The sequence below is a fragment of the Coprobacillus sp. AF33-1AC genome (assembly GCF_003475785.1).
Lineage (GTDB): Bacteria > Bacillota_I > Bacilli_A > Erysipelotrichales > Coprobacillaceae > Faecalibacillus.
Window position 1 is genome coordinate 1 of the sequence record NZ_QRQB01000004.1, and the last position, 57,671, is coordinate 57,671.

57 protein-coding genes and 3 other annotated features (1 of these 60 running past the window's edge) are annotated in these 57,671 nt (G+C 29.8%); of the genes, 6 read left to right on the plus strand and 51 right to left on the minus strand.

The window, feature by feature from the left end:
* Nucleotides 1-49: 49 nt before the first annotated feature.
* From DWZ53_RS02515 to DWZ53_RS02620, 22 genes are all read right to left on the minus strand, one after another.
* Nucleotides 50-673 carry a ribonuclease HII gene (locus DWZ53_RS02515; protein WP_118431690.1) on the minus strand — a complete coding sequence of 208 codons (624 nt, stop codon included), beginning with the start codon at nucleotides 671-673 and terminating at the stop codon, nucleotides 50-52.
* The gene (gene ylqF, locus DWZ53_RS02520) at nucleotides 666-1,523 is read right to left on the minus strand and encodes a ribosome biogenesis GTPase YlqF (protein WP_233541817.1); all 858 of its coding nucleotides are present in this window, start codon (nucleotides 1,521-1,523) and stop codon (nucleotides 666-668) included. The genes DWZ53_RS02515 and ylqF overlap by 8 nt, the downstream gene beginning before the upstream one ends.
* A gap of 2 nt (nucleotides 1,524-1,525) precedes the next feature.
* On the minus strand, nucleotides 1,526-2,071 hold the full coding sequence (gene lepB, locus DWZ53_RS02525) for a signal peptidase I (RefSeq protein WP_118431693.1): 546 nt from the start codon (nucleotides 2,069-2,071) through the stop codon (nucleotides 1,526-1,528).
* 82 nt (nucleotides 2,072-2,153) lie between these two features.
* Nucleotides 2,154-2,504, minus strand: coding sequence for a 50S ribosomal protein L19 (gene rplS / locus DWZ53_RS02530; RefSeq protein ID WP_118431695.1), 351 nt, complete (start codon nucleotides 2,502-2,504; stop codon nucleotides 2,154-2,156).
* Nucleotides 2,505-2,611: 107 nt separating this feature from the next.
* Nucleotides 2,612-3,331, minus strand: coding sequence for a tRNA (guanosine(37)-N1)-methyltransferase TrmD (trmD, locus tag DWZ53_RS02535; protein ID WP_118431697.1), 720 nt, complete (start codon nucleotides 3,329-3,331; stop codon nucleotides 2,612-2,614).
* A complete protein-coding gene (gene rimM / locus DWZ53_RS02540; protein WP_233541818.1) occupies nucleotides 3,321-3,809 on the minus strand; it encodes a ribosome maturation factor RimM in 489 nt (162 codons plus the stop codon). The genes trmD and rimM overlap by 11 nt, the downstream gene beginning before the upstream one ends.
* A 37-nt stretch (nucleotides 3,810-3,846) precedes the next feature.
* Nucleotides 3,847-4,095: a KH domain-containing protein gene (locus tag DWZ53_RS02545; protein ID WP_118431701.1), complete on the minus strand. Its 249-nt coding sequence runs from the start codon at nucleotides 4,093-4,095 to the stop codon at nucleotides 3,847-3,849.
* A 2-nt stretch (nucleotides 4,096-4,097) separates the two neighbouring features.
* A complete protein-coding gene (gene rpsP, locus DWZ53_RS02550) occupies nucleotides 4,098-4,370 on the minus strand; it encodes a 30S ribosomal protein S16 (RefSeq protein ID WP_118431703.1) in 273 nt (90 codons plus the stop codon).
* Nucleotides 4,371-4,454: 84 nt separating this feature from the next.
* Nucleotides 4,455-5,849, minus strand: coding sequence for a signal recognition particle protein (ffh, locus tag DWZ53_RS02555; RefSeq protein ID WP_118431705.1), 1,395 nt, complete (start codon nucleotides 5,847-5,849; stop codon nucleotides 4,455-4,457).
* 9 nt (nucleotides 5,850-5,858) lie between these two features.
* Entirely contained in the window at nucleotides 5,859-6,188 is a 330-nt protein-coding gene (ylxM, locus tag DWZ53_RS02560; protein ID WP_118431707.1) for a YlxM family DNA-binding protein, read from the minus strand.
* Nucleotides 6,188-7,171 (minus strand): signal recognition particle-docking protein FtsY, encoded by a 984-nt coding sequence (gene ftsY / locus DWZ53_RS02565; protein ID WP_118431709.1) that lies wholly within the window; start codon nucleotides 7,169-7,171, stop codon nucleotides 6,188-6,190. The genes ylxM and ftsY overlap by 1 nt, the downstream gene beginning before the upstream one ends.
* Before the next feature lie 13 nt (nucleotides 7,172-7,184).
* Nucleotides 7,185-10,136, minus strand: coding sequence for a chromosome segregation protein SMC (locus tag DWZ53_RS02570; RefSeq protein WP_118431711.1), 2,952 nt, complete (start codon nucleotides 10,134-10,136; stop codon nucleotides 7,185-7,187).
* A 15-nt stretch (nucleotides 10,137-10,151) separates the two neighbouring features.
* Nucleotides 10,152-11,537, minus strand: a complete 1,386-nt coding sequence (locus tag DWZ53_RS02575; protein WP_118431713.1) for a cell wall metabolism sensor histidine kinase WalK — start codon at nucleotides 11,535-11,537, stop codon at nucleotides 10,152-10,154.
* Nucleotides 11,534-12,208 carry a response regulator transcription factor gene (locus tag DWZ53_RS02580; RefSeq protein WP_118431715.1) on the minus strand — a complete coding sequence of 225 codons (675 nt, stop codon included), beginning with the start codon at nucleotides 12,206-12,208 and terminating at the stop codon, nucleotides 11,534-11,536. The genes DWZ53_RS02575 and DWZ53_RS02580 overlap by 4 nt, the downstream gene beginning before the upstream one ends.
* A 98-nt stretch (nucleotides 12,209-12,306) precedes the next feature.
* Nucleotides 12,307-13,956, minus strand: coding sequence for a CvpA family protein (locus DWZ53_RS02585; RefSeq protein WP_233541819.1), 1,650 nt, complete (start codon nucleotides 13,954-13,956; stop codon nucleotides 12,307-12,309).
* The gene (locus DWZ53_RS02590) at nucleotides 13,937-14,887 is read right to left on the minus strand and encodes a bifunctional oligoribonuclease/PAP phosphatase NrnA (protein ID WP_118431717.1); all 951 of its coding nucleotides are present in this window, start codon (nucleotides 14,885-14,887) and stop codon (nucleotides 13,937-13,939) included. Before DWZ53_RS02590 ends, DWZ53_RS02585 begins: the two co-directional genes overlap by 20 nt.
* 79 nt (nucleotides 14,888-14,966) lie before the next feature.
* Nucleotides 14,967-16,187 carry an acyltransferase family protein gene (locus DWZ53_RS02595; protein WP_118431719.1) on the minus strand — a complete coding sequence of 407 codons (1,221 nt, stop codon included), beginning with the start codon at nucleotides 16,185-16,187 and terminating at the stop codon, nucleotides 14,967-14,969.
* 103 nt (nucleotides 16,188-16,290) lie between these two features.
* Nucleotides 16,291-17,490, minus strand: coding sequence for an acetate/propionate family kinase (locus DWZ53_RS02600; RefSeq protein WP_118431721.1), 1,200 nt, complete (start codon nucleotides 17,488-17,490; stop codon nucleotides 16,291-16,293).
* 115 nt (nucleotides 17,491-17,605) lie between these two features.
* Complete coding sequence (locus tag DWZ53_RS02605) at nucleotides 17,606-17,821, minus strand: alpha/beta-type small acid-soluble spore protein (protein ID WP_118431723.1); 216 nt, start codon at nucleotides 17,819-17,821, stop codon at nucleotides 17,606-17,608.
* 56 nt (nucleotides 17,822-17,877) lie between these two features.
* Nucleotides 17,878-19,074: a tRNA uracil 4-sulfurtransferase ThiI gene (gene thiI / locus DWZ53_RS02610; RefSeq protein ID WP_118431725.1), complete on the minus strand. Its 1,197-nt coding sequence runs from the start codon at nucleotides 19,072-19,074 to the stop codon at nucleotides 17,878-17,880.
* Nucleotides 19,075-19,077: 3 nt separating this feature from the next.
* On the minus strand, nucleotides 19,078-20,211 hold the full coding sequence (locus tag DWZ53_RS02615; protein WP_118431727.1) for a cysteine desulfurase family protein: 1,134 nt from the start codon (nucleotides 20,209-20,211) through the stop codon (nucleotides 19,078-19,080).
* A 65-nt stretch (nucleotides 20,212-20,276) separates the two neighbouring features.
* The gene (locus DWZ53_RS02620) at nucleotides 20,277-22,019 is read right to left on the minus strand and encodes a septation ring formation regulator EzrA (protein ID WP_118431729.1); all 1,743 of its coding nucleotides are present in this window, start codon (nucleotides 22,017-22,019) and stop codon (nucleotides 20,277-20,279) included.
* A gap of 98 nt (nucleotides 22,020-22,117) precedes the next feature.
* Here DWZ53_RS02620 and DWZ53_RS02625 point away from each other — a divergent pair, with 98 nt between their 5' ends.
* The gene (locus tag DWZ53_RS02625) at nucleotides 22,118-22,753 is read left to right on the plus strand and encodes a gamma-glutamyl-gamma-aminobutyrate hydrolase family protein (RefSeq protein WP_158568163.1); all 636 of its coding nucleotides are present in this window, start codon (nucleotides 22,118-22,120) and stop codon (nucleotides 22,751-22,753) included.
* Here the strand turns inward: DWZ53_RS02625 and DWZ53_RS02630 are convergent.
* Genes DWZ53_RS02630 through truB form a run of 3 tightly spaced genes read right to left on the minus strand, consistent with a single transcriptional unit; the run spans nucleotide 22,735 to nucleotide 25,372 of the window.
* Entirely contained in the window at nucleotides 22,735-23,577 is an 843-nt protein-coding gene (locus DWZ53_RS02630; RefSeq protein ID WP_118431733.1) for a DMT family transporter, read from the minus strand. The genes DWZ53_RS02625 and DWZ53_RS02630 overlap by 19 nt on opposite strands.
* A 38-nt stretch (nucleotides 23,578-23,615) precedes the next feature.
* A complete protein-coding gene (locus tag DWZ53_RS02635; protein ID WP_158568165.1) occupies nucleotides 23,616-24,530 on the minus strand; it encodes a bifunctional riboflavin kinase/FAD synthetase in 915 nt (304 codons plus the stop codon).
* Nucleotides 24,530-25,372 carry a tRNA pseudouridine(55) synthase TruB gene (truB, locus tag DWZ53_RS02640; protein ID WP_118431737.1) on the minus strand — a complete coding sequence of 281 codons (843 nt, stop codon included), beginning with the start codon at nucleotides 25,370-25,372 and terminating at the stop codon, nucleotides 24,530-24,532. The genes DWZ53_RS02635 and truB overlap by 1 nt, the downstream gene beginning before the upstream one ends.
* 95 nt (nucleotides 25,373-25,467) lie before the next feature.
* Between truB and DWZ53_RS02645 the strand changes: the two genes are divergently transcribed.
* Entirely contained in the window at nucleotides 25,468-26,214 is a 747-nt protein-coding gene (locus DWZ53_RS02645; protein WP_199589045.1) for an ATP-binding protein, read from the plus strand.
* On the opposite strand, the gene DWZ53_RS02650 is transcribed toward DWZ53_RS02645, so the two are convergent.
* From DWZ53_RS02650 to DWZ53_RS02730, 17 genes are all read right to left on the minus strand, one after another.
* Nucleotides 26,211-26,762: a phosphatase PAP2 family protein gene (locus DWZ53_RS02650; protein WP_118431739.1), complete on the minus strand. Its 552-nt coding sequence runs from the start codon at nucleotides 26,760-26,762 to the stop codon at nucleotides 26,211-26,213. The two genes, DWZ53_RS02645 and DWZ53_RS02650, sit on opposite strands and share 4 nt — an antisense overlap.
* Nucleotide 26,763: 1 nt before the next feature.
* Nucleotides 26,764-27,633 (minus strand): DUF368 domain-containing protein, encoded by an 870-nt coding sequence (locus DWZ53_RS02655; RefSeq protein WP_118431741.1) that lies wholly within the window; start codon nucleotides 27,631-27,633, stop codon nucleotides 26,764-26,766.
* Between the two features lie 90 nt (nucleotides 27,634-27,723).
* On the minus strand, nucleotides 27,724-28,428 hold the full coding sequence (locus DWZ53_RS02660; RefSeq protein ID WP_118431742.1) for a response regulator transcription factor: 705 nt from the start codon (nucleotides 28,426-28,428) through the stop codon (nucleotides 27,724-27,726).
* A complete protein-coding gene (locus DWZ53_RS02665; protein ID WP_118431744.1) occupies nucleotides 28,421-29,578 on the minus strand; it encodes a cell wall metabolism sensor histidine kinase WalK in 1,158 nt (385 codons plus the stop codon). Before DWZ53_RS02665 ends, DWZ53_RS02660 begins: the two co-directional genes overlap by 8 nt.
* Before the next feature lie 80 nt (nucleotides 29,579-29,658).
* Nucleotides 29,659-30,891: a tyrosine--tRNA ligase gene (gene tyrS / locus DWZ53_RS02670; protein ID WP_118431746.1), complete on the minus strand. Its 1,233-nt coding sequence runs from the start codon at nucleotides 30,889-30,891 to the stop codon at nucleotides 29,659-29,661.
* A gap of 32 nt (nucleotides 30,892-30,923) precedes the next feature.
* Nucleotides 30,924-31,123 (minus strand) — a binding site (T-box leader).
* 37 nt (nucleotides 31,124-31,160) lie between these two features.
* Nucleotides 31,161-32,411: a chloride channel protein gene (locus DWZ53_RS02675; protein ID WP_118431748.1), complete on the minus strand. Its 1,251-nt coding sequence runs from the start codon at nucleotides 32,409-32,411 to the stop codon at nucleotides 31,161-31,163.
* Nucleotides 32,412-32,444: 33 nt separating this feature from the next.
* A complete protein-coding gene (locus tag DWZ53_RS02680) occupies nucleotides 32,445-33,455 on the minus strand; it encodes a LacI family DNA-binding transcriptional regulator (protein ID WP_118431750.1) in 1,011 nt (336 codons plus the stop codon).
* The gene (locus DWZ53_RS02685; protein WP_118431751.1) at nucleotides 33,455-33,934 is read right to left on the minus strand and encodes a YtxH domain-containing protein; all 480 of its coding nucleotides are present in this window, start codon (nucleotides 33,932-33,934) and stop codon (nucleotides 33,455-33,457) included. The genes DWZ53_RS02680 and DWZ53_RS02685 overlap by 1 nt, the downstream gene beginning before the upstream one ends.
* Nucleotides 33,935-33,952: 18 nt before the next feature.
* Entirely contained in the window at nucleotides 33,953-34,237 is a 285-nt protein-coding gene (locus DWZ53_RS02690; protein WP_118431753.1) for a DUF948 domain-containing protein, read from the minus strand.
* Nucleotides 34,238-34,283: 46 nt separating this feature from the next.
* Nucleotides 34,284-35,594: a UDP-N-acetylmuramate--L-alanine ligase gene (murC, locus tag DWZ53_RS02695; protein WP_118431755.1), complete on the minus strand. Its 1,311-nt coding sequence runs from the start codon at nucleotides 35,592-35,594 to the stop codon at nucleotides 34,284-34,286.
* Nucleotides 35,595-35,708: 114 nt separating this feature from the next.
* Nucleotides 35,709-36,782, minus strand: a complete 1,074-nt coding sequence (locus DWZ53_RS02700; RefSeq protein ID WP_118431757.1) for a Xaa-Pro peptidase family protein — start codon at nucleotides 36,780-36,782, stop codon at nucleotides 35,709-35,711.
* On the minus strand, nucleotides 36,769-38,523 hold the full coding sequence (gene aspS, locus DWZ53_RS02705) for an aspartate--tRNA ligase (RefSeq protein WP_118431759.1): 1,755 nt from the start codon (nucleotides 38,521-38,523) through the stop codon (nucleotides 36,769-36,771). The genes DWZ53_RS02700 and aspS overlap by 14 nt, the downstream gene beginning before the upstream one ends.
* A complete protein-coding gene (gene hisS / locus DWZ53_RS02710; protein ID WP_118431760.1) occupies nucleotides 38,516-39,799 on the minus strand; it encodes a histidine--tRNA ligase in 1,284 nt (427 codons plus the stop codon). Before hisS ends, aspS begins: the two co-directional genes overlap by 8 nt.
* A 34-nt stretch (nucleotides 39,800-39,833) precedes the next feature.
* Nucleotides 39,834-40,029: a binding site (T-box leader), on the minus strand.
* Nucleotides 40,030-40,086: 57 nt separating this feature from the next.
* Nucleotides 40,087-42,315, minus strand: coding sequence for a bifunctional (p)ppGpp synthetase/guanosine-3',5'-bis(diphosphate) 3'-pyrophosphohydrolase (locus DWZ53_RS02715; protein WP_118431762.1), 2,229 nt, complete (start codon nucleotides 42,313-42,315; stop codon nucleotides 40,087-40,089).
* Between the two features lie 42 nt (nucleotides 42,316-42,357).
* Complete coding sequence (locus tag DWZ53_RS02720; protein WP_118431764.1) at nucleotides 42,358-42,876, minus strand: adenine phosphoribosyltransferase; 519 nt, start codon at nucleotides 42,874-42,876, stop codon at nucleotides 42,358-42,360.
* A gap of 50 nt (nucleotides 42,877-42,926) precedes the next feature.
* Nucleotides 42,927-44,552, minus strand: coding sequence for a single-stranded-DNA-specific exonuclease RecJ (gene recJ / locus DWZ53_RS02725; RefSeq protein ID WP_118431766.1), 1,626 nt, complete (start codon nucleotides 44,550-44,552; stop codon nucleotides 42,927-42,929).
* A 38-nt stretch (nucleotides 44,553-44,590) separates the two neighbouring features.
* Nucleotides 44,591-44,878 carry a post-transcriptional regulator gene (locus DWZ53_RS02730; RefSeq protein WP_118431768.1) on the minus strand — a complete coding sequence of 96 codons (288 nt, stop codon included), beginning with the start codon at nucleotides 44,876-44,878 and terminating at the stop codon, nucleotides 44,591-44,593.
* A gap of 64 nt (nucleotides 44,879-44,942) precedes the next feature.
* On the opposite strand from DWZ53_RS02730, the gene DWZ53_RS02735 reads away from it, so the two are divergent.
* Nucleotides 44,943-46,238 carry an oligosaccharide flippase family protein gene (locus DWZ53_RS02735; RefSeq protein ID WP_118431770.1) on the plus strand — a complete coding sequence of 432 codons (1,296 nt, stop codon included), beginning with the start codon at nucleotides 44,943-44,945 and terminating at the stop codon, nucleotides 46,236-46,238.
* Here DWZ53_RS02735 and DWZ53_RS02740 read toward each other — a convergent pair.
* The 7 genes from DWZ53_RS02740 to DWZ53_RS02770 form a co-directional block, all read right to left on the minus strand.
* Entirely contained in the window at nucleotides 46,224-47,333 is a 1,110-nt protein-coding gene (locus DWZ53_RS02740; protein WP_118431772.1) for an aminotransferase class I/II-fold pyridoxal phosphate-dependent enzyme, read from the minus strand. The genes DWZ53_RS02735 and DWZ53_RS02740 overlap by 15 nt on opposite strands.
* Nucleotides 47,333-48,061, minus strand: coding sequence for an amino acid ABC transporter ATP-binding protein (locus DWZ53_RS02745; protein ID WP_118431774.1), 729 nt, complete (start codon nucleotides 48,059-48,061; stop codon nucleotides 47,333-47,335). The genes DWZ53_RS02740 and DWZ53_RS02745 overlap by 1 nt, the downstream gene beginning before the upstream one ends.
* Nucleotides 48,054-48,734 (minus strand): amino acid ABC transporter permease, encoded by a 681-nt coding sequence (locus tag DWZ53_RS02750; protein WP_118431776.1) that lies wholly within the window; start codon nucleotides 48,732-48,734, stop codon nucleotides 48,054-48,056. The genes DWZ53_RS02745 and DWZ53_RS02750 overlap by 8 nt, the downstream gene beginning before the upstream one ends.
* 2 nt (nucleotides 48,735-48,736) lie before the next feature.
* A complete protein-coding gene (locus tag DWZ53_RS02755; RefSeq protein ID WP_118431778.1) occupies nucleotides 48,737-49,474 on the minus strand; it encodes a transporter substrate-binding domain-containing protein in 738 nt (245 codons plus the stop codon).
* Nucleotides 49,475-49,526: 52 nt separating this feature from the next.
* Nucleotides 49,527-49,729 (minus strand) — a binding site (T-box leader).
* A 59-nt stretch (nucleotides 49,730-49,788) separates the two neighbouring features.
* Entirely contained in the window at nucleotides 49,789-50,043 is a 255-nt protein-coding gene (locus DWZ53_RS02760; protein WP_118431780.1) for a hypothetical protein, read from the minus strand.
* 10 nt (nucleotides 50,044-50,053) lie between these two features.
* Nucleotides 50,054-50,821: a Cof-type HAD-IIB family hydrolase gene (locus DWZ53_RS02765; protein WP_118431782.1), complete on the minus strand. Its 768-nt coding sequence runs from the start codon at nucleotides 50,819-50,821 to the stop codon at nucleotides 50,054-50,056.
* Between the two features lie 38 nt (nucleotides 50,822-50,859).
* Nucleotides 50,860-52,605, minus strand: coding sequence for an ABC transporter ATP-binding protein (locus tag DWZ53_RS02770; protein WP_118431784.1), 1,746 nt, complete (start codon nucleotides 52,603-52,605; stop codon nucleotides 50,860-50,862).
* 75 nt (nucleotides 52,606-52,680) lie between these two features.
* On the opposite strand from DWZ53_RS02770, the gene DWZ53_RS02775 reads away from it, so the two are divergent.
* The 3 genes from DWZ53_RS02775 (at nucleotide 52,681) to DWZ53_RS02785 (ending at nucleotide 56,527) form a co-directional block, all read left to right on the plus strand.
* Nucleotides 52,681-53,613 (plus strand): Na/Pi cotransporter family protein, encoded by a 933-nt coding sequence (locus DWZ53_RS02775; RefSeq protein ID WP_118431786.1) that lies wholly within the window; start codon nucleotides 52,681-52,683, stop codon nucleotides 53,611-53,613.
* Between the two features lie 90 nt (nucleotides 53,614-53,703).
* Nucleotides 53,704-55,374: a Na/Pi cotransporter family protein gene (locus DWZ53_RS02780; RefSeq protein ID WP_118431787.1), complete on the plus strand. Its 1,671-nt coding sequence runs from the start codon at nucleotides 53,704-53,706 to the stop codon at nucleotides 55,372-55,374.
* Nucleotides 55,375-55,471: 97 nt separating this feature from the next.
* Complete coding sequence (locus DWZ53_RS02785; RefSeq protein WP_118431789.1) at nucleotides 55,472-56,527, plus strand: hypothetical protein; 1,056 nt, start codon at nucleotides 55,472-55,474, stop codon at nucleotides 56,525-56,527.
* A 25-nt stretch (nucleotides 56,528-56,552) separates the two neighbouring features.
* Here DWZ53_RS02785 and DWZ53_RS02790 read toward each other — a convergent pair whose 3' ends face one another.
* Together DWZ53_RS02790 and htpG are read right to left on the minus strand one after the other, a co-directional pair.
* The gene (locus DWZ53_RS02790) at nucleotides 56,553-57,089 is read right to left on the minus strand and encodes a nitroreductase family protein (protein ID WP_118431791.1); all 537 of its coding nucleotides are present in this window, start codon (nucleotides 57,087-57,089) and stop codon (nucleotides 56,553-56,555) included.
* Nucleotides 57,090-57,162: 73 nt separating this feature from the next.
* A protein-coding gene (gene htpG / locus DWZ53_RS02795; protein WP_118431793.1) for a molecular chaperone HtpG crosses the window boundary here: on the minus strand, nucleotides 57,163-57,671 show its 3' portion. The gene runs 1,381 nt beyond the window's last position; 509 of the gene's 1,890 nt are visible here — the last part of the coding sequence; its start codon lies beyond the right edge, outside the window; its stop codon occupies nucleotides 57,163-57,165.

Here is a 57,671-nt window from a genome sequence, read left to right on the forward strand (position 1 = left end):
TTGTCCCCTAAATAATTTGGCTTTCCCCCTAAATTATTTGGTTACCCCTTTATATGTCTAAAGATAATTGTTTTTGTAATACCGCTTGTACTGGCTTAAAACTTTTACGATGAATAGGACATGGTCCGTATTGAGCTAATGCTTCTTTGTGGTATTTAGTTACATATCCTTTATGCTTTTCAAAACCATATTGAGGATAAGTTTTACTATGTGCTATCATTAAACGATCTCGCGTTACTTTGGCTAAAATACTAGCTGCTCCAATTGACATTGAAAGAGCATCTCCCTTAATAATTGCTAGATGTTCAATATCGTGTAGTGGCATAGCATCAGTTAAAGCAAAGAGCCCATCACGTTTTAATGCTTCTACGCATTTTTCCATTCCCAGTTGACTGGCACGATAAACATTCAATTCATCCACATCTTCAACAGAAATGATTTCAATATGATAAGCAAGTGCATTTTTAATAATTTCATCATAAAGCAAAGATCGTTTCTTTTCACTCAGTTGCTTTGAATCGTTAATCCTTTCATCATAATAACCTTTTGGAAAAATAACACCAGCAACAACTAATTCACCAGCCATAGGACCTCTTCCCGCTTCGTCAAGACCGATAATATACTGATAACCCTGTTGATAGTACTCGTTTTCAAATTTCAAATGATCAATCATGTGGCGTCTCCCAAGTGATACGAGCGACTGCACCGTCGAAAATATCTTTAAAAACCAATTCAATCACACGATCATAATCCGTTTGTCCTCGTATTGGTTTGATTTTACGATTATTAGCAATATCATCAAAACACTTTTCAACCCAATCCCCATCTAAATCAATTTCAATTTGATAACGGTCTTCAAAAGCTCCAGGATAATGATTAACAATATATTTTACAGCATAAATAAACAAATCATCTAAAGGTAAAATTTGTTGCTTAATTGATCCAATTAATGCGATATTTCTTGCTACTTCTTCACTTTCAAATTTTGGCCATAGTACTCCTGGAGTATCAAATAATTCAAAATCTTTATCAACCTTAATAATTTGTTGTGCTTTAGTTACCCCTGGCTTATTACCCGTCACTGTTGCTTTTCTTTTAGCTAAACGGTTAATAAATGTAGATTTACCAACATTAGGAATACCTAAAACCATTGCTCTCATTGCTCTTGGTTTTAAACCTTTTTTGCGTTCGCGCTCCATTTTTTCTTTTAAAATATCTTTACACATAGAAATGATTTGTTGATATTCATTAAAGTTTTTTAAATTAACAAGCATTGCATAATAGCCCTTTGCTTGATAAAAATTCAACCATTGTTGACTCATCAAAGGGTCAGCAAGATCTTTCTTTGTCATTACTATCAAACGGGGTTTTTGGTTGATAATTCCATCGAACATAGGATTTTTTGATGCGTAAGGAGCCCTTGCATCCACAAGTTCAATAACAATATCAATTAATTTTATTTTATCATTTATTTCTCTTTTTGCCTTAGCCATATGACCAGGAAACCATTGTATTTGTGCCATCTTTAATCCATCCATTTCATATGATTAAAAGGATATAAAACTAATCCTCTTTTTCCTAAAATATCTTTAAAATGAAAAGTACCTAAAGTTCTTGAATCAGCTGAATGCAAACGATTATCACCTAAGACAAAAAATTCATTATCTTTCAAAGTAATTGAAAAATCGTTTGTAAACTGTTCGGCATGACTTTCTTTTTTGGCTTGTTCAACATACTTTTTATTCAAGTAATTTTCTTCATAAAACTCACCATTAATATAAAGTTTATCGTTTTTATAAACAATTGTTTCACCCGGTAAACCTATTACTCTTTTGATAATCTTTTTATCCAATACTTCACAATTTAAAACAACAACATCAAAACGCTTAATGTTTTTTTTGTTTAAATTAACCATTGATACTAAAGCAATATCTTGATCACTCAATGTGGGATACATTGAACTTCCTTCTACTTTAATTGGCAACAACAAATATTGAAAAGTTACAACCATAGCTAAAACCATTGCTAATAGTTCAATAATTATTTTAATCCACTGCGATATTTTCTTCATATTATTTCCTCTTATTCATGTAATAAGATTATACTCTTTTTTATTTGTCAAAGAAAGAAAAAAAGAAATGGTTTCCCATTTCTTATTTTCTAATTTCTTTAATTCTTGCAGCTTTTCCAGATAAACCACGTAAGTAATGTAATTTTGCTCTGCGTACTTTACCAACTTTAACAACTTCGATACGATCGATAATTGGTGAATGAACTGGGAAAGTTCTTTCTACACCAACTTGGTAAGAAATTTTTCTAACTGTAAAAGTTTCAGCAATTCCTTGACCTTTCTTAGCGATACAAACCCCTTCAAATAACTGAATACGGTATTTATTACCTTCTTTAATTTTTACATATACTTTTAAAGTATCTCCAGCTTTGAAATTAGGGATATCAGATTTTAATTGTTTTTTTGTAATTTCTTCAACTAATTGTAAATTCATCTTCATTCTCCTCTTTCTTCATTAATAGTCTTAGATGTTCATTCGATTAACCAGCGGAACATTTGCAGTCTTGCGACTTGTATATTATACCATTATTAAATAATAAATCAATGTTTTTCTTCTATTTCTGCCAACATTTTTAATTCTTCTTCATTAAATTCATAATTTTCTAGCAAATCTGGTCTTTTAATATATGTTTTCTTTAATGATTGATATTTACGCCACTTACGGATATTTTCGTGATGACCAGAAAGCAACACTTCTGGAACATCATTACCATCATAACTAAAAGGACGCGTATATTGTGGATATTCTAATAAGCCAGCAGCAAAAGAATCATCATCGTGACTTTCTTGACGAATAGCACCATCAAGTAAACGAATAATAGCATCACTCACTACCATACTCGATAATTCACCACCCGTTAAAACATAATCACCTATTGATAACTCTAAATCCACATAATCTCTTACTCTTTCATCGAAACCTTCATAATGACCACAAATAATAACAAGATGTTTAAATGTCGATAATTTTTGGGCTACACCATGATTTAAAGTCGTACCTTGAGGCGACATTAAAATAACAAAGCTATCATCATCAACAGTTGTTTTTAAACAATCAACAATTGGCTGACACATTAACACCATCCCTTGTCCTCCGCCATAGGGATAATCATCAACATGTTTATGTTTATCAAGTGTAAACTCTCTAAAATTATGAAGGTTAATTTCAACAAGGCTCTTATCAATTGCTCTTTTGATAATTGATGTATTTAAAAATCCAGTAAACATTTCAGGAAAAAGTGTGAGTATATCAATCTTCATCAACAAACCCCTTAATTAACTCAACATCAATACGTTGATTATCAATGTCCTCATTTTTAATAAATGCATCAACATAAGGAATAGACACTTTTTTCTCATTTGTTTTTATAACTAAAATATCATGAGCCCCATTATTAGATATTTCAATAACTTTTCCAAGATAATTTTGATAATTGTAAACATCGCATCCAATTAAATCCTCATAGAAATACTCACCTTCATCTAATTCGATATCATCTTTTGAACCATATACAAATAATCCTATATATTTTTCAACCAAATTGATATCTTGCATATCTTTAAAGCTCACTAAATAGTTTCCTTTATGCATTCTTACTGTTTGAATAACGAAAGGGTTTTGATCAATATAAATAACATTCCCTACAACAAATCGTTGATCAGAAAAATCACTATATGATCTAATTTTTAATTCACCTTTTAATCCGTGTGTTCCTAAAATTTTACCTATCTTTAACATTCTCATTCCTCCAAAAAAATAGATGTGCCAAGCACATCTATTCATAAGATTCGAACTTAATATCTAATTTTTTATCAGATAAACGTCCTGCAACAGACATGAACTGACGCATCGAATTTGCCATAACACCTTTACGTCCAATAAGTTTTGCAATGTCACTCTTTGCAGAGAATACATGTAAAACCACAACGTTTTCATCTAATGAAGGCATTTGTCGAACTTCTAGATGTTCTTTGTCTTCTACCAATTCAATTGCAATATCTTTTAATATTTTTGCGTAATCCATAATTATTTTCCTGATTTAGATTCAGCAAATTTTTTCATGATACCTTCTTTAGATAATAAGTTTCTAACAGTATCAGATGGTTGAGCTCCAGTGTTTAACCATTTTAAAATGTTTTCTTCTTTTAAAGTAACTTGAGCTGGGTTTTTATTAGGATCATATGTTCCTAATAATTCGATAAATCTACCATCTCTTGGTGCTCTTGAATCAGCTGCTACGATTCTATAGAAAGGTGCTTTTTTAGCTCCCAATCTAATCATTCTTAATTTAACTGCCATTTATATTTCCTCCTATAATTTCTAATTAACATGGTTAATTTAACATACTAAAGAAAAGGTGTCAAGTATTTTTACTTAACACCTTTATTTTTTCTTTCTTTTTTTATGACGGACTTTTTTACGATTTGCATTTCCTACAAAATGATTACCACCACGTCCAGGCATAGGCATTCCTGTATTAGGATCTAAACCTGACATTTTTTTCATCATTTGTTTAGATTGATCAAATTGCTTTAATAAACGATTTACTGCTTGTAAATCTTTACCACATCCAGCAGCAATTCTTTGTTTTCTAGATAAAGAAATAATACTTGGGTCTCTTCTTTCCTCTTTTGTCATTGAGAAAATAATAGATTCAGTTTCTTTTAATCTCTTTTCTGAGTCCTCATCATTAATATTTGGCATTTTAGGCATTCCAGGAATCATTTTTAAAATTCCTGATAATGGTCCCAACTTTCTTAACTGTTGCATTTGTGCCAACATATCATCTAAACCGAATTGTCCTGATTGCATACGATTAAATGCTTTCATTGTTTCTTTTTCATCATAAACATCTTGTACTTTTTCAACTAAAGAAACAACATCTCCCATTCCTAAAATACGATCAGCCATACGATCTGGATAGAATAAATCAATAGCATCTAATTTTTCACCAGTACCAATAAATTTTATAGGTACATTTGTAATGTGACGAATTGATAAGGCACCACCACCACGTGAGTCCCCATCTAATTTCGTAAGCACTGCACCAGTAATAGCTAATTTATCATTAAATGATTGTGCTACATTAACAATATCTTGTCCAGTTAAGGAATCGACAACCAATAAGATTTCATCAGGATTCGCAATCGATTTGATATTTGCTAGTTCTTGCATTAATGGTTCATCAATGTGTAAACGTCCAGCTGTATCAATAATAATAACATCATGATGATTTTCTTTTGCATAAGCCATCGCTTCTTCAACAATCGACTCTGCACTTTGACTTGTTCCTTTTTCATAAACAGGTACTTCTAATTGTTCTCCTAATATAACTAACTGATCAACTGCAGCAGGACGATAAATATCAGCTGCAACAAGTAATGGTTTTTTCCCATATTTTTTTGTAATTAATTTAGCAATCTTCCCTGAAGTAGTTGTTTTACCAGAACCTTGTAAACCTACCATCATGATTACTGTTGGTGATGTATCAAAAGAAACCTCACTAACACTACCACCTAGTAATTCAACTAATTCATCATGAACGATTTTTACTAAAACTTGTCCTGGTTTTAATGAACCTACTACATCAGCACCTATCGCTTTCTCTTTTGTCGTTGCGATAAAGTCTTTAACAACTTGATAATTTACGTCTGCTTCCAATAAGGCTAACCTAATTTCAGTTAGCATTTCTTCAATGTTTTTTTCTGTTAACTGACCTTGCCCAGATACTTTCTTTAAAGTACTTTGCAATCTTTCAGATAATGAATCAAATGCCATATAATCCTCCTATATTTCTCTTAACATCTTTAAATGATCCTCAATATTTTGATGATCCGACTGAATTTCTTCTTCTAATTGGTTAATTAATTTCAATCTTTCCTGATGTTTTTTTAATAATTGTAATTTTTCTTCATATTTTTCTAAAGAGTGAATTGCTTTTTTAATATTGTCATAAATTGCATTTCGACTTACATCTTTCATTAATGCAATTTCAGATAAGGATAAATCATCATCATAATAAAGATGTAAATACTCTCTTTGCTTATCCGTTAACAAATTTTCATAACAATCCATCAATAAATTAATATGTTGCTTTTTCTCTAATAAATCTTCCATTATTGACCCTCAACCAAATTCTTACATAAACCATAAATATATTGTTCAAGATCAAATTCTTGTAAATCATCAACCTGTTCTCCCAAGCCTACAAATTTAACGGGTATATTTAATTGATCTTTAATAGATAAAACAATTCCACCTTTGGCTGTTCCATCCATCTTAGTCAAAACAATTCCTGTAATATCAGTGATTTTTGAAAACTCGACAGCTTGCGAAATACCATTTTGTCCTGTTGTTGCATCAACTACTAATAATGTTTCCTGTGGACCATCAGGAACAACTCTTTTAATAATACGATTCATCTTTTCTAATTCGTTCATTAAATTCACTTTATTTTGAAGGCGACCAGCAGTGTCACAAATCAAAACATCTGCCTGTGATTCTTGTGCTTGTTTTAAAGCATCAAAAACAACTGCTGAAGGATCACCACCCTCTTTACCTTTAACAATATCTACACCAACGCGTTTTGCCCATACATCAAGTTGATCGATTGCACCCGCACGGAATGTATCTCCCGCAGCCACAATAACTTTTTTTCCTTCTTGGCTAATACGATGTGCTAGTTTTCCGATTGTTGTTGTTTTACCAGCGCCATTAACACCAACCATCAAAATAACAGTAAGTCCTTCACTAGCGTAATTAATCTTAGTAGACATGACGCTTTCGTTTGCATAAATCACAAACATTTTATCAACAATAATATCATTAATTAAACGAGGATCAGTAATATTTTGTAATCTCACTTCCGTTTTAATTTCACCGACAATTTTGATGACCATTGAAACGCCAACATCAGCCATAATTAAAATATTTTCTAATTCTTCAAAATACTCATCATTAATTTCTCTAAAACGAGCTGCTAGTTCATTGATACGATCAGACAAAGTTGTATTCGATTTATCTAATCCGGCCACATATTTTTCATTTTGTTTTGCTGATTTACCAACTAATTTTTCTTTAACTTGCTTAAAAAATCCCATTTTCTATCCTCCTTTATGCCTGATTATCAGAAAGGCCTATTGCTTCTTCAAGTTTAACACTTACCAACTTAGTGACCCCTTTTTGTTGCATTGTTGCCCCATACAAAAGATCGCATTCTTCCATTGTTCCTTCACGATGAGTAACAACAATGAATTGTGTTTGCGTAGAAAATTCTCTTAAATATTTAGCAAATCTTTCCACATTGGCAATATCCAACGCTGCTTCTACTTCATCTAAAATACACATTGGTACTGGTTTAACACGAAGTATCGCAAATAAACATGAAATTGCAATTAACGCTTTTTCTCCTCCAGAAAACAAAGTAATATTTTGTACTGCTTTTCCCGGAGGTTGGACATCTATATCTATTCCTGTTTCTAAAATATTATCAGGATCAGTATATTTAATTTCAGCATGACCACCACCGAATAATGATCTAAACACATGATTAAATTCATAATTGATTTTTTCAAATGTTGTCGAAAAACGTTCAATCATAATTTCATCCATTTCATTAATGGCCTTAAGAATCTTATCTTGAGCAGCAATCAAATCAAGTCGTTGTGTATTCATTGATTCATAACGTGAAGATACTTCTTTATATTCTTCAATCGCATCTACATTAACATGTCCTAAAGCATGAATTTCATTTCTTAATGTGGCAACTTGATATTTTGCATTTTCAATATCTATTTCTTCATGATAAGTTTCTAAAGCAAATTCATATGTCATTGAATAATCTTCATTTAAACGATTTAAATAATTATTTAAATCTCTTTCTTTAGTTGCTGCAAGAATTGCTTTTTCATTTAATTTTGCTTGAATGCCGTCTTTTCCTTTTCTTAAATCTCTTAATTCAACATCTAACTGTTCATTTTGATTTGTATAGTTCATTCGAATTGCTCTTGAAGAACGTAACTGTTCATCAAGATCTTCTTTTTTCTTAACCGCATTATTCAATTCGTTAATTAAATTATTATTGGTTTTTCCAGAAGAAAAATCTTCAAATTCTGTCTTTTGTTGAGATAATGTCTCATATTCTCCTTTAGCAAGAGTGATTTCTTCTTTTTTATTTTGAATCACAACTTCCAATTTTGCATAAGACATTTGTTTTTGTAATAAAGATTGAGAAATATCTCGTGATTTATTTTCTAGTTTATGTAATAAATCCCTTTTTTCAATCATGTTCATCTCTTCATTTTTAATATCAACAGTTAATTGTTCAAGTTCTCTTTTTTGTGCCATAGCAGAATGATTTTTTCGATTGAGCGAACCACCTGTTAATGAACCACCAACATTGATAATATCGCCATCTAATGTTACCACTTTATAACGTGTAAAAGTGGCTTTAGATATAGCACTTGCATGCTGTAAAGTATCAGCAAGAATAACATTTCCAAGTTGATTTAAAATAACATTATCGATTTGCTTTTCACTTGTAACATAATCACTTAAAACACCGAGATATCCGTCACTATTTTGGCAAATCAGATGATGTTCTTGACGTAAAGTTCGTGGTTCCATGATTGAAACTGGTAAAAAAGTAGCTCGTCCAGCACGATTATCACGTAAAAATTTAATAGCTTTACGTGCTTGAATATCATCTTGAGTAACCACAAACTGCATAGCTCCTCCAAGAGCCACACTAATAGCAAGATCATACTTTTCATCATATTCTAATAAATCACCAAAAACACCTACAATTCCAGGATTAGAATGAGCTAAATCCATAATTGCTTTTACTCCGGCATGATAATTAGATCGACTTTCTATTTGTTCTTGTAAAATATCTTTTCTTGATTTATCTCTTTGAATTGAAGAAGTTAAACGTGTAATCTCATCTTTTAAAGATGACATTGTCCGTTGCATTTCATCTTGATCATTTCGCATTTGATTCAAATCTTTTTCTGTTTGTTGGAAACGATCAATACGATCGTTATACTCTTCAATAGCTTCTGATATCATTTCTTTTAAATGACTTAATTTTAGTGCAATATCTTCATTATTTGTATTTTCTAAAACATATTTACGCTTTTGATCAATTTCAACTTTTGCCATTTCTAATCGTGACACATCAGACATCGCTGTATAAACTTGTTCTTGTAATTGATCAATGTGACGATCTAAATTATACATTTCTTTTTTTATTTCATCATTAGCATTTTGTTTTAATAAAATATCAGCATCTAAAGATGCTTGTTTTTCATTAAGTTCTTTAATAATACCACTTAATTCATCAAGTACAATTTTTGTATCATGTATTTCTTTAACTAAAACATTCACTTCAACTGATTTAAGTTTTTCTTTTAAATCTAAATATTTTTCAGCTTTTTCCTTTTGCCTTTTTAAAGGATTCACTTGCTTTTCTAATTCATAAACAATATCCGCAATTCTTTCTAAGTTATCTTGTGTTCTCTCTAATTTTCTAATTGACTCTAGTTTTCTCTTTTTGTACTTAGATACACCCGCCGCTTCTTCAAAAATAGCACGACGATCTTCTGGCTTGTTATCTGCAAAATGAGAAATATTGCCCTGAGAAATGATAGATAAAGAATCACGTCCTAATCCTGTATCCATAATAAGTTCAGTAATATCTTTTAAACGACATTGCTGCTTATTGATATAGTATTCAGCTTCATTTCCTTGACGATATAATCGTCTTGTAATTTCAACTTCATTATAATCATACTTCATAGTACGATCAGTATTATCAAAAACCAGTGTAACCTCAGCAACATTTTGCGCACGACGATCTTCTGAACCAGCAAAAATGACGTCAGCCATATTGCTTCCACGTAAAGATTTTACAGATTGCTCACCTAAGACCCAACGTACTGCATCAGAAATATTTGATTTTCCACAACCATTAGGTCCTACAATTCCTGTAATACCAGGTTGAAACTCAACATTGACTTTATCTGCAAACGACTTAAAGCCATGCAATTCTATTCTTTTTAAATACATATTTTAACCTTTCTTTTAAGATTTATTAAATGATAATCTTTCTTTTAAAGATTCTTTTTCTATTGGTAATTTTACAATAAAAGTTGTTCCAACATCGACCGTTGATAGAACATCAATTTGACCATGATGTAAATCTACAATAGATTTAACTATCGCTAAGCCTAGTCCATTACCATCAACACTGCGTGCCTTATCTTCGCGATAAAATCTTTCAAAAATATGAGAAATAACTTCTTTACTCATACCAATACCTGTATCTTCAAAAGTAAGTTCAACTTCTTTAGATGTCTTTTTAATCATAATTGTAATTAAACCATTTTGATTTGTATATTTGATTGCATTTGACAATATATTAGTCCATACCTGCTCTAATCTTTGTTCATCACCTACAATAAATATATCTTTTTTAGGTTTTTCAAATACTATCTCAATATCTTTTTGGTTTGCTTGAGACTCTTGTAAAGAAATAACACGATTTATTTGATCTACTAGTGAAAATGTAGTCATTTCTAAAGTAATTTCTTCTCTATCAAGCAGTGTCAATTGTAGCATATTTTTAGCTAATGTTGAAAGTCGTTTACTATTAAATAATATAATATCTAAATATTTTTCTCTTTGTTCTTTTGGCAAATCTTCCTCTTTTAAAATATTAGCGAACCCTTGTATCGAGGTAAGGGGTGTTTGAAACTCATGAGAAACATCTGAAATAAACTTTTGCCTTGTTTCATCTTGCTTGGCAAGTTGTTGTGCCATCTGATTAAACCCTTGATTCAAACGAGATAACTCGTCTGTTCCAACACAATCTACTCTTACATTATAATTACCTTTTGATAATTCCTTTGTAGCTTTTGTCAGTCTTGTAATAGGTTTAACGATTATGTCTGCCACTGCCAGAAAAACAACACTTCCTGACAAGAAAATACATCCTAAAATTAAAACAGCAGAACTAATAAAAGAATTTTTATCACGGCTCATATCTTTTTGAACAAAAATATAATAATCTTTATTTTTAATATGTCTCAAATGACCATAAGAAAGAATATTGTGCTTATTAACATAAACCTTTTCATCGTTATTATCTTTCAAAAAATATTCAGCTATTTTTTCTTTTGAAACAGCATTACTTTTTTTACCATAAACATGATAACCATTATCCATTGAATAACAAACAACCGTATTTTCTGAAGATAAAGCATATTCTTGTAATGTATGATCAATCTTATCATCAGGAACATTTTCAATTAAACCACATACAAAATCACCTGTAGATTCTAATTCTTCTTGTACGTTTGATTCTATTTGACTGTAATTGCTTCTTACTGCTATATATCCTGTTACTGAAAAAGAAAAGATAATTGTTACTAAAAAGCCAAAAATAAGTTTTGCATAAATCGATTTCATCGATCAACCTCTATTTTATATCCTAGACCTCTTACTGTAACCACACTAAATCCCGGTAAATGACCAATATTTTCCCTAATTCTTTTGATATGAACATCCACAGTACGATCAAAACCATCATAATCCATTCCCCATATTTTTTCGATTAATTGCTCACGAGAAAAAATCTGATCTGGATGTTTAGCAAGTTCAAAAACAAGTTCAAACTGTTTTAAAGGCAAATGAATAATTTCATCATGATAACGTATTTCATATTTATCACCATCAAAAGCAACTTCACCTAATCGAATTACATTTGAGGTATTAATTTCATATCGTTTCATAATAGCTCGAACACGTGCCATTAATTCATTAGGATCAAATGGTTTTACTACGTAATCATCAACCCCTACTGAAAATCCTCTCAATTTATCTTTACTTTCTGCTTTTGCAGTTAACATAATACAAGGAATATCTTTAAATTCTTTTAAATTTTCAACTAACTCAAAGCCATCCATTTTAGGCATCATGACATCAATAATAGCTAAGTCTATATACTCTGATTCTAAAAGATTTAATGCTTCTTCACCATCACCGGCTTCAATGACATCGTATCCTTCTTTATTTAAATAAAATTTAATTAACTCTCTAATATCTTTTTCATCATCTACAACTATGACTTTTGGTTTCATAAATTACACCTCGATTCATGTATAAGATTATAGCATAATTTATCTAAAATGAATATACTAACTCCTCAACGTAAAAAAGGCAGATATGAACATCTGCCTTATTGATATTCGATTTCACTTACAACTTGTGATGAGGAAGAAGTATCAAGAAAATGAATAGTAACTTGTTGTCCACTTTGTAATAGAGGCAAGTGATCTGAAATACTTATTGGTGCAATATAAACCGTATCACTACCTTCTAATTTGAAATAATAATAACTATTTCCTTCTTTTACTGCTGCTGTAATTTGACTTACTGTCCCTGTGAGTTTGACTTTCTTAGTTTTTGTATGTGTTTTGCCATTATCTCCAAGTGTTGCATAATATGCTTTTTCTGCTTCTGCAACAGTGCTTCCTGTTGCTACAATTTGATAGTTTTTAACACTAACAAATGCGTACTGTTTAACCAAGTTAGAACTATCTTTTAAAGATAAAAAGTATGTTGGTTCTCCACCCGCATTAATAAGAATTGGGAAAGTAGCATCATAGTGTAGATTTTGTACTTTTCCTTCTGCCGAAGACATTGCTGAGTATTCTTCAGCTCCTGATATATTATAATATTTTCCTTCTTTAGTTCTTAAATTAATCAAAGCAAATCCGACATTACTTGCATCTTTAGAAACTGATGTTAATCCTGTATATAAATAAACATCATCATTTAATGCCAAATAATTATAACCATCCGTTGGTTGTAATACACCCTTTTGAGAAAGTAAAGTATTAAGATATCCTTTACCATATTTACCATAGTTTTCTAATTGATTAATAATCAACTTAGCTGGATAAACACGATCGACCCAGTTTGGTATCTTATCAATATTATAGTATTGATGTTTTCCATTAACTGCATTAACTAAAACAGCGCCAACAATATCTTTTCCACCGAAAGGACCAATCTGATAATCATATACAGGTGCAATCCAATATGGTGTACCTTGCTCATCAATTTCAAATGCTAATTCATCAAACATTTTTGTAGGATAATTTTTTCTTAAATGTCTTTCTATTTTACGGGAAAAATGATCAGACTTAGAATATTTCATACCTTCTTTAAGTTTAATAACTTTAGATTCTTGAGAAACCATATCAACTGATATATATCCCGGTAAACCTTCTTTTCGATTTGTAAACCATTTAATTAAATCACTGTATTCTAACGGTGTAACTCTAACGGGTTTATTCTGATAATTAATTTGATCATATGATTCATCAACATCAAATTGTGAAACATAGTTCACCATTTGACCCATTTTACGGTCACCTAATTTAATAGCACTTTCACGATCAACAACTGGAATTGATTGATAAGAAATGGTTTTATTATCTTTGTAAAAATCAGCTTTTTTATTAAGTGTTAATTGTGTTTGATAACTTTTAGCATGAAAGTATGGTTGGCTATAAAAAGTTCCAACACCTAGATAAACTATAAACAACCCCGCCAAAACAAAACAATATTTAGATATTTTATTAAATTTCATTTGTAAAAATGAATATAATGTTCCAAATATCATTAAATTACATACTATATAAATAATAAATACTGGTGATTTTAGATTAAGTGGTACTAACATTAAATATTCACTTATGCCAATAATAATTATCATTATTAAGCATGATTTAAGTAAAGCTTTAGAACTTGGCTGATGCTTTATTGATTGAAATGAATTATTTTTGAAAGAATGGAAGAAATCATAAATTTTCTGTTTCATGTATAGCCTCCTTTAAATCAACAATTAAACTTTGTAATTCATCCAATGATTGCAACGTTGCTCCACTAGCAAAAGCATGACCCCCACCATGATACTTATTCGCAATTTCATTAATTTTAACACCTCGAGAACGAATACTCACACGCCAATTATGATCTTCTACATTTTCAGTAATGGCCATCCATACTAAATATTCTTTGTATCCCGAAAAAATATTAACAAAGTCAGAACCCCTAGAACGAGGAATATCTAACTCTTTTAAATCTTCATCTTTTAAAACATAATAAGAAATGCGACCATCAACAACTTGATGATTATAAATAAAACGATTAATTTCAATATCTTTTGCATTCTTTAAATACATCGCATTATAAATTTCTTCAATATTAATCCCTTTAGTCATTAATAATGATGCTACATTAAATGTTTCGTCACTTGTACTGTTATACATAAAACGATTTGTATCACCAATTATTCCCATATAGATAGCACGTGCTCCTAGTTTACTTATATTTAAGTGATATTGTTCTTGCAACATTAAGCCTACTAATTGACTACATGAACTGGCTTGTGGATCTTCAAAATTAATAATTCCATATTGATCAACAACAATATGATGATCAATTTTGATAAGTTCTTGACATTGTTGATAACTTTCTCCATCAATTCTTTCATGATTTGCAGTATCCAATACAATTCCTAAAACCGACTGATTAAAATCAGGTAATTTTTGATCAACATCAAATCTAAATTTACTTACTAAATCACTTGAAAAATCTCCAGCTAAATATACTTTTTTATCATTAAAATTTGATTTAATCAAATCATACATTCCAAACTGACTGCCAAAAGCATCATAATCAGGATTAACATGTCGATAAATAACAATCTCTTGATATTCTTTTATTTTTTCAATTATTTCTTTAATCATTTTTATTTTCCTTTCACATTATTCAACACTATTATAGTGCGATTATATCATAAATAACTCATTAAAATCTCTTTTATTCCTACCAAAAAACATGTTTCTTTAATTCAATTATCATTTTTGAAATCATGTGTGTAATCAATAATACGATGATAATGTATAAAAAAGGCTGATTATAAATTCTTTTAAACTGTAATGATACGCCAAAAATAACCATTGGATGAATTAAATAGTAATACTTTGAATATTGTCCAAATGAAAATGAAAGATGAGATTTATTTTGTATATAGATTGTACATACGAATAAATAATAAGTAACAGGAATACATGATAATAAAATATTACTATCTAATCTTTTCGTATCATGCAATAATATTGCTTCAAAGATTAAAAAGAAAAAAGAAATAATTAATTTAAGAAAACAATAATTTGAATAAGCATGTTCTTTTAATGATATCTTGTACCCTAATACAACATAAAATAAACCAAAAAATAAAAAGTTTCGTGTAGTAAAAAAGATATGATAATAATGAGATACTACTTCTTTAATTGATATCGGTAATACTCCATAATATGTCTCCGTTGCCCCAAAAAGCAACAACAAAAATGATATCAATAATAAACTATGAATATTGAATTTCTTTTTCCATTTTTTTAAAACTATCAAAGATAAAATAATTGCTGGAAAATACCACAAATGATAATAAACCCCTGAATAACAAAGAACAACAATGACCACAATGGGCAATAATAACACAATCAAAACAACTGACCATAACATAGAAATATGAGGACCACCTAAATAGTCATTGATTTGGGATAAATATGGCACAATCGAAGCAATCATAACAGGCACATACATAAGACTCCAAAATAAATATAAAGGAATTGTTTTCTTTATATATAAATCAATATAACAAGGATTCTCTTTTTCTTTTTTAGCGACAAAGTAGCCTGTGATAACAAAAAAAATAGGTACACATATACGCGTAACAATATTATTAAAAGCTAAATCCAATTCATTAGAGAAATGAGCAAATGGTCTTAGGTGAAGAATAATAATTAAAATTGATGAAATATATTTAAGAATATTTAAATTTTGATAGTAAAGTTGATGAGTTTTAAAATTTATATCTATATTTCTTTGAATTTTTATCGTAAAAAAACTAAAAATAACGACCATCAAAAAAAGAACTGACGGTTTTGCTAATCCATTTTCTATTTGAAATACATTAATATACTTTAAAAACAAAATAAGTATTGCTATAAAAAAAGTGATGATTAATTCCTTTTTATACTTCATAAAATAATTTCCTCGCTTAAGAATTTAATTATAAATAATTATACAATAAAAAAGATGAATCACAATAGTATCAAGCCACGTCATTCATCTTTTCGTTTTTTTATTATTCTAAATTCAATAATCTTACTGTATCTCTTGCTATCATAACTTCTTCATTAGTAGGAATAACCATAACTTTAATTTGTGAGTATTGATGCGAAATAACACGATTTTCATCACTACGTGTATTATTTAATTCTTCATCTAAGAATACCCCAAAAGCACGAGACACGTTATCGATGATAATACGTCTTAAATAAGCAGCATTTTCACCAACACCCGCTGTAAAGACAATCGCATCACAGCCACCTAACTCAGCATAATATTGACCAATATATTTAGAAACAATGCGAGCATATAACAACCCAGTTAATAAGGCTCTTTCATCCCCTTCTTTAAATAATGCATTTTCAATATCACGTGAATCAGATGAAATACCAGAAACACCTAACATACCTGATTTTTTATTATAAATTTCTAAAACTTCATCTGGTGTTTTATTCAACTTCTTACATAGATAAGGCATAATAGATGGATCAACATCCCCACAACGCGTTCCCATCATCAATCCAGCTAAAGGTGTAAATCCCATTGAAGTATCAATACATTTGCCATCTAAAACAGCTGAAATACTTGCTCCATTTCCTAAATGGCAGATAATAATTCTTGATTCTTTAGGATCACCTAGCATATGAATAACTTGTTGAGCACAATACTTATGACTCGTACCATGAGCACCGTATTTACGTACCTTTAAATCAGTATAGTATTCTAATGGTAAAGGATATAAATATCTTTCTTTATCTAATGTTTGATGAAATGCAGTATCAAAAACAAAGACATGTCCCACATCCGGTAACGCCTCTTTAAATGCGTTATAACCAATGATATGTGCTGGATTATGAAGCGGTGCTAACTCAGCTAATTCTTCCACTTTTTTTACAACATCTTCATCAACAACAACTGAATCATCAAAGTATTCACCTCCATGAACAATTCGATGACCAACAGCATCTATTTCATTTAAATTTTCAACAATATGATAATCAACTAATGCCTTTAATAATAATTCTACAGCCACTTGATGATCAGGAATTGGTAATTCTTTTTTTATTTTTTCACCATTAACCTTAATAACAAAATTTCCTTTTTCTAGTCCAATTCTTTCTACTAAACCAGAAGTAATCACTTCTTCGCTTGGCATATTAAACAATTGAAATTTTAAAGATGAACTTCCTGCATTGACTGCCATTACTTTTCCCATAATACTCCTCCTAACATCATAATTCTATTGTACAAAATTCAAGACACAAAAACAATAGAAAATGATAGCGATTACAAAAAAAGACAATACTCATTAGCATTGTCTTTTTTATTTGTTATTTAGATTGGTTATAAGATGATCGAGACATTTGTTCTTGTCCCATTTGAACTAATCTTTTAGTGATTTCACCACCAACAGATCCATTCGCTCTAGCAGTTGTATCAGGACCTAAATTAACACCAAATTCGTTAGCAATTTCATACTTCATTTGATCAATGGCATTTTGAGCTCCCGGTACAACTAAACGATTACTTTTACTGTTTTGTGTCATGTGTATCACCTCCTGACACAACTATTTTGTGTCAGAATTCAAAAACTATGCATTTTTTAAAAAATTAATTCATTATTTTTATATTGATTATCAATGACAATTGTTTCCACTGTATCTACACACTCATCAACTAATGATTCATAATCAAAAGTAGCTTCAAAAGCTTCAGCTTTATATGATTTAGGTTTAGTAGCTGGCGCTTTAGGCGTAAAAATTGTACAACAATCTTCATGTGGACGAATAGAAATATCATACGTATTAATTTTATTAGCGATATCAATAATCTCTAATTTATCCAAACATAAAACTGGACGTAATACCGGTAACTTAATCACTTCATTAATAACTTGCATACTGTTTAATGTTTGTGAAGCTACCTGACCAATACTTTCACCATTTACCAAAGCCAAACAATGATTTTTTAAAGCCACTTTTTCACCAATACGATACATCATACGTCTCATTACAGTCATCGCATAACTTTCATCACAATGATCATAAACAGCTAATTGTAACTTGGTAAAGTTAACAATATGAACTGTTATTTTTCCATGTGTATAATGTCTTAACTGGTCAACTAAATCAAGCATTTTTTCACGGGCAAATTCATTTGTATAAGGTGGTGCCGCAAAATGAATACATTCAATATCAACTCCACGTTTTAATGTCAAATATCCAGCAACAGGTGAATCAATACCTCCAGATAACATTAACAGTGCTTTTCCACCAATACCAACCGGATAGCCTCCAGCACCTTTAATCACATCAGTCATAACATAGATTGCATCATGTCTAATTTCAACTGTAATTAACATTTCAGGATGATGAACATCGACCTTTAATTGACGATTTGCATGATGAAATAAATGTCCTGCAATTTCACGATTAATATCTTGAGATTTACCAGGAAAAGATTTATCACTTCTCTTTGTATTAATTTTAAATGTTGTTTTGTTATCTTCATTAACCAATTGAACAATGGCATCTTTAACAACATTTAAATCCTTCTCAAATTTAAAAGCATTAGAAAAAGAATGAATTCCAAAAACAGTTTTTAACTTTTCATTTACATCAAGATGATTTTCACCATTCAATAAAATATACATACGATCATATTGCAAATCATACTTTAATTTTTTAAAATCAGATAAAATCTCTTGTGTATTTTTCAATAATTTTCGCGTAAATAGTTTTCTATTTTTCCCTTTTGTTGTCAGTTCACCAAAACGAACTAATATATAATTTGCTTCCATTTCTTACCTCTGTTTCTTAATGTTCTTTAACGTTTCTTGTAAACAATACCCAAATTTATCAAGGTCTTCTTCATTTGTCAAATAACTTATACTCACTCTTAAAGCACTTTTAGCACGTTCTTGATCAATGTGAAGAGCCTTCATGACTCTAGATACATCGCTTGTTTTAGAACTACATGCACTACGTGTTGAAATATAAATATCTTTCGATTCTAAATCATGTAAAATTACTTCCGGTTTATAACCAATACAAGAAAAATTAATAATAGCTGGTGAACATATTCCACCACTATTAATAAAAACGCCATCAATATCATTTAAAATATCTCTTAAATAGTGATTTAGATGTTCCACTTTTTCTAAATGTTCTTTTTGATTTTCCAATGCAAGTCTTAATGTTTTAGCAAAAACAATATTTGTACAAGCATTACTTGTTCCCCCTCGTAATGAGAATTCTTGTTGTCCCCCATTAATAAGTGATACTAAACTTGTATGTTCATTTTTATATAATATACCACTTCCCTTTAACCCATTAATTTTATGAGCCGAAAAAGATGCACAATCTATGCCTTTTAAATCAATTGGCATTTTTCCTAAAGCCTGAACCATATCTACATGTAATTTAACCAATTCATGATCTTTTAAAACTTCTTTAATTTGTTCAATAGGTTGAATCGCTCCAACTTCATTATTAATAGCCATAATTGATACGAGTATTGTATCATCACGAATACTCTCCTTTAAATCTTGAATTGAAATATGTCCAGTTTGATCAACTGGTAAGTATGTGACATCAAAGCCAAAAACCGATTCCAATTGTTTACAGCATTCATAGACCGATGAATGCTCAATTGCGCTTGTAATTATATGTTTACCTCGATTTTGATATTGAAAAGCAATCCCTTTTATAGCCATTGTATTGGCTTCACTACCACAACTCGTAAATATAATTTCATTATTTTTTACACGAAACATTGAAGCAATTAAATCTCTAGATTTTTCCATTAAGCGATTAACTTCAATTCCCTTATGATAAATACTATCAGCATTATAAAAGTATTTTTGCAATAATTGATAATAAGTATTCAAAACCTCATCGTTTAAAGGTGTTGTTGCTGCATAATCTAAATATATCATTTTAGCCTCCTTATCTATTTTATTCCATCATTGTTGATATATGACTAAAAGCGTTAAAAATAGTCCTATTCACTTGTTTTAGGACTATTTTTATTGACTAACATTTCATAAGATCCTGGTTTGATCTTTTCAATAATTTCTACTGCTGTTGATAAAGCTTTAGTATATTCACCATTTCTAAATAATAGTTCTGCTTTAGTAAGTTCTGTATTGACTTCAAGGAATGATGATCTAAAACGATTACCGTAAACAATAGCATCTTCTACCATTTCAGCAGTAACAATTAAATTATGAACATTATCATATAATTTATAAATCACATCTCTTGCTGCATCCACTTGTGATGACAAACTCGCAAGATCAATAGGTCTTTTTCTAATAAAATTCAAAATAGCATCTGCTTTTTGATAAGAATCTTCAATATAATCTTTATACGATTCACTAATCATTGGTAAATGTTTATTTTTAATTTCTGATTTAATTTCTAATAGAACAATATTAATGTTATCTAATTCATCCATTGCTCTTTTTTCTTGAATCTTTAATGATTCATCAATTTCATTATATTTTAATAATGAATCATAGAAAGGCTGTGCTTTCTTTTGAATTGCGTCAAGTTGTTCAATCATAGATGCATAGGAAAAATCTTTACTTTCAATAACACGTGTTACTTCACCCAGTTCATCTAAAACTTCTTTAAACTGATCATAATCTTCTTCGACAGTTATTGGATAATCATCTAAAATATAATTTTTCTTTAAAGAATTTAACGATTTGACTCCTTTTGTTAAACCTTGTTCAACCTTTTGAACAAATTGATAACATTCATTTCTTTTATGTGCATATACTTCATATGCAGCTTCTTCTTTTTCAAAATCTTTGTTAAGTTCATTCATGTCTTCGGTCATCACTTCAATAGTTTGACCTACATTTTCTAGTTTTAAAGACTTAATATCAGCCGTTACATTTTCTAAGTCTTGTTCAATTTTATTCATTCTAATTGAAGTATTTAATCTTTCTAATGCAAAATCATGTTCCTTCATGTTTGCAATCATGCGTTTCAATTCTTCAATACGTTTTGGAAAATACTGTCTAACAATAGAAATATAAGTAGGTAAATCCCGTAAATTAGCATCTAATAAATCAATATCTTTACTAATAGCTGCTGTCTTTTTCTTTGCTGAATCAAAATCTTGATTATTCATATCATTTTCTAAATCAACAAAACGTTGATCAATATTTTCAAAAGTTTGAGGAATAATAGGAACAAAGTCTTCTATTTTAAAACGTACACTTGCATAAGTATCATTCGTCGCACGATACTTTTCTTTTACCTTTATAATTTCTAAACGCTGTACATTTTCAATCTCGGTAATCACTTCTATTTTCTTTAGCAATTCTTTAGAACGTGTTTCATAATCATTAATTTCCTGTGTTAATTGTTCGATATCTTTTTTTACACCCTTTAATTTACGGTAGAATAAAGCTTCATCAATATCTGTTAACAAAGCAACGATATCATTATTTAAAAATTCATTTAATTGTTGATATTCACTAGCGTAAGCTTTATATTTATCAACTAATTCAGGCATATTTTTAGAAATACCTTTGACTCTTCCTAAACGGTATTGAACAGGTAATGTTTTAATTGCATTCATCCTATTTTCTAATTCAACAACATCTTTACGATATATTTTTAATTTAATTAAACGATAAACTATAATAAAGGCAATAAGCACACAAAAACCGATAATTCCAAAAAAAACATATTTATTACTTAATAACATGAGTATCTTATTTAAAGACATATTTCCAACCTCTTTTAATTAAAATTTCTTAAAAAAATTATACCATAATGTCTAGTTATTGTCCAAACCTTAAGGCAACAAACTCACAAGGAGAAAACATGTCAAAACTATTACTTACCCTTCTTAGAACCAAAAATAAAGATACCTTCTACCTTTATAAGAATTACTTTGATTATTTAAAGCAAAAAGGAATAGATTTAATATCCATTTATGATTTATCAAAAACAAATTTAGATTTACTTATACAATTAAGTGACGGATTACTTTTAACTGGTGGCAAAGATATTCATCCTCACTTTTATCATCAAAATTGTCATCACCTTGAAGCCTATGAAACCTTATCCATTGATGAAATTGAATTACATCTGATTGATTACTTTATTCAAAACCAAAAACCTATTATTGGTATTTGCAGAGGCATTCAAACAATCAATGTCTATTTTGGTGGCACGTTAAAACAACATATCGTCCATCATCAAGGTACCCAACATCTCATTTATCCCGTCAAAAATTCTTTACTTAGTCAATATATTCCTCATCCAATACAAGTCAATTCTTATCATCATCAAGCAATCGACCAGTTAGGAAAACATTTAAAAATCACTGCCTATAGTTCTGATAGCATTATTGAAGCTATTGAAGGAAAAAACATTCTTGCTTTTCAATGGCACCCAGAAAAAATGAATCAAGAACCACTACTAAATATGATTGATGATTACTTGGAAGAAAAATGATACTTTAAAAACAATGTATAAACAATCACCAAAAAGCCAACAATAGCATACTGTGACATTTGTTCATGTAAAATAAAAAATGAGAAAAGACATGTAAAAATTGGATTTAAACTTAAAAAGAAAGAAGTTTTAATCACGCCTATTTGTTTGATTGCTAGAAAATAAATAGATTGAATATATGCATACCCTATTCCTGAGGTCAGTATTAACAGCCATAACGATAAAGTGTCAACTGTCTTAATAATCATGTTTTGATTGATAAAAGCACAAATTATAATTAATTCAATCATACTTAAAAATAACAAATAAAAATTATAAACCAAAACATCTTGAAGTTCCCGCTTCTTCATAAGATAATTGCCACCATTATATAAAACAAGTCCACTTAGCATCAGATAATGCCCTACTGATAAACTTTTTACTTGAAAACGTATTGTTATCAAAAAACCAAGCAAACCTAAAACCAGTAAAATTATATCTTGATAAGATATTTTTCTTTCAAAAATAAAAACAAGTATAATCATGATAATGGGTGATAAACAATTCAATGTTGCACTGGTACAACCAGACAATAAAAAAATGGCGAAATAAGTACAAACAAAATTTAAAACATTAACCAAATTAGCATCAATAATCATATATTTAATAGAAACTTTTATCAAACGATGATGTGTAAAACCTAAATAAATGCCCATTGAAAGTGTTGAAATAATCATTTTTAAACAAATTAAAAATAGAGGATGAAAAAACAAACTATTCATTTTTACGACAATTATATTTAACCCCCATATTACACCTGCAATAACCAAATAAAAATAAATCATATCATCACCTTATCAATTATAAACAAAAAAAGAAAGTATTAATCACATCGACAAATAATACTTTCTTTATCTTTTTTTAATTGTTTAATAAGCGCATCAACATTTTCAAATTTACATTCATCACGAACCCTAAACAAAAACTCGATTTTTATTACCTGATCATAAATATCCTGATTAAAGTCGAAGATATTAACCTCTAATGACATTTTATTTAAAGCACCTAAAGTAGGATTATAACCAATATTAGCCATAGCTAAATAGCGTTTGTTTTGATAGTACGCATAAACACCATAAACACCCTTTTTCATGGTCACATAGTGTCCATAATCTACATTTGCAGTTGGAAAACCTATTTTATGACCATTATGTCTGCCATGAATAACTTGTCCAATAATTGAATAGTTTCTTCCTAACATCTGATTTGCTTTTTCAATTTCACCTTGATGCAAATACTCTTTGATACAAGAAGAAGATACTTTTTGATCATTCATATCATATTCATCAATAATGTCCACATCATAAAAATGTTGAGACAATTGTTTTAAATGATCCGCCCTTCCTTTTGCACGATATCCAAAAGTAAAATCAAAACCACATACAACATGTTTTACATTAAGATTGATAAAATAGTTTTGAATAAACTGTTCTGGCGAAAGTTTTGCAACTTCTTCATTAAAATCAATAATCAAAAAGTAATCAAACCCTAATTCTTCTAACATTATTTCTTTTTGTTTCATTGTCATTAAATAAGTCGTTTTTTCCTTTAAATAAACAGTTTTAGGATGAACATCAAATGTCATAAATGCTTTTTTTAACGATTTTTCTTCACTTACTTTTAAAACCTGATCTATCAATCTCATATGGCCACAATGAAGACCATCAAAAAAACCAATCGCTAAAACAGATGGCAAAAGATGATAAGTTTCATTTAATTTAATATGAACAATTTCCATTACCATAATCCTCTTACATTTTTTAAATAACCTTGTCCATCATCTTGATACATAGCAAGAACATGTCCTTCTTTATTATAAATAGCAACCATACCTGTTAAATCACTTTTAATCTTTTTACCATGAAAAACAATATTTTCATCTTCAACAACATACTGAGGATAACATTTTAATGCCTCATCTAATGTAATCACATTAAAATCACCAGCCTCTATTTCTTCAAGCGTTGCACATTGTTCTATTTTAAAATCACCCGAACATGTTCTTATCAATTTTGCCATATGACCAGGATAACCTAGTTTTTTGGCGATATCCACGCATAAAGAACGTATATATGTTCCCTTTGAACAAGATACTTTTATTTTTATAAGATGGTCATGATAATCCAATAGTTGAATATCATGAATCGTAATGGATCTTGGTTCAACTTTAACTTCTTCTCCAGCACGTGCATACTCATACAATTTTTTTCCATTTACTTTGATAGCTGAATACATAGGTGGCATTTGCTTTTGAAAACCAACAAATTGTTTTAAAACATTTTCAATTTGTTCTTTTTTTATTGGTTGGACTTCTTTAGATTCTATCACTTTACCACTAGCATCATAAGTATCCGTACTTGTTCCTAGTGATAGCGTTGCAATATACTCCTTATCATCAGCTGTTAAAAATTGAATCGCTTTTGTTGCCTTATTAACACACACAACCAGAACTCCTGTAGCATCTGGATCTAAAGTCCCACAGTGTCCCACTTTTTTTGTTTTCAATTTTTTTCTTAATATACCTACAATATCATGACTCGTATATCCACTTGGTTTATTAACCAAAATAATTCCATTCATTTTCATCACCGCACTTATTTTAACAAATAATGAAATATAATGAAAGAGATTGCTTTCTTTCGTTATAATCTATAGAATAAAAAATGGTGATATAAATGACAATGAAAAAAGTATTAGGCTGTATTCGAAAAGCCGATGAAGAATATTCAATGATTGAAGATGGAGATAAAATATGTGTTGGCGTTTCTGGTGGAAAAGACTCTATGTTATTACTCTATTGTTTATCTCTATATAGAAAATTTGCATCCGTCAAATTTGATGTCATAGGTGTCCATATTGATATGGGATTTGGTAATATGGATTTTAGTGAGGCTGATCAATTTTGTAAGAAAAACAATATTGAACTTTATCACGAACCAAGTCAAGTATACGAAATATTGAAAAGAAATCTTACTCATGATGGAAGATTACCTTGTTCATTGTGTTCAAAATTTAAAAAAGCACTTGTGATTGCTGGAGCAAAAAAATATGATTGTAATAAAGTTGCTTTTGCACATCATGGTGATGATGCTGTTGAAACTTTACTTATGAATATGGTCTATGGAGGTAAAATTGCAACATTTACTCCTAAAATGTATTTAGATCGAACACAAATGAATTTTATAAGACCTCTTATTTATGCAAATGAAGATGATATCATTGCTGCTGTCAATGAAGCACATGTTCCCATCGTTATTTCTACCTGTCCAGCAGATAAACATACAAAGCGAGAAGAATTCAAACAACTTCTTCACTCAATATATAAGACTTATCCACAAGCTAAAACTAATTTATTAACATCTCTATCTAATGAGGAAAATACAATGTTATGGCATAAAGAGCCAAGAAAAAAAGAAGATTAATGCATTGGAATCTTCTTTTTTTGTGTTTGACTATATTTTTGTATTTGATTGTAAAAACGATAAGCTAACCAACTAGATAAATATCCAACAAGCATTCCTCCTAAAATATCACTAGGATAATGGACATATAAATACATACGAGAAATTCCCATTAACAAAGCCAATATCAAAGTTGATGTAAATAATCTTTTTTGTCTTAAAAGATAACATATTCCTGCAACCGCAAAAGAAATGGCTGTATGTCCCGAAGGAAAAGAATAATCATTAGGTTTAGCAATAAGTAGATTAATATGAGGATTAAAAACAAAAGGACGTGGTCTAGCAATAAGTGGTTTTAATAAACCATTACATAAAATTAAATCAATTATAATACTTAATAACATCATCAAGCCCAACGTCCTTGTCTTACGATAAATAATAAGAATTGTGGTAAGTCCAATCCATATCAACCCTTTATCCCCTAAGTGTGTTATAAAAACCATAATTGTATCCAATAATGGAAATCGTATTTTTTGTATCAAGTTTAAAAACATTAATTCCCCGTTCATATTATTCACTTCTTTCTTTTATAAATTGCATAAATAAAACTAACGCTAAACCGATTAAAGCGTAAATAATATGAAAGTGTTGTAAGTCTAATGGTAATTGTTTAACAGCTAATGTTGTAGGTCCCATAATAATAGCATAAAAAGAACCTATCATCATTCCTAGCACCATAAATAAAGTCTGCACTTTATATTTTTCTAAACAATATTTAATTAATTTAACAACTGTAAAAACACCAAACAGCACTCCAAAGCCAAAAACAACTAGTGAACCAAATGCAGAAAAATGTAAAGAAATAATTTCTTTAATAGATGTTATAACTGGTATATATGCTCCAAAAATGAGCAAGATTGTTGAGCCAGAAATACCAGGTAAAAACATAGCTGAAATAGCTAACATTCCCACAATAAATAACTTTAAAAATAAACTCAATGATAATTGGGACATCTTCATTTCTTGCATATGAAGATAACTATTAGCAAAAGTAATCAGTGCTACAACAGTTATTCCTAATACACAAAATAAAATTCCCTTCTTTAATTGTTTAAATGTATCTTTTTCCTCATTGATAATTAAGGGGATTGATCCTAATATAAAACCAATAAACAATGAACTTACTTGATATATTTGTTTTTCAAACAACGATGATAAAATAATCACTGCAAGCAGCATACCAAAGATCCACCCTACCGCTAATTTAATTAAATAACATATTGCGCTTTTTTTGTGTTCTATATTTCCATACAACAAATCATAAATAGATGAAATGAAACGATCATAAAATCCCATTATAAATGCTACCGTACCCCCAGAAACTCCAGGTACACTATCAGCTAGTGCCATCATAAAGCCATTAAAAGCAATCTTTAACATAAATAAAACCTCCTTAACTTTAATTTCATCATAACAATGAATATTAAATAATAAGGAGGTAAAATCTAAACATTTTCTAAACAATCATTTTTAATTATTCAAACGATATCCTACACCCCAAATTGTTTCTATAATTTGGGGATTTTTATAATCATCTTCTATTTTTTCTCTTATTCGATTAATATGAACCATCACCGTTGCACTATCCCCTATATAATCATATCCCCATATTTTTTCAAATAAATCTTCTTTAGCAAAAACAATATTAGGATGCATAGCTAAAAATTCTAACAGTTCAAATTCTTTAGGAGGAAGCTTGATTTCATTGTTTTCTTTAAATACACGCCAGCTATCTTGCCTAATGGTAATATCCTTCACTTTTATAATTCCATGACTTTGATTTTCATCTTGATGAGATCGTTTTATTCTTTGATATTGACGAATATGAGCATTAACACGAGCAACCAATTCCGAAGGATCAAACGGCTTCGAAAGATAATCATCAGCTCCCAGACCAAATCCTTTTATTTTATCAGGAATTTCATTTCGCGCTGTAACCATGATAATTGGGACTTCGACTTCTTGCCTTATTTCATTACATATTTGATATCCACTTTTACCTGGCAACATTAAATCAAGAATAATGAGATCTACATGATGTTGACTTAAATATTGTTTTATCTCCAATCCATCATTTAAAACAAATGGATCAAATCCTGAAGCTTTTAAATATGTTTCTTCAATTAATGCAATATCTGCGTCATCTTCTATAATAAGTATTTTTTTATTATCCATTCCCATCTTCCCTTTCTAACTTAAAGTACATTTTTATACATAAGCCCCTATCATTTGTTGCTTCAATGTGTCCATTCATTAATTCCACTAAACTTTTAACGATATATAAACCTAAGCCATGCCCTTCTTTATCATTTCTTGAAGGATCAACACGATAAAATTCTTCAAATATTTTACTTAATTGATTTGTAGAAACTCCTGTTCCATTGTCACTCAAACATATTTCTACTTCATTTTCACACTTGATTGCTTCTATTTGAATATCAACTACATCTTTATCTACATATTTGATGCTATTTTCAATTAAATTGTCTAAAATACGCTGTAATTGCATGCCATCCACATTAATTGTAATTGCATCGACTGATTTCAATATGATGTGGACATAATTAGGCAATACCTTTCGTTTAGATAAAACATATTGATTTAGATATTGATTGAGATCTATAAATTGTTTGTTTATAGATATATGATTTGTCTTTAGCCTAGATATATAAAATAATTGATCTAACAACAGTTCCATTTCTTCACTTCTAGCATAAGCCATTTGAATAAACTGCATTTTCTTTTCCGGTGTATCAACAACACCATCAATTAAACATTTCATTGTACCCTTAATAGCCGTTAATGGTGTTCTTAAATCATGAGAAATTCCCGCAATCATGTCATCTCTGCTTTTTTCATATTTTTGATTTTTTAAATAAGATTCTAATAAATCACTTTGCATTTCATTAAACGTCTGAATGACTTCTTTAAATTCTTCATCACCATCATATTCAATAGGTTTTGTTAAATCATTCATTTTAATTCTAGATGTTGCTTCTGTTAAATAATTTAATGGTGTCATAATCGTTTTAGAAAGATGATATGTAAATAACTGGCTTATTATAAATAATATAAAGATACAAACTAATCCATCTATAACAAATAAAAAAAGAAACTTATTACTATGAAGAGTAAGAAACTCTACAAAATCTTCTATTCCCTTTGTCATCATAATCTGTTTTGCAGAAAGAATTAAATCTGATTCCATCATTTTAATATAAAATTTTAAAAACAAAATATTAACTACAAAAAAAGAAATTAAAGTAAGTAATACCATCATTGTATTAGAAATAAATATTCTTTTTTTTACTGACATTGCTTTCATTAAAACCACCACCTACAATCCATTGTATAAATCAAAAATAAAAAGTAAAGTTATAACCATAACTTTACTTATTCTTTACATTAATCAATATGTTTTAAAACAAAATATCTTTTCTTACCTCTTCGAATAACTGTTGCTTCATTACCAAAAGCATTTTCTCTTGAGACAACAAATTCAATATCTTTAATTTTTTCACCATTAATTAAAACTGATCCACCATTAACAAATTCCCTTGCTTCTCTTTTAGATTTAGCTGCGCCAACTAAAATCAAGGCATCTAAAATATTAAGTTGATTTTCTTTAGTTTCTACTGTAGGAACACCTTCAAAAGCAGCCTTTACTTGACTTAGTGTTAAATTTTGAATTTGTCCTGAAAATAATGTTTGTGAAACTTGTAATGCTTCTTGGTAAGCTTCTTCCCCATGAATAAAAGTAATGACTTCTCTAGCTAAAGCTTTATGTGCTTCACGTAAATGAGGTTGTATTTTATTTTTTTCCTCTAATTCATTAATTTCATCAGGTGTCAAGAAAGTTAAGAATTTTAAATAATCTATTACTTTATCATCTTCTGAATTAATAAAGAATTGATACATTTCATATGGTGATGTTTTTTCTCGATCTAACCAAATAGCTTTTCCATTTGTTTTACCAAATTTTGTACCATCGCTTTTAGTTAAAAGAGGCATTGTAAATCCATAAGCTTCTTTCCCTGTTTTTTTACGAATAAGTTCAATTCCTGCAGTAATGTTTCCCCATTGATCTTGTCCAGCAACTTGCATTTGACAATCTTTATTTTCATGTAACCAATAAAAATCCATTGCTTGCATAATCATATAAGAGAACTCAGTATAAGTAATTCCTAAATCTAATCTTCTTCTTACAATATCTTTATTTAACATATAATTGACATTGAAGTATTTTCCATAATCTCTTAAAAAATCAATAAAGTTTAAATCTTTTGACCAATCATAGTTATTAACAACTTCAAATCCAAATATATCTTGTGCTTGTTTTTTTAAACAATCAAAATTATGTTGAACTTGTTCTTTAGTAATCATTGGTCGTTCAGTATCAGGTTTTGGATCACCAATTAATCCAGTCGCACCACCAACTAATAATATTGGATTATGACCTGCATCTTTTAATCTTTTACTAATTAAAAATGACGAGAAATGACCAATATGTAAACTGTCACCTGTAGGATCAGTTCCAATATAAAAAGTCATGCCACCTTTATTCAATTTTTCTTTTAATTCTGGAGAACTTTCATCTTTGATTAATCCTCTCCATACTAATTCTTCATAAATTCCCATAATTTCCTCCATTAAAATAAAAAAAGAATTCATCAAAGGACGAATTCTCGCGGTACCACCTTTATTTATGTATTATTACATACTCTCCTATTTTGATAACGATGTTTCCACCGTCTAAGCTTTTCACTTAGAAGCTCCAGAGTGTATTCATTATATCTATTGATCTATTTTCACCAACCATAGACTCTCTAAACAAATCAATATAACTACTTGTCTCTTTCATTGCTGTAATCTAATCATAAAAAATTTTATTAATAAAGTCAACCTTCTCAACTCGCATTTTTATTAATAAACGAAGGTGATGTTTTTGAATACACAATTTTTTGTGCTTGATATAAACTAAAATAGCCCGATAAAACATAGCCAAAAGCAACAACGATAGCAAATGGAACAAAGTTTAAACCACCAAACATTTCAATACCTAGCGCTAAACTTGTAACTGGACAGTTTACAACACAGCAAAACATCGAAACCAATCCTAATGATGCGCCAATATGAGGATCAATACCAATAATCATACCTATTGTATATCCAAGTGTCGCTCCAATAAAGAAAGTAGGAACAATTTCTCCTCCTTTAAATCCGCAGCCAATTGTAACCGCCGTAAAAATAGCCTTTAAAATAAAGTCATAATAATGAACGTTTTTTGTCATAGCATTTTCAACAATGTTCATTCCTGCACCCAAATAATCATGTCCAAAAAAGAAAACTAAAACTAATAAAATAAGTGATCCAACACATACTCTAAGATAAGCATTTTCAATCCATTTTTTAAACAACTTATGTCCATAATGCATCATAATAATGAAAATAATAGAAAAAAGTGCAATAAAAAACGAAAAAAACAATAACTTAAAAAAGCTCATCACATTGATATGAAGTAGTTTACTTATCTTAAACGACTCAGGATGACACCCAAAATAACGTGCCACCCCAGCAGCTATCAAACTACTGCACAAGCAAGGTACAAATGCAGCATAATAAAATATTCCAACACTGACTACTTCCATAGCAAATAAAGTTGCTGTAATAGGCATTCCAAATAATGCAGAGAAAACCGCTGACATACCACACATAATTAATATCGACATTTGTTTTTGATCAGCATGTATCATTTTTCCAAATGCAGTAGCAAGAGAGCCACCAATTTGTAAAGCAGCTCCTTCTCGTCCACTAGAACCACCAACCAAATGAGTAATCACTGTCGCTAAAAAAATAGCCGGTGCCAACAAAACAGGAACTTTATCTTGTTGACGAATAGATTTAATAATCGTATTTGTTCCAGGCTCGCATGCTAGATGAACACTGCGATATAAATACACAATCAAAATACCACCAAGTGGTAATAAATAAACAATCCATGCATTATCATTTCGAAATTCAGTTACATAATTAACCGACAAGCAAAAAGCCGCACCAACAACACCACATATTCCACCAAGAATAACAGCAACAAACAAACATCGTGTAATAAAAGACAAATTTTCTTTTAAGTCAGATAAAAATTGTTCTAAAAACATAATTTCCCCCTTATGTAAAAAACTTCTAAAAAATTAGAAGTTCTTTGTCGTCTTTCTTGGAATTCGCATATATGTAACAGGTACTTCTTTAGTATCAATTTCCTCATCATTTAAAATTTTAGTAAGTAATCTAACTGCTAATGCACCCATATCATAAACAGGAACATGAACAGAAGATAATGAAGGTCGACACATTGAAGCATAACTTGTATTCATGAGACCAATGACTTCCATATCATCAGGTATCATAATGTGATTATCAATTGCTGCATTAACAACAGCAACTGCTTCTTTATCGTATCCGCAAAATACTAAATCGTGTTTATGATTTTTGAAATATTCTAAAAATTGAGGATAACTTTTTTCATAATGAGTTGAAACTTTCATAACTTGCTTATCAAAATCAAATTGTAAATTATGTTTTTGATAGGCTTTTTCAATACCCATTATTAAATCATCGGATTTAATTAAATTTTGTTTAGGATTAACAAATAAAATATCATTTTTACCTTTTTCTAAATACCGATCAATAATTTCATAAGCAATTTGTTTAGCGTTAACATATATTGATCCTAAGTAGTCATTTGATGCTTGTGTACCAATAACAACAGTAGGAATTTTATATTTAGCCATGATATCAATTTCTTCTTGTAATTGATCATTGTTAAACAAAATAACACCATCCGCTCTTGATTTAACAATCTTTTCAGTTACTTCTTTAACAGCATTTTCATCTCCTAAATCGTCAGTCGTATACATGTTAATATTATAATCTAAATGACGTCCTGTATCACCGATACCACCAATCATATCTTTAACATGGGCAAATAAAGATTGCGGAAAGACAATCGCAATGGAAGTCGTTTTACTTGTTGCAAGTCCACGAGCCACTTCATTAGGTTTAAAATCTAGTTTTTCAATGACATCAAGTACTTTTTGTTTTGTTTTTTCACGAACAACAGATGATCCATTAATAACACGAGAAACAGTAGCAAGAGAGACCCCTGCCTCTCTTGCTACGTCATAAATAGTGACTTTTTTCATTAATCTTTTAAATCATCTAAGATAACATCAATTTCATCTTCAATGTTATCAATTCCTTCTTCAATTGCTTCAGAAAAATCATCTAAATCTTGTTCTTGAATTTTTGTTTTAACATCATTAACTGTAGTGCTAATTTGTTCACCAACTTTTGTTAAAGTATCTTTAACTGTTGCGTATTGTTCACTTTCTTGAGCTTTTTTTGCTAATTCATCTAATTTTGTTTTTAATTCATCTAGTTTTTCTTTAGTTGTATCTTTAAACTCATCTACATCAAATTCATCAATTGCTAATTTAATATCGTCAATTGTTTTATTAATTAATTCTTGATATTCTTCTTTTGACATATTTTTAGCTGTATTATAAGTTTCTTGCCCTTTTTCTTTAAGAGTCTTTCTTAGTTCACTCCCTTTTTTTGGAGCAAATAACATTCCAGCAACCGCACCTATACCTAGGGTTGCGATAAATCTACCTAATTTCATAATACCTCACCTTTCTTTTTATTTTTTTACAAAGCGTAAAATTGTTTTAATTGGATTAAATTTAGGTCTGTTAGGATCAAAGAACTTTGCTACTGTTTCTACAGGAGCATTAAGAAGATCTAATTTATAATTAACATCATCTAATATTTTATCTACCCTTTTTAACGTATCTTGAGCCATTTCAACAGTTTCCCCAGCTTGTTTTACTGTCACTGACGTTCTAAGTAATAAAATACCAAGACCAACCAATGCAAATGCACCTGATAAAATCAATACACAGTAACATATATCCATTGCACTCATAACAACACCTCAACTTTCTTATAAATTATACCATATTATTATTATTTTAAATAGTTTTTTTCATTTCAATGACTTTTTCTTCAAATTTGTAAATATCTTTACTACTCATAAATAAGAAAACGCATCCATTATATTGAGATAATTCTTTAGCTCCCGCTTCGTTTTCTTCAATAACCTTTGCACGAGGTAAATATTTTGCGATATCATAAATATCAATATCAATACCATCTTCGTGTTTTGCATTATCTGGAAAAGGTACAAAATATGGATGATCTGCTAAATCCATTGATGCAGCAAATTCTTTAGCAAATCTTGCGCCTCTTGAAAAACGATCTGGTTGGAATATCGCAACAATTTCCTTTCCTGGATAACGTACCCTTGTCGCTTCGATAACATATTTAATAGCTGTTGGATGATGAGCATAATCATCCACATAAATGTTATTTCCATCTTCAGTTACTGTATAACGACGCTTTGTTCCTTTGAATGTTTGTAATTTATTTAAAATATAATCGTAACTCATATTTTCTAAGTAACCTAAAGTAATAATAGCTAATGAGTTATATAACATATGCATTCCATATAATGGTATGTTAAAATGTCCAAATAATTCTTGATGAATATAAACATCAAACGATAAACCTTTAACTGTATCTACTACATTGACAGCACGAACATCATTGTTTTCACCCAGACCAAAACGCATAACACGTTTTTTAAAGTGAATTTTTTTAATATTTGGATCATCACCCCAAACAATTACCGTATCTTTAACTTGATTCGCAAATTTTTCAAAGGATTGAATATAACGTTCAAGATTACCAAAATAATCAACATGATCTAATTCAATATTATTAATAATAGCATAGTTAGGATAATAATTTAAAAAATGATCTTGGAATTCACATGATTCTGCAATAAAATATTTGCTATCTTTTTGACCATGTCCAGTTCCGTCACCAATTAATACTGATGTTTTATCAAAATCTTCAAATAAATGATAAGCCATCCCTGTTGTTGTCGTTTTACCATGCGTTCCTGCAACTGAAATAGAAATATAATTTTCCATAAATTGTCCTAAAAACTCAAAATAACGATAACATGTCACATTTGGATTAGCTAATGCTGCTTTTACTTCAACATTCGTTTCATCAAAAGCATTACCGATAATAACTGTATAGCCATCTTTAATATTATTCGCATCAAATGAATAAATTGGAATGTTTCTCTTTCTTAATTCATCTTCAATAAAAATATATTTATCAATATCACTACCACAAACTTCGTTTCCTAATTCATAAAGAATGGTTGCTAGTGGAGCCATCCCTGAACCTTTAATTCCTATAAAATAATACATAATGTCACCTCACACAATATTTTACCATAAATCAAAAAAAATGTATTCTTGATATAAAAATTAGTCTTTATTTTTTAAATAAAATTTTAATCAAAAAGCGAGTTTCCTCGCTTTTTAGATAATTTGTACATCTTTTGTATAACTATTTAAAACACGACATCCATCTTTTGTTACAAGCACTAAATCTTCTACCCTAACACCAAATTGTCCTTCTAAATAAACTCCTGGTTCAATAGAAAAAATCATACCTTCTTCAACTTCCATTTCAAATTGTGAAGAAACATCTCCATACTCATGAACGTCTCTTCCAATAAAATGTCCTAAACGGTGATTAAATTGTTTTCCATACCCTGCTTCACTGATAAGATCTCTAGCAACCTTATCAATTTCACAAAGCTTTACTCCCGGTTTAATCATTGCTTCAGCAGCTTCATTAGCTTTTTTTACTAAATCATAAACTTCTAATGCTTGTTCACTAATTTGCTTATAAAACACTGTTCTGGTCATATCAGAGCAATATCCTTTATATTTACATCCCATATCAATAATAATACTATCTCCAGGTTGTAAACGAGAATCATCATTACCATGATGTGGATTGGCACCATTTTTACCAAAGGCAACAATGGGTTCAAAGCTGTTTCCTTCAGCGCCATATTTACGATAAATATCTGGTAATTGTTCTGCAACTTGTTCCTCTGTTAAATCTTGACTACATAATTCAATAACATCATTCATTGCTAAATCATTAATGCGACTTGCTTCAATCATCAATTCTTGTTCTTGTTCATCCTTTTTCATACGCACTAAATCAACACAAGGTGAAGCATTAATATATTTTATATGTGGTAATTTCTTTTGTAATGCTAATAAAAATTTTGCTGGCCATGTTTTATCAATTCCAATACGTTTAGGCTGATTCATATGATCAACTATTGTTTGCACAGCATCATCACTATCACTATGCCACACTATTTCTACGCCTAGATTATCTTCCACAAAGAATAAATTATTTAAGAATAATTTATGATCTCCATTTTTTCCTAACATTAAAACATACATTCTTTCACCAGGATGGTTTTGATAATCCAAACAATAATCAATAGATTCTGGATCACTAATTAGAAAATAATCTAAATCAGCTTCCTTCATTAATTCAAGAATATTTTCAACTCTATTCATTTTCATCTTTAGTCACCTCTATTCCTAATTCTTCTAATTGAACTTGGTCTACTTTATTTGGTGCTTTTGACATTGGACAAGTTGCACTCGCATTTTTAGGGAATGCAATAACATCTCTAATTGAATCACTACCAGTAAGCAACATTGCTAGACGGTCTAACCCTAAAGCAAAACCACCATGAGGAGGTGTTCCGTATTTTAAAGCTTCCACAAACCATCCAAACTTATTTTCAATTTGTTCTGGTGTTAAACTTAATGCTTTAAATGCTCTTTCTTGAAGATCTTGTTCATAAATACGTTGAGATCCTCCACCTAATTCATAACCATTTAATACAATATCGTATGCATCAGCTAAACAATGAGCAGGATCACTATCTATCTTATCAATATCACTATCTTTAGGACGTGTAAATGGATGATGCATTGCATAATATCTTTGTGTTTCATCATCATATTCAAACATAGGGAAATCAACAACCCATAATAAACCTAATTCTTGAGGATCATATAATTTTAATTCTTTACCTAAATGATTACGTAAAGCGGCTAATGCATCACATACAACTGTATATTTAACATCACTTACAAATAATAATAAGTCATTATCTTCACCATTCATCGTATCTAATAATCTTGTAAGTTGTTCTTCATTAAAGAATTTAACAATTGGACCTTCTGCTTTACCATTAACCACTTTCATCCAGGCAAGACCTTTGGCTTTATATGTTTTTGCTAAATCTGTCAACTTATCAATCTTTTTACGAGAATATTGATCAGCTGCATTTTTAACATTTATTCCTTTAACATATCCCTTATTATCTAAAGCATTTTTAAAAACCATAAAATCAACATCTTTAACAGTTTCATTTAAATTTACAAGTTTCATATCAAAACGAATATCAGGCTTATCAATACCGTAAGTTTCCATAGCATCATGCCATGTCATACGTGGTAAAGGTAATTTAACATCTATTCCTTTAACATCTTTGATAACTTGAGCCACCATTTGTTCACCAATTGAAATAATTTCATCGGTGTTCATAAAACTCATTTCTACGTCGACTTGTGTAAATTCTGGTTGACGATCTGCTCTTAAATCTTCATCTCTAAAACAACGTGCGATTTGATAATATCTTTCAAATCCAGCAACCATCAACAATTGTTTAAATAATTGTGGAGATTGAGGTAAAGCATAGAACTCTCCATTATGTACTCTAGAAGGAACTAAAAAATCTCTTGCTCCTTCTGGTGTTGAACGATTTAAATAAGGTGTTTCAATATCAATAAAATCATGTTCATCTAAGAAGTGACGTATACTACGTGTAATCTGATGACGTGTCATAATTTTATTTTGCATCACCGGTCTTCTTAAATCTAAATAACGATATTGCATTCTGGCATCTTCGCTTGCATCAGTTTCATCAGTTGTATAAATAGGTGTCACATTAGCAGTGTTGATAATATCAATTTGTGATGCTTCAATTTCAATGTCTCCAGTAGGCATTTGTGGATTCTTACTAGATCTTTCAACAACTTTACCTTTAACATGTAAAATGTATTCATTTTTAATTTCTTTAGTAATTTCCATTGATTCATTAACAATAATTTGTGTAATACCATATCGATCTCTTAAATCAATAAAAACTAATGATCCTAAATTCCTTTTTTTAGCAACCCATCCTTTTAATTCAACGGTTTCGCCAACATTATCAATTCTTAATTCACCATTATTATGTGTTCTATTCATGTTCATGTCCTCCTGACATATGATTTTCAATATATGCAACAATATTTTCTAATGGAACTTCATCTTGAGTATGTGAATGATTACATTTCATATTGACTACTTCTTTTTGAACTTCTTCATCCCCAATAATCATTGAAAAATGAGCGTGATAACGATCTGCAGATTTAAATTGTCCTTTTAATCCTCGATCACATTGATCCATATCACAAGTAAATCCATTAGCTCTTAACATTGCAATAATTTGTACAGCTAAATCTTTAGCTTCACTACCTAAAGGCATAATATAAACATCTAATCCGTCTTCATCATCATCTTGATCATCATCTAAAGCTAATAATAATCTTTCCATTCCAAACGCAAATCCTACACCTGGAGTAGCCGGTCCACCTAACTCTTCAACTAAGCCATTATAACGACCACCACCTCCAACAGTAGCACCAGCGCCTAATTTTGGATCATCAGAGATGATTTCAAATACAGTATGTGAGTAGTAATCTAAACCTCTAACTAAGTTTGTATCAACAACATAATCAATTTCCAAATCATCTAATAAAGAACAAACTTTATCAAAATGTGCTTTAGCATGGTCACTTAAATAATCAATTGTTTTAGGTGCTGATTGCATGGCAGGATTTTTAGCATCTACTTTACAATCTAAAATACGTAAAGGATTTTTATCAAATCTTGCTTTACAATCAGAACATAACTGGTCTAATACTGGAGCAAAATGATCTTTTAAAGCTTGACGATAAGCATCTCTTGATTGATCATCTCCTAAAGAATTAATGTGTAAAGTTACATTTTTAATTCCTAATGCTTCTACAACAGTAACAGCCATTAACATACATTCTACATCTACATATGGTGATTCTACACCTAACATTTCAACACCATATTGATGAAATTGTCTTTGACGTCCATTTTGTGGACGTTCATACCTAAACATTGGTCCCATATAATAAACTTTTTGTAGTTTTTCAGGTAATCCATACATTTTATTTTCAACGTATGCTCTTGCAATTCCTGCAGTTCCTTCAGGACGAAGTGAAAGCATTCTTCCTTTTTTATCAGCAAAAGTATACATCTCTTTAGAAACAACATCTGTTGTATCACCAACTGCACGATTAAACAATTCTGCATGCTCAAAAATCGGTGTTCTCATTTCTTTTACATTATAATTTGCACTAATTGTTCTTAACAATTGTTCTAACTTAATCCATTTACCAGACTTTTCAGGTAAAATATCTACTGTACCTCTTGGTGCACTATATGCCATAAATTTTCCTCCTTAAAATATAAAAACGTCCTTCAATAAGGACGTTTTTAACGCGGTACCACCTTAATTCGTATTTTCATACGCTCTTATATCTTAACGCGATTAACGTTTGCTTCTACTTACTTCAAAGCAACTCCTCCCAAGTGTCCCACGATTCTATCATCAATGTTTTCACCAGCCACATTGTCTCTATTTTCAAGATATCGTTTAATCTTGTTCAACGGATTAACATGATTATATTAAATTATCATTAAAAAATCAATCACAATCAAAAATAAATTCTATTTTTAATGGATAACTCTTCTAATTGTATAAATACCTTGAATACGATCTAGATTGTCAATTGCTTGTTGCAAATGTTCCGCATCATCAACAGCAATCTTAACCTTAATAATTGCTTTAATATCCTCACTTACATCTGCATGAATATTTAAAATATTAATTTTCATTTGTCCAAGCGATGTAATAATATCATTTAATAAATTCGTTCTATCTAAAGCATCAATTTCCAAATCAGCATTAAATTTCATTGTTGAAACAGATGCAAAATCCCAATAGACATCAATTAAACGATTTTTAATATCTGGTTGATTAACATTAGGACAATCTTTTCGGTGAACTTTAATTCCTTGCCCTTGTGAAACATAACCTACAATTTGATCACCGGGGATTGGATTACAACATTTCGATAATTGAATTTTTAATCCTGTTACTCCCTTAACAACAACACCTTGACTAGATGACGATTTTTGTTGTTTATTGATGACTTCATTATTTTTTTGTAACATCTTTGATAAATTATCAAAGAAGCCTGTTTTTTTAGGATTCACTTTTTCTAATAAAGTCATAACTGATAATGATTTTTTACCCACAAAATATAAAATATCATCAAAACTTCTTGCTCCAAAGGAACCTAAATATGTTTTATATGTTTCAGAATCCATGAATTTCTTTTCATCTAATCCACGTTTTTTTAATTCTTCTTTTAATAGTTTTCGACCTTCTTCTATTGTATCTTTACGTGTTTCAGCTTCTTTATTGGCTAAAAACTGTCTTATTTTATTACGTGCTCCTGCAGTACGTACAAATTTCAACCAATCTTCGCTAGGACCTGCACTTTGTTTATTTGTTTTAATCTCACAAACATCACCTGTATTTAATTGGGTATCAATAGGTACCATGACATTATTAACAATGGCCCCAACAGTATGATGTCCTACTTCAGTATGAATACGATAAGCAAAGTCTACTGGAGTGGAACCGTTCGGTAACTCTACAATTTTACCTTGTGGTGTAAGAACATAAACATTTGCTTCAAAAATATCTCTTCTTAAAGAATCATAATATTCTTTAGCATCACCATCTTTAAAATCATCAGAAATAGAAATAAACTCTCTTAACCACTGTAGCTTTTCACCAATTTCTTTTTGTTCAGCTTTAGCTGAATAGCCTTTACCTTCTTTATAACGCCAATGAGCCGCAACCCCTAATTCAGCAAGTTCATCCATTTCTTCAGTACGTATTTGTACTTCAAATGTATTGCCATCCTCACCAATAACTGATGTATGCAAAGATTGATACATATTGGGTTTAGGCATCGCAATATAGTCTTTAAAGCGACCAGGAATTGGGCGATAGTGATCGTGAATCAATCCTAAAACACTGTAGCAATCTAACTTATTTTTTAAAATGATACGAATAGCATAAAGATCATAGAGTTCATCAAATCTTTTATGCTTTTTAAACATTTTTTTATAAATGCTATAGATTGATTTAGCACGTCCCATTATACGATAAGAATAATGATTATCATCCAATAATTGTTTTACATGAGCCATCATTTTATCGACTGATTCTTTTCTTTCTTCTTCTTTATTTTTTAATAAAGTCGCAATTTCTTGATACGCTAATGGATCAAGATACGATAAAGCAAGATCTTCTAATTCAGTCTTAATATCGCTTAACCCTAAACGATGGGCAATCGGCGTATAAACTTCTAACGTTTCTCTTGATATTCTTTTTTGTTTATCAGGTCGCATATATTGCAAAGTACGCATATTATGCAAACGATCCGCAAACTTAATTAAAATAACTCGAATATCTTTAGCCATGGCAATATAAATTTTTCGATGATTTTCAGCATAAACATCAGCTTCATCTTTAAATGGCATTTTATTAATTTTAGTAACGCCTTCTACTAGGGTCGTAATTTCTTCACCAAAATTTTCAACCATTTCTTCACGACTTACATCACAATCTTCCATGACATCATGTAATAAGCCAGCAGCGATAGTACTTGGTCCTGTTTGTAGTGTAGCAAGAATATATGCAACCCAAATTAAATGAATTGTATAAGGTTCCCCACTTTTTCTTTTTTGACCTGCATGTTTATCCATAATAAAATCATAGGCTTTATGAATCAGTTTTAAACTGTCTTCATTTTTAATGTAAGTTGTACAAACATCTAATACATCATCAATTGTGATTTTATCTCCCGCTTTTTTATAATCATTCATGATCCCACCCCCTGATATGATAAAAGAGAGTGACCCTCTCTTTTAATACTTTAATAAAGAATAAACTGGATAATCTTTTAACTTATTTCTTCCATCCAATCCTTCTAGTTCAATTAAAAAAACAATACCAACAACTTCACCTTTAAGTTTTTCAACCAACTTGATAGCAGCCTCTACTGTTCCACCTGTAGCTAATAAATCATCAATAATAACAACTTTTTGTCCAGGTTGAATACTATCGCTATGAATTTGAATTTCATTTTTACCATATTCCAAATCATAGCTTTCACTAATGACTTCTCTTGGTAATTTATGAGGTTTTCTTACAGGAACAAATCCTGCATTTAATTCATAAGCAACTGGACATCCAAATAAAAATCCTCTTGCTTCTGGAGAAGCAATTAAATCAACATCTTGATTTAAAGATTGTATCCAATCTTTCATTTGCTTAATTGACTCATGATAAGCTTCTTTGTTTTGCATTAAAGGTGTAATATCTCTAAAAATGATCCCTGGTTCTGGAAAATCAGGAATACTAGCGATATATTGTTTTAAATCCATAATGACTCCTCCTACTCATTTATTATAACAAAAATTATAATTGAAGAAAACTATTTAATATCTTCTAAAATCATATTGATTGATTCTGTATTTAAATATTTATTAATCTTCAATTTGCCATAAATTTGTACTTCTTTTTTATTTTTAAATTCATCAATACAAGGACAGTGAAAATAAAGAGCCTGCATATTACAATGAGGAAGTTGTAAATCAAAACGCAAATGTTGTCCTTGACCTAAAAGACGAGTTTGACTTACTGGAACATGTTTTAACATAAAAGTCGTTTCTTCATTTCCTTGACCTTGAGGTTCCAATATACTCAATTGTTTAACAGCAGATAATGAAATATCATCTAAAGATACTTCTAACGCTTCTTTTCTTTCTTCAATATCCTGTCCATATTTTTCAATATAACGAGCAATATCTTCTTTAAATTGAGTCACATCCTCCTTAGCAACAGAAAAACCACCCGCTAAAGCATGACCACCGTACTGTAATAAATCATCACTTAAAGTATTAAGGATTTTATTAAGTGGCAGTTCCTTTATGCTACGCGCACTTCCACGATAGCACTGACGAACTTGATCATAAGTCATGACAAAACTTGGCTTACGATACTGGCTCGTATATTTTCCTGCCACCAATCCAACAATCCCTTCTTGAATATCTTGATCATAAACATAGAGAAATGGAGCATCTTCGTTGTTTTTTAAAACATTTTTATATTGTTTATTTGTTAAATTTCTGCGATCATTATTAATTCTCATTGCAGCATTACTCATTTTTAAGATAAAATCACGATCACAATTCTTTAAAAAATATTTAACCAAATGATTAGGATGAATAAAATGTGGTAATCGACCAAAAGAATTGATTTTAGGTGCAATAATAAACCCAATAGAAGTCATATCATATACCCTGTTTTCACCTAATAATAAATCTAATTGAAGATAATGTTCTTGATTCATAAATTGAAATGCTCTTTTAACTAAAGAACGATTTTCATCAAGTAAAGGCATCATATCACTAATTGTTGTAATTGCCGCAAGACAGTAAAGATACTTATCATGTTTTCCTAAAAGAGCACTTGCTAATTTATACGCAATAAAACCACCACTAATTTCTTTAAATGGGTATTCTGGTGACATTTTAGGATGAATAATCGCAAAAGCATCAGGTAATTCGTCATAATCATGATGATCACTAACAATAACATCTACTCCTAATTCATTAGCCAGTTCAATTGCTTCATGTGATCTAATTCCATTGTCAACAGTAATAATTAACTTATACCCTTTATCATATATTTCTTGTACTTTTTGTTTATTAAGTCCATAACCATCATCACTGCGATGAGGAATATGATAGCCCACTTTCTTACCCAACATTGAAAATGCTTGTACTAAAATAGCTGTAGCCAAAATGCCGTCACAATCATAATCTCCATAAATACAGATATTTTCATTTTGTTCAATGGCTTCCTTAATACGTTCTAAAGCCATTTCTCCTTCAAGAAACAATGAAAAATCATGGTAAATAAGTCTCGGAGACAACAATGATTGTACATCTTCTTCATCAAATCCTTTACTATCGATAACCTTAGCTAATAAGGAATGGATTGAAAATTGTTGCATATAGTGTTTATAGTTATGACTTTCTATTATATTCCAATTCATAATTTAACTCCTTTAATAAAAAAATAGTTGCAAAGCAACTATTTTGAAATAAGATCCTGGAATGCATCTATATTCAATTGAGATGCCTCTTTAACCACTTGAACACTTAAATAATCAAATAATTCAGAAAATTCTAAACCAACAATATCATCGACTAATGTGCACATTGGTAAAGATGTTTTATTCTTCCACTTTACATTAAATAAGTAATCTTTTATTTGTTTTTCAGAGATATTATGAATGTCTTGTTTTCTAAATTCGCGTGTTTTTAATTTTATCAAGAAATTCAAATCGTATTTGGTAAAACGAGAATCGTTCTCACTCACTTAATATCCCCTCCATTCGTACCTTTCTATTATAAATGAAAATTCGACATAAAGGAAGTCTTTTATGAAAAGAAAACTGATCAATTCATTTCTTATTCTTTCTGTAAGCTCTGCCATATCAAAAATATTTTCAATAGCTAACAGAATGATGTTATCAAGACTTATCTCTCAAGAAGCCATGACTCTTTATCTACTCATTATTCCTACATTATCTTTATGTATTACTTTAGGACAATTTGGCATCCCCTCTGCTGTATTTAGACTAGTTAGTCATCCAAAATATAATCGCTTTAAAGTTGTTATAAGTGCTTTCATTTTAAGTATTTTTACCGTTAGCATCATTTGTTTAACACTTTTTTTTTCTAGTCACTATATAGCCTATCACTTATTAAAAAACAGTTTAGCTTTCTATCCTATTTTATCATTAATCCTCTTTATTCCCTTAGTCAGTATCAGTGGTATCATTAAAAGTTTTTACTTAGGAAAGGGACATTTATACATTATCGCAAAAGCACAAATCATTGAAGAAGTAAGCCGTTTGCTTTTTACTTATTTCATTTTAGTTCGTCCCCTTTCATATGATCTTGTATTTACTGTTACAGTTATTTATTTATCAATGAGTATTGGTGAATTAACATCTATTATCTATATGTTAGTAAAACTTAAAGAAAAGTATTCTTGTCCGTATCCTATTACTTATGAAAAAAGTCTATCTAGAGAAATACTTAATATTTCTCTACCCCTTACAGGGTCTCGATTATATCATTGTTTTGTAAATTTCTTAGAGCCTGTAACTTTAATATTTGTTTTAACATCCTTGGGTTTTAATCAACACACCATTCACCATCAATACGCAATTATGTCAGGTTATGTTGTTTCTTTGCTTGTTACACCTACTTTTTTTACAACTGTTATTTATCGGTTATACTTACCAATTGCCCAAAAAGATTTATATTACAAAAAACATAGTACTTTAAAGCATCTCTATTTAGCCTTATTTTGTTCATTTTTAATTAGCATCCCTTTCACTTGTGCCTTTTATTTTTTTCCAAAAACATGTCTATCAATTATTTATAACACCACACAGGGATATCGAGAACTCAAATATATGTGTATTCCTTTTACTCTATTTTATTTACAGACCCCTTTTTCTGTAATTTTACATGCTCAAAATAAAAACAAGGAAATGTTTATCATCTCCTTGTTAGAATGCACTTTAGAAATTATTTTAACATACTTGTTGTCATATGTTTATTATACCCACAGCGTTTTAGTAAGCTTATTATTTGGTTTATTGCTTACTTTATTGATTAGTGGATTTCTATGTTTTTTCTCGTTAAAAAAATTAGATTGTTTTTAACCAATTGCCAAAAAGTGTTAATCCTTTTTTAACTGTTTGTGGATTATTGGCTAATCCAAAACGTAAATGATACTCTAAGTCAAAACATGCTCCAGGTACAAAAAATACACCTGTATCTTGTTGTAACTTTTCCGCCAGAACAGCCGAAGGTATATCAAGATGATATTTTAAAAAACATACTGTTCCATGATCAGGAATAACACAACTAACCAAAGGATTATCTTTAAGCCATGATTTAAAATACTTTTTATTCTCTTGGATAATTGACTTATTGCGTTCAATAATTTGGTCATAATGTTGAAATACGACACACGCTAAATAGTCGCTTAATGAACCACTACTGATAATATGATAATCTCTTCTTTCATTAATCATTTTGATAAGATTTTTATCAGGTGTTTTTATCCAACCGATACGCAATCCTGCCGCAGATAATATTTTCGATATTCCTGCAGTGGAAATTCCTTTTTCATAAATATCACTGATAGAAACTTCGTTTTCACCTAAGCCACGATATGCTTCATCACAAAAAATATATAAATCATGTTTACGTGCAAGCACCACTAATTTTTCTAAAAAAGTTTTATCAAAAGTTGTACCAGTAGGATTATTAGGTGTTGTTAAACAAATCATTTTCGTTTTTGGTTTAATCAACTTTTCAAATTCATAAATAGATGGAAGCCAATCGTTTTCTTCTTTTAAATTGACAAAATCAACAGAAACACCTAAAGATTGAGGAAAACTGTATATCTGTTGATATGTTGGTGTGATGGTAATGATATGATCTTGTGGTTCTAATAAAGAAATAAGTACAAGTTCATTAGCATTAATACCACCATGAGTAATAGCAATTTGATCATCATCACCAGTTTGATATAGTTTCAAAATACCTTGCTTTAACTGATGTGATCCTTCTATTGGTCCATAATCCAACTTCATATTCAAAATATCTTGAATTTTAGTTTCTTTATCTTGAGAAAAATTTAATAGTTCATCAAGCGTTAATGATTGAGCACAAGCATCTGCTAAATTATATAAGCAATTATTTTCATGCAGAGTCATCCATGTCTCTGCTTTAAAGTTATCAATTTTCATTAATGCATAACCTTTTTCAAGAAGTCTTGAGCTCTTTGACTTTTAGGATGGCTAAAGAATTCTTCAGCATCATTTTCTTCGACAATCTTACCACTTTCAAGGAAGATAACACGATCAGCAACAGTTCGAGCAAATCCCATTTCGTGAGTGACAACAATCATTGTCATCCCCTCTTTAGCAAGTTGTTGCATAACTTCCAATACTTCAATAACCATTTCTGGATCAAGGGCACTAGTTGGTTCATCAAATAACATGACCTCTGGTTTCATACATAAAGCTCTTGCAATGGCAACCCTTTGTTTTTGACCACCAGATAGCTTATTAGGGTATTCATTTTGTTTATCTAACAGACCTACTCTATCTAAGTATTTTCTTGCCATTTCTTGTGCTTTTTGTTCGTCTTCATGAAGGACTTGTACTTGTGCGAGTGTTAAATTTTCTAAAACTGTTTTATGAGGAAATAAATTGAAATGTTGGAAAACAAATCCCATCTTTCTTAATAATTGAGGATAAGTTTCTTTGTTATTTTCATCAAATAATTGATTATCAATATAAACTGAACCTGATTCAGGTTTTTCTAAACCAATTATACATCTTAACACTGTACTTTTCCCAGACCCTGATGGTCCAATCAAAGCCACGATTTCACCTTTTTTTATTTCTAGTGATACATCATCTACAGCTTTTAAATCTTTAAATTTTTTTACAATATGTTCTACTTTAATCACTGATTGCAAACCTTCTTTCTACTCTACGTGCAAGATAAGATGTAGCTAGTGTCATAATTAAATAAAGCACTGCAGACATCAATAATGGTGGAATTAAATTAAAAGTATTCGCCCCTAAAATTTGAGCAGAATATAATAATTCGGTCGCTCCTAAAACAGAAATTAAAGAAGAATCTTTAATTAATGTAATAAATTCACTCACGATTGGTGGAATAATTCTTTTAAAAGCTTGTGGTAAAATGACTAATTTCATCGTTTGACCATAACTTAATCCTAATACTTTACATGCTTCCCATTGTCCTTTATCAACACCATTAATTCCACTACGAATAAGTTCAGTAGAATAAGCACCACTATTAATACTCATAGCCACGGCACCACAAATATAAGGATCAGGAATAAATCTTTGACCAGTAAATGATCTCATCATTACTGGAAAAGCAATGTATAAAAACAATATTTGTAATAACATTGGTGTTCCACGAATAAGTTCAACATAGATATTACCAATAATACGTAAAATACGATGTTTTGAAATTTTTGCTGCTGCACCTAATATTCCAAAAATAAGTCCAAAAAATAAAGCACAAGCGGCTAGTAATAAAGATTTACCAGCCCCTTGTAATAAGAATAATAGATTGTCAGTAGTCATAAAGTTAACTAATGCACTCACAATTATGCTCCCCACTTTGTTTTTAAATCTTGATATTTGTCAGATTTAATAAATTCTTTTAATGCTTTATTAATATCTTTCATTAAATCTTCATTTCCTTTTTTAGCAAGAATTAAGTTTTCTTCTTGTAATAAAGTTTCATCTAACATTCTAAATCCAGCTTCTTTTACATAGTTTTTAGCTACTGCTTCATCTAAGATAACAGCATCAATTCCACCAGAATTTAATGTTTCAATTAATACTTTAATATCTTTAACAGATTTAACATTTGCATTTTTAATATCTTTAGCAACTGATTCACCTGTAGTAGCAAGTTGAGCTCCAATGTTTTTACCTTCTAAATCAGCAGCAGTTTGAATAGAACTATCTTTTGCTACTAAAGCAACTTGTTTAGAATCATTATATTTATTTGACCAAATTACATTTTTCCAATCTTTATGATAAGTAAATCCAGAAATACCTAAATCAATTTGATCAGAAGTAATACTTGTAGAAATTGTATCAAAAGACATTTTTTTGAATTTATAAGAATAATTTCCACCATTTTTATTCATGATTTTAAATAATTCCTTTGTCATATCAACATCAAATCCAACCATTTTGCTTCCATCTAATGATTCATAAGGTGGATAATCAGGAGAAATACCAACTAAAACTTCTTGTTTCCCTCCACTGCTTGCACATCCGGCAACTGTTACTGCCATGATACAAACTAATAATAACTTCATTAATTTTTTCATACTTTTCCCTCATCTTTCTAACTCAATGTAATAAAAAATCTCTTAGCCTAAGCTAAGAGACGAAATATCCGCGGTACCACTCTTATTGGTATGAAATCATACCCTCCTCACCAGTAAAGCCGGTTTGCTTGTTATCCTATGTATTCAGATAACCCTCTCCAAAGTGCGCTTCATTCTATCAACTATACTAACCTTCCACCACCGTTAGCTCGCTATCATATTCTTTAGAATTACTCTCTTTTTCATTGAGTTTATTTATATACCTGTATTATAGATGATATTCATCTTTTGTCAACATTATATAACATTTTTATTTATTTCTTTGATAAAACTTTATCATTAAATTCATTAACATAATTTATGGCTTTTTCTAACATAGGATTAAAACTCTCAAGCTGTTCAATCACTTCATCTAAGTCTTCATTAGTTTGTTTAATTTGATCTTTTACTTCTTGGTTAGATTTAATAATACTGTTCTTTTTTTCTTGTGATTTTAAAATAAACATGCATCCTAACCATAGCAATAAAAAAATGCCTACAATCATCAATATGTATTTAATTATTGTCATCTTTTACCTCCTAATCAATCCATCCAAAATGTTTACATGCATATTCAATGCCATCATCATCATTTCTTTTAGTAACAAATGTCGCTATTTCTTTAAGTTCATCTTTAGCATTACCCATTGCAATAGATATAGGTGCTTGCTTGATCATTGAATAATCATTGTGCCCATCACCAAAAACAACGATATCCTCTTTATTACCACCAATCATTTCAATCATATCTAAAATACCTTGATATTTATCAGTTGGTTCAACAATAAGATGATCACCAAAATAACGCATATGATCCAACCCATTAAGATGTTCTAATTGCTTTTCTTGTTTTTCACTAAGATAGATAAAAATTTTAAATATCTCTTTTACATGATGAAAATCAAGTTCTGGGTCATATTTTAATTGACCATGTATTTGGCAATTTAAAACAGAAGATGTATTAGAATAAAGAACTGGACTATTGTCTAATACAACTGCGTAAGGCAACTGTTTATTAATACATTCATCAATTAAAGTTACTGCCTTATTAGAATCAAGTGGCTTAATATATTTTACTTTACCATTTAAAGTAATTCCATTACCACCATCCGTCACTAAATTATCAATTTTAGACAATTGTGCAAATTCTTTAGCCATCCATTGAGCACGTCCAGTAGCTATCGCAACAAAATGTCCATTTTGGCGAAGTTTATCTAATGTTCTAAAAGTACTATCCAGTATCTTCCCTCCTGGATTAGAATCCGTTAAAGTTCCATCAATATCAAAAAATAAATATTTTTTACTCATTAAGTATCACCTCATTGTATTTATTATATAACATATTTCTATAAATGGTCAGTTGTTTTAAACTGCATTTTATACAGTCTTGCATATTCACCGTTTAATTTCATTAAATCATCATGACTACCTTGTTCGCTTATCCCATCATGCGTTAAAACACATATTCTTTTAGCATTTTTTATTGTTGATAGGCGATGTGCAATGACAAATGTTGTCCTATTTTTAGCTAATTTTTCAAGCGATTCTTGAACAATTCTTTCACTTTCATTATCAAGCGCACTCGTTGCCTCATCAAAAATTAAAATTGGCGGATTTTTTAAAAACACTCTGGCTATCGATAATCTTTGTTTTTGTCCACCTGATAATTTAACTCCTCTTTGCCCACAATCAGTATCATATCCTTGTGGTAACTGCATAATAAAATCATGAGCATTCGCTTTTTTGGCTGCTTCTATACATTCTTGATCACTAGCATTTAGATTACCATAACGAATATTATCAAGAATTGTACCATTAAATAAATAAACATCCTGCTGAACGATACCAATGTTATTTCTTAAAGATGATAGTGTTACATTTTGAATATCTTGATTATCAATGAAAACATGCCCACTTGTTGGCTCATAGAATCTTGGAAGCAATGAACAAATTGTTGTTTTCCCGGCTCCAGAAGACCCAACAAAGGCAACATATTCTCCTGCTTGAATATCTAAATTAATATTTTTTAAAACATAAGGTGTTTGATTATTGTAACGGAAACTCACATGATCAAAGCTTACTTTTCCTTTTACATTTGTTAAAGCAACAGCATCTTTTTTTTCTTTAATATCCGGCTCGATTTCCATCATTTCCATAAAACGTTCAAATCCGGTAATCCCCTCTTGAAATTGTTCAGTAAAGTTTAATAATTTTTTAACTGGGTCAATTAAGTTAGTAATATACAATAAAAAAGCAATCAAATCCGCTGTCGTAATAGCATGATGAGAAATAAATAAAGTTCCAAAAAAGATAACTGTAATTGTAATGAGGCTTGTAAACATTGTTAATCCGGCATTATATTTTCCCATATAGTAATAACTATTTCGTTTACTTTCCACGTAGCGATTATTTTCAACATCAAAACGTTTCATTTCATCCTTTTCATTAGCAAAGCTTTTTACAACCCGAATTCCTGATAAATTATCTTCTATCTTGGCATTAATATCACCTATTCGTTGTCTATTTCTTTTAAACGCTCTTTTCATTTTGATATTATAGAACCAGGCAAAGCCAAACATAATAGGTACAAATAAAAAGATAATTAGCGTCAATTTTAAATCAATTGTTGATAAAATGATAAAACTACCCACAAATTTAATAATTGAAATCACAATATCTTCTGGACCATGATGATAAAGTTCTGTTAAAGAAAACAAATCATTAGTAAGTCTCGACATTAACTGTCCTGTTTTTTGTTCATCATAAAAAGAAAAAGATAATTTTTGATAATGTTCAAATAATTCATTACGTAAATCTCTTTCCATATACGTCCCCATTACATGCCCCATGTAACCTATAAAATAATTACATGCATATTCTACAAATACCAGCATAAGCATAATAATACCTAACTTATATATAAGTTGTATATCAACGATTTTTTGTACTAAAACAACTCCCGTTATATAACGTGTTACTAAGGGAAAAATAAGTGTAATTCCTGCTGCAACAATAGCACAAAACATATCTGCAAAAAATAACTTTAAATAGGGTTTGTAGTATGAAAAAAATTTATTCCATCTTCCTTGCATCATTTCACATCCTTTTTTGTCATTGTGTCATAAATGTAAAATAAATTCAATTAAATCATTTAAAGGAGCATCGCCATGCTTTATCAAATTTTACACATCATTCTTGGTTTAGGACTCTTTTTATTTGGTATTGAGTATATGTCTCAAGGTATTCAGGCTTTCTCTCAAAAAAGAGTAAAACAAATCATTGAAAATTATGTTTCTTCTCCTATAAAAGGCATTGTTATTGGTACTCTTACTACCGCAGTAATTCAATCAAGTTCTGCTATTACTTCCTTAGTTATCACTCTAATCAAAGCCAATACAATGACTTTAAATCAAGCAGTTGGAATTATTGTTGGTGCAAATATCGGTACAACAATGACTGCCTTTATTGTAAGTTTACAAATTGAAAACTTATCCATCTATTTTATGATTATCGGTTCATTTCTTATCTTTATTTCTAAATATCAAAAAATAAGTTTAATAGGACAAATTTGTTTTGGTTTTGGTTGTTTGTTTTATGGTTTAGAAATAATGAATCTCTATTTAGCACCTCTTGCTCATACATCCTTCTTTCATGAGATAATACTTATCTTGTCCAAAAATCCAATCTATGCTCTCACTGGTGGTATCTTTTTAACTTGTATTATTCAATCTTCAAGTGTCATGATTGCTATTATTCAACAATTAGGACAACTAAAAATGATATCTCTTGTGAACGCTATTGCATTTTTACTTGGCAGTAATATTGGTACTACGATAACAGCCACTTTAGCTGCCTTAGGTGATTGTAAAGAAGCAAAGCAAGCCGCCTTCTTTCATTTTATCTTCAATGCTGGAGGTGTTTTGATTTTTGCATTATTTTTATACCCCTTTAGCTTATGGATGTCACAAATAAAAATGCACTATCATTTATCATATAGTATGACAATTGCTCTTAGTCATTTTTTCTTTAATATAATCAGCACCATCGTGATTATCCCCTTTATAAATAAAATATCTTACTGGATAGAAAAGTTAAAATAACCCAAGTGTTAAGATTTCGTTAAGATATTAATGATTTTCTTTACACTTTCTTAACATTCTAATATATTTATGCTATAGGAGTGTGAATATATGACATTATCACAAATTAACTGGCCCTTAATTTTGGCTGGACTTGGATTATTTTTATTTGGTATTGAATACATGGGGGATGGTTTAAAAAGTTATTCTGGTGATAAACTTAAAGATATCATTGATAGATATACTTCTAGCCCTCTTAAAGGTATATTAATTGGTGCCTTTGTCACTTGCTTAATTCAATCTAGTTCAGGAACGACCGCTTTAACAATCGGTTTAATTCGTTCTGGACTCATGAATTTAAATCAAGCAGTTGGTATTATTATGGGTGCTAATATCGGAACTGTTATTACCTCTTTTTTAGTTGGTTTAAAAGTATCAAAATATGCCGTTTACTTTATTATTATTGGTGCTTTTGCCCTTATGTTTTCTAAAAATAAAAAGACAAAATATTTAGGACAAATTATTTTTGGTTTTGGTTGTTTATTCTATGGATTAGATTTAATGGGAGAAAATTTAGGAATGATAGCTCAAGTTCCTGAATTCACCCAAGTTACAGAGTACTTAGCACAAAACCCATGGTTAGGATTATTAGGTGGAACTTTACTTACTACAGCTATTCAATCATCAGCAGCAGTTATTGCCATTATTCAACAAATGTATGGTGCTGGTGCTATTGGTTTGAATATCGCTCTTCCATTTTTATTTGGATCAAATATCGGTACCACAATTACCGCTATCCTCGCTTCAATCGGTGGTTCCATTCCTGCAAAAAGAGCTGCTTTTTTCCATGTTCTATTCAACGTTGTTGGATCATTAATCTTTATGATTGTTTTATATCCTTTCCAATCCTTAATTAATTGGATTGCTTCATTGATTCCAATTACGCCAGAATTACAGCTTGCTTTAGCTCATGGAATTTTTAACATTACTACAACAATTCTCTTCTTCCCATTCATTAGTAAAATTGTTATTTTAATTAAAAAAATTATTCCAAATCATGCTAAAGAATTACAAATGGATTTAAGTGAATTAGATACGAATGTTGTTCAATTATTTCCTTCTCACGCACTTGCTATTTCAAAAAGCAAAATCATTGAAATGGGACAAATAACAATTGAAACAGTAGAAGCTTTAAAAGCATATTTAGAACAAAAAAGCAGTACTGCTAAAGATAGTGTTTTAGAGTTAGAAAATGCCATTAATTTGCTAGATAAAAAAATCACAGAATATCTTGTATTAATTTCACATGAACAACTTAATGACCATGATTCTAATGAATATCTTGCCAATATGAAATCTATAAAAGATTTTGAACGCATTGGCGATTTAAGTATTAATATTTTAAAATTTGTTGAAGCTATTTTTGATGAAAGAGAAGATTTTTCTAATGAAGGAAAGCAAGATTTAATCATTATGTTAGATATGGTTATTGTAATGATCAATAAAGCTGTCAGTGCTTTTGATAGCCATCAAGTTGATGATATTAACTTTGTTGATGAAAAAGAATCTGATTTAGATTACTTTACGAAAAAAGCAAAACAAAGACATATTCAACGAGTAAGTAATGGTATTGAAAAGTCAGCACTTGTCAACTCTACATATGTTGATATCTTATCAAACTTAGAAAGAATGGGTGATCATTGCCAAAATATTGCTGAATCATATGCACTAGAAGAAGCAGCATTTACACCAAGCGAACCTGATTCTGCTTTTTCAAAATAATAAGTAAAAGCTATAAGAAAATAACTTATAGCTTTTTTATTGACGAAAAGTATTACATTTGTTATGTTTTAATTAATAATTTTAAAGGAGACAGATTATGTCATATCGTATTTTTGATTACCATGTGGATGAATTTTTGCTATTTGAAAATAAACTTAATACTTTATCAGTTAAAGGGTACAATCCCTATAGTTTAGATTTAATTTCTAAAATAAAAAAAGATAACCAACAATATCACTATGTTTGTGATATTGCCCTATTTAAAAAAGGACAACCAAAAAAAGATGAAATTGATCGTATGATTAATTCTTATCTAGAAAATGGTTACGATTATTGTGGAAGAGTAAGGAAAATCTATGTTTTTAGATCTAAAGAAAAACTAGCTTATCGTTATCATCAAGAAACTGATTTTATTCCTTATTTTAAAGAACAAACTAAATCAAGAATTACCGGTTTTGCAATCAGCCTGCTTTTTTCTCTCGCCGTTACCTATTTTATTAGTACCAATATTCAAATAAAAAACATGATTACCAATGGTTCAATCATGCTTTATCTATCCTATATACCTATTTGTTTAACAATTCTTTACTACACATATAAAAACTGGATTGTCCATGAAAAAATAAGAAGACAATTCTTAAAACAGCAAGACTTCACTAAAGAAAAACTTAATCAATTATCCATGCATAAAAAGAAAGTTAAATATATGATAGGATTTTGTTTGATTTATGTATTGGCTGGTTTTAGTTTAGATTATCTTCAACGAGATATTCACCCACTTGATTCATCAATTCTTACCTTAAATGATTTATCTTTAACACCGTCAAAAGACCAAACTTATACTTCATCTCGTAGTATCCTCACTCAGGGTAAAATATGCACTGAAACAAATCAAAAAGATATCATTCATAGTGAAATTTACACATTAAAAAATCATCAATATAGTCAAACTTTCTTCAATCGACTACTAAATGAACACAGTCATAATAGACAAAAAAAAGCAATAAATAAAAATACTTATCTTATTGCCTCATCAAAGCATTATGATACGGTTATCATGTTAGAGCACAATAAAATCATTTATGTCACTACATCATTGGATTTAACTCAAAATAATTATGCTCATAAAATCATAAAATTTTATAAAAAATAAAAGAAAACTCTTTGAGTTTTCTTTTTTAATAATAGTGTGTAATTTCTTCCACTGTCTTTCTAGGTGGACGTTGGGGATCAATATCACTATACCCTACCGCAATAACTGAAACAATCATTTCGTTAGCTGGAATCTCCAATAATTTGCGAATACTTCTTTCATTTCGTATACCCATCACTAATGTTCCTAAGCCTAATTCAGTTGCTTTTAAAATTAAATTTTGATTATGCAGACCTGTATCGTAAATACCCCAACCATTATTGAGTTCATTATCTGGGCTTCCATTCCTTTGATAACCTGCACGGTCTTTAACAAAAGTAGAAACAATTAATACAGGTGCATTTTCAACATTTTTTTGATTAAATTCCGGTAAACATTGTGCTTTAAATTGTTTTAATAATTCTTTTGATTGGATAACATGATAACGTGGTGTTTGACTGTTCTTCCATGTTTCTGCCAAAGTAGCACAATGAATCATTTCATCAATTAATTGTTTTGATACATCTTGATCTTTATATTTTCTAATACTCTTACGCTGATTAATAATATCATTTAACTCCATATTTGCACCTCCAAAGCCATTATAACAATGTCTAATAAAAAAGGCTACTCAATGTAGCCGTTTTTTATCCACTTTATTTATTTAATTGAATCATCAAATCACAAATTTTATTTGAAAAATCCACTGGATTTTCTACAGTAAATCCTTCAATTAATAAAGCTTGATCATATAATAATGATGCATAATCACCGATAGTATCTGGTTTATTTTTAAACACATTAGAAATTGCTTGGAAAATAGGATGATTTGGATTGATTTCTAAAATTCGTCCTGCTTTAACATCGCCACCTTCTGGCATCGCATTCAATACTTTTTCCATTTCAAACGATACACCTTGATCACTTACTAAACATACAGGATGTGATTTTAAACGATTTGTAAATCTTACATCAACTACTTTATTATCTAATGAATCTTTAATAGCTGTAAGTAAATCTTTATTATCATCATTAATCTTTTCTAATTCTTTCTTTTCTTCTTCAGTTTCAAGATTTAAATCACCTTGAGCTACATTTTTAAATGCTTTACCATCATAATCTCTCATCATTTGAATCATAAATTCATCAACATTGTCCATCATGA

Coding starts and splice junctions, on each gene's coding strand:
- DWZ53_RS02620 (WP_118431729.1), bottom strand. CDS start 22,019: ATGTCTTTAAATAAGATACTCATGTTATTAAGTAATAAATATGTTTTT.
- DWZ53_RS02775 (WP_118431786.1), top strand. CDS start 52,681: ATGCTTTATCAAATTTTACACATCATTCTTGGTTTAGGACTCTTTTTA.
- hisS (WP_118431760.1), bottom strand. CDS start 39,799: ATGGCATATAGTGCACCAAGAGGTACAGTAGATATTTTACCTGAAAAG.
- DWZ53_RS02580 (WP_118431715.1), bottom strand. CDS start 12,208: ATGAAACCAAAAGTCATAGTTGTAGATGATGAAAAAGATATTAGAGAG.
- DWZ53_RS02545 (WP_118431701.1), bottom strand. CDS start 4,095: ATGGATTACGCAAAAATATTAAAAGATATTGCAATTGAATTGGTAGAA.
- DWZ53_RS02660 (WP_118431742.1), bottom strand. CDS start 28,428: ATGGATAATAAAAAAATACTTATTATAGAAGATGACGCAGATATTGCA.
- DWZ53_RS02645 (WP_199589045.1), top strand. CDS start 25,468: ATGACAATGAAAAAAGTATTAGGCTGTATTCGAAAAGCCGATGAAGAA.
- ylqF (WP_233541817.1), bottom strand. CDS start 1,523: ATGGCACAAATACAATGGTTTCCTGGTCATATGGCTAAGGCAAAAAGA.
- DWZ53_RS02595 (WP_118431719.1), bottom strand. CDS start 16,187: ATGAAGTATAAAAAGGAATTAATCATCACTTTTTTTATAGCAATACTT.
- DWZ53_RS02635 (WP_158568165.1), bottom strand. CDS start 24,530: ATGGAAATTGTTCATATTAAATTAAATGAAACTTATCATCTTTTGCCA.
- ylxM (WP_118431707.1), bottom strand. CDS start 6,188: ATGGAAGATTTATTAGAGAAAAAGCAACATATTAATTTATTGATGGAT.
- ftsY (WP_118431709.1), bottom strand. CDS start 7,171: ATGGGATTTTTTAAGCAAGTTAAAGAAAAATTAGTTGGTAAATCAGCA.
- DWZ53_RS02685 (WP_118431751.1), bottom strand. CDS start 33,934: ATGAAATTAGGTAGATTTATCGCAACCCTAGGTATAGGTGCGGTTGCT.
- DWZ53_RS02715 (WP_118431762.1), bottom strand. CDS start 42,315: ATGAATGATTATAAAAAAGCGGGAGATAAAATCACAATTGATGATGTA.
- DWZ53_RS02740 (WP_118431772.1), bottom strand. CDS start 47,333: ATGAAAATTGATAACTTTAAAGCAGAGACATGGATGACTCTGCATGAA.
- DWZ53_RS02630 (WP_118431733.1), bottom strand. CDS start 23,577: ATGATTTATTTTTATTTGGTTATTGCAGGTGTAATATGGGGGTTAAAT.
- thiI (WP_118431725.1), bottom strand. CDS start 19,074: ATGGAAGCAAATTATATATTAGTTCGTTTTGGTGAACTGACAACAAAA.
- aspS (WP_118431759.1), bottom strand. CDS start 38,523: ATGAATAGAACACATAATAATGGTGAATTAAGAATTGATAATGTTGGC.
- DWZ53_RS02720 (WP_118431764.1), bottom strand. CDS start 42,876: ATGGATTTAAAACAATATATCGCTAGTATTCCTGATTTTCCAGAACCA.
- rpsP (WP_118431703.1), bottom strand. CDS start 4,370: ATGGCAGTTAAATTAAGAATGATTAGATTGGGAGCTAAAAAAGCACCT.
- murC (WP_118431755.1), bottom strand. CDS start 35,594: ATGTATTATTTTATAGGAATTAAAGGTTCAGGGATGGCTCCACTAGCA.
- DWZ53_RS02665 (WP_118431744.1), bottom strand. CDS start 29,578: ATGAAAGCAATGTCAGTAAAAAAAAGAATATTTATTTCTAATACAATG.
- DWZ53_RS02790 (WP_118431791.1), bottom strand. CDS start 57,089: ATGGAGTTAAATGATATTATTAATCAGCGTAAGAGTATTAGAAAATAT.
- rimM (WP_233541818.1), bottom strand. CDS start 3,809: ATGTTAAAGATAGGTAAAATTTTAGGAACACACGGATTAAAAGGTGAA.
- DWZ53_RS02780 (WP_118431787.1), top strand. CDS start 53,704: ATGACATTATCACAAATTAACTGGCCCTTAATTTTGGCTGGACTTGGA.
- DWZ53_RS02575 (WP_118431713.1), bottom strand. CDS start 11,537: ATGAAATCGATTTATGCAAAACTTATTTTTGGCTTTTTAGTAACAATT.
- DWZ53_RS02760 (WP_118431780.1), bottom strand. CDS start 50,043: ATGACAATAATTAAATACATATTGATGATTGTAGGCATTTTTTTATTG.
- DWZ53_RS02590 (WP_118431717.1), bottom strand. CDS start 14,887: ATGATTAAAGAAATAATTGAAAAAATAAAAGAATATCAAGAGATTGTT.
- DWZ53_RS02585 (WP_233541819.1), bottom strand. CDS start 13,956: ATGAAACAGAAAATTTATGATTTCTTCCATTCTTTCAAAAATAATTCA.
- DWZ53_RS02680 (WP_118431750.1), bottom strand. CDS start 33,455: ATGAAAAAAGTCACTATTTATGACGTAGCAAGAGAGGCAGGGGTCTCT.
- recJ (WP_118431766.1), bottom strand. CDS start 44,552: ATGAATTGGAATATAATAGAAAGTCATAACTATAAACACTATATGCAA.
- DWZ53_RS02770 (WP_118431784.1), bottom strand. CDS start 52,605: ATGCAAGGAAGATGGAATAAATTTTTTTCATACTACAAACCCTATTTA.
- rplS (WP_118431695.1), bottom strand. CDS start 2,504: ATGAATTTACAATTAGTTGAAGAAATTACAAAAAAACAATTAAAATCT.
- lepB (WP_118431693.1), bottom strand. CDS start 2,071: ATGAAGAAAATATCGCAGTGGATTAAAATAATTATTGAACTATTAGCA.
- tyrS (WP_118431746.1), bottom strand. CDS start 30,891: ATGGGAATTTATGAAGAATTAGTATGGAGAGGATTAATCAAAGATGAA.
- DWZ53_RS02735 (WP_118431770.1), top strand. CDS start 44,943: ATGAAAAGAAAACTGATCAATTCATTTCTTATTCTTTCTGTAAGCTCT.
- DWZ53_RS02605 (WP_118431723.1), bottom strand. CDS start 17,821: ATGACACAAAACAGTAAAAGTAATCGTTTAGTTGTACCGGGAGCTCAA.
- truB (WP_118431737.1), bottom strand. CDS start 25,372: ATGAATGGAATTATTTTGGTTAATAAACCAAGTGGATATACGAGTCAT.
- trmD (WP_118431697.1), bottom strand. CDS start 3,331: ATGAAGATTGATATACTCACACTTTTTCCTGAAATGTTTACTGGATTT.
- DWZ53_RS02655 (WP_118431741.1), bottom strand. CDS start 27,633: ATGTTAAAGATTGCTTTTAATGGCTTTATGATGGCACTAGCTGATAGT.
- DWZ53_RS02690 (WP_118431753.1), bottom strand. CDS start 34,237: ATGAGTGCAATGGATATATGTTACTGTGTATTGATTTTATCAGGTGCA.
- ffh (WP_118431705.1), bottom strand. CDS start 5,849: ATGGCATTTGATTCATTATCTGAAAGATTGCAAAGTACTTTAAAGAAA.
- DWZ53_RS02625 (WP_158568163.1), top strand. CDS start 22,118: ATGTCAAAACTATTACTTACCCTTCTTAGAACCAAAAATAAAGATACC.
- DWZ53_RS02600 (WP_118431721.1), bottom strand. CDS start 17,490: ATGGGAAAAGTAATGGCAGTCAATGCAGGAAGTTCATCTTTAAAATTT.
- DWZ53_RS02755 (WP_118431778.1), bottom strand. CDS start 49,474: ATGAAAAAATTAATGAAGTTATTATTAGTTTGTATCATGGCAGTAACA.
- DWZ53_RS02675 (WP_118431748.1), bottom strand. CDS start 32,411: ATGTTTTTAGAACAATTTTTATCTGACTTAAAAGAAAATTTGTCTTTT.
- DWZ53_RS02765 (WP_118431782.1), bottom strand. CDS start 50,821: ATGAGTAAAAAATATTTATTTTTTGATATTGATGGAACTTTAACGGAT.
- DWZ53_RS02700 (WP_118431757.1), bottom strand. CDS start 36,782: ATGAAAATGAATAGAGTTGAAAATATTCTTGAATTAATGAAGGAAGCT.
- DWZ53_RS02515 (WP_118431690.1), bottom strand. CDS start 673: ATGATTGATCATTTGAAATTTGAAAACGAGTACTATCAACAGGGTTAT.
- DWZ53_RS02615 (WP_118431727.1), bottom strand. CDS start 20,211: ATGATATATTTAGATTATGCAGCAACAACACCTTTAAACGATGAGGTT.
- DWZ53_RS02650 (WP_118431739.1), bottom strand. CDS start 26,762: ATGAACGGGGAATTAATGTTTTTAAACTTGATACAAAAAATACGATTT.
- DWZ53_RS02570 (WP_118431711.1), bottom strand. CDS start 10,136: ATGTATTTAAAAAGAATAGAATTGCATGGCTTTAAGTCGTTTGCAGAT.
- DWZ53_RS02785 (WP_118431789.1), top strand. CDS start 55,472: ATGTCATATCGTATTTTTGATTACCATGTGGATGAATTTTTGCTATTT.